General features: G+C 38.0%; 45 protein-coding genes (1 of these 45 only partly in view). 15 read left to right on the top strand and 30 right to left on the bottom strand.

Features of this window, described 5'->3' with window-relative positions:
• The 3 genes from FLEMA_RS0158020 to FLEMA_RS74675 form a co-directional block, all read right to left on the bottom strand.
• On the bottom strand, positions 1-313 hold the beginning of the coding sequence (locus FLEMA_RS0158020) for a YeiH family protein (protein ID WP_026997377.1). It extends 632 nt beyond the left edge of the window; the window shows 313 of its 945 coding nt (coding positions 1-313); its start codon is at positions 311-313; its stop codon lies off the left edge, out of view.
• A gap of 76 nt (positions 314-389) precedes the next feature.
• Positions 390-1289 (bottom strand): LysR family transcriptional regulator, encoded by a 900-nt coding sequence (locus tag FLEMA_RS0158025; protein WP_026997378.1) that lies wholly within the window; start codon positions 1287-1289, stop codon positions 390-392.
• Between the two features lie 11 nt (positions 1290-1300).
• Positions 1301-1861 carry a TetR/AcrR family transcriptional regulator gene (locus tag FLEMA_RS74675; protein WP_044173792.1) on the bottom strand — a complete coding sequence of 187 codons (561 nt, stop codon included), beginning with the start codon at positions 1859-1861 and terminating at the stop codon, positions 1301-1303.
• Between the two features lie 335 nt (positions 1862-2196).
• Between FLEMA_RS74675 and FLEMA_RS74680 the strand changes: the two genes are divergently transcribed.
• On the top strand, positions 2197-3561 hold the full coding sequence (locus FLEMA_RS74680) for a DUF4369 domain-containing protein (protein WP_081681393.1): 1365 nt from the start codon (positions 2197-2199) through the stop codon (positions 3559-3561).
• A gap of 246 nt (positions 3562-3807) precedes the next feature.
• Here FLEMA_RS74680 and FLEMA_RS74685 read toward each other — a convergent pair whose 3' ends face one another.
• The 12 genes from FLEMA_RS74685 to FLEMA_RS0158190 form a co-directional block, all read right to left on the bottom strand.
• On the bottom strand, positions 3808-6171 hold the full coding sequence (locus FLEMA_RS74685) for an alpha-L-rhamnosidase-related protein (RefSeq protein WP_052354300.1): 2364 nt from the start codon (positions 6169-6171) through the stop codon (positions 3808-3810).
• Between the two features lie 265 nt (positions 6172-6436).
• Positions 6437-8062: a S8 family serine peptidase gene (locus tag FLEMA_RS0158090; protein ID WP_044173794.1), complete on the bottom strand. Its 1626-nt coding sequence runs from the start codon at positions 8060-8062 to the stop codon at positions 6437-6439.
• The gene (locus FLEMA_RS0158095) at positions 8049-8744 is read right to left on the bottom strand and encodes a hypothetical protein (protein WP_026997380.1); all 696 of its coding nucleotides are present in this window, start codon (positions 8742-8744) and stop codon (positions 8049-8051) included. The genes FLEMA_RS0158090 and FLEMA_RS0158095 overlap by 14 nt, the downstream gene beginning before the upstream one ends.
• Positions 8745-8810: 66 nt before the next feature.
• The gene (locus FLEMA_RS74690; protein WP_044173797.1) at positions 8811-10682 is read right to left on the bottom strand and encodes a M61 family metallopeptidase; all 1872 of its coding nucleotides are present in this window, start codon (positions 10680-10682) and stop codon (positions 8811-8813) included.
• Positions 10683-10912: 230 nt separating this feature from the next.
• A complete protein-coding gene (locus FLEMA_RS74695; RefSeq protein WP_052354302.1) occupies positions 10913-11833 on the bottom strand; it encodes a sugar phosphate isomerase/epimerase family protein in 921 nt (306 codons plus the stop codon).
• A gap of 136 nt (positions 11834-11969) precedes the next feature.
• The gene (locus tag FLEMA_RS77235) at positions 11970-12161 is read right to left on the bottom strand and encodes a macro domain-containing protein (RefSeq protein ID WP_044173798.1); all 192 of its coding nucleotides are present in this window, start codon (positions 12159-12161) and stop codon (positions 11970-11972) included.
• A gap of 115 nt (positions 12162-12276) precedes the next feature.
• Positions 12277-12579, bottom strand: a complete 303-nt coding sequence (locus tag FLEMA_RS0158130; RefSeq protein WP_026997381.1) for a hypothetical protein — start codon at positions 12577-12579, stop codon at positions 12277-12279.
• Positions 12580-12590: 11 nt separating this feature from the next.
• A complete protein-coding gene (locus FLEMA_RS0158135) occupies positions 12591-19430 on the bottom strand; it encodes a DUF6443 domain-containing protein (RefSeq protein WP_044173799.1) in 6840 nt (2279 codons plus the stop codon).
• An 872-nt stretch (positions 19431-20302) separates the two neighbouring features.
• Positions 20303-21829: a glutamine-hydrolyzing GMP synthase gene (guaA, locus tag FLEMA_RS0158165; protein ID WP_026997383.1), complete on the bottom strand. Its 1527-nt coding sequence runs from the start codon at positions 21827-21829 to the stop codon at positions 20303-20305.
• A gap of 186 nt (positions 21830-22015) precedes the next feature.
• Positions 22016-23374, bottom strand: coding sequence for an MBOAT family O-acyltransferase (locus FLEMA_RS0158175; protein WP_310587237.1), 1359 nt, complete (start codon positions 23372-23374; stop codon positions 22016-22018).
• A 191-nt stretch (positions 23375-23565) separates the two neighbouring features.
• Positions 23566-24495, bottom strand: coding sequence for a hypothetical protein (locus FLEMA_RS0158185; protein ID WP_044173800.1), 930 nt, complete (start codon positions 24493-24495; stop codon positions 23566-23568).
• 173 nt (positions 24496-24668) lie between these two features.
• Positions 24669-25847, bottom strand: coding sequence for an exo-beta-N-acetylmuramidase NamZ family protein (locus FLEMA_RS0158190; protein WP_026997385.1), 1179 nt, complete (start codon positions 25845-25847; stop codon positions 24669-24671).
• 234 nt (positions 25848-26081) lie between these two features.
• Between FLEMA_RS0158190 and FLEMA_RS74705 the strand changes: the two genes are divergently transcribed.
• Both FLEMA_RS74705 and FLEMA_RS74710 read left to right on the top strand, forming a co-directional pair.
• The gene (locus tag FLEMA_RS74705) at positions 26082-27302 is read left to right on the top strand and encodes an ABC transporter permease (RefSeq protein WP_044173801.1); all 1221 of its coding nucleotides are present in this window, start codon (positions 26082-26084) and stop codon (positions 27300-27302) included.
• Between the two features lie 327 nt (positions 27303-27629).
• Complete coding sequence (locus tag FLEMA_RS74710) at positions 27630-28352, top strand: porin family protein (protein WP_144080166.1); 723 nt, start codon at positions 27630-27632, stop codon at positions 28350-28352.
• Between the two features lie 42 nt (positions 28353-28394).
• On the opposite strand, the gene FLEMA_RS76370 is transcribed toward FLEMA_RS74710, so the two are convergent.
• The 6 genes from FLEMA_RS76370 to FLEMA_RS0158300 all read right to left on the bottom strand — a co-directional run bounded on the left by FLEMA_RS76370 (position 28395) and on the right by FLEMA_RS0158300 (position 33775).
• Positions 28395-29060 carry a pirin family protein gene (locus FLEMA_RS76370; RefSeq protein ID WP_026997388.1) on the bottom strand — a complete coding sequence of 222 codons (666 nt, stop codon included), beginning with the start codon at positions 29058-29060 and terminating at the stop codon, positions 28395-28397.
• Complete coding sequence (locus FLEMA_RS0158265) at positions 29057-29569, bottom strand: hypothetical protein (RefSeq protein WP_026997389.1); 513 nt, start codon at positions 29567-29569, stop codon at positions 29057-29059. The genes FLEMA_RS76370 and FLEMA_RS0158265 overlap by 4 nt, the downstream gene beginning before the upstream one ends.
• 161 nt (positions 29570-29730) lie before the next feature.
• Positions 29731-30456 carry a dioxygenase family protein gene (locus tag FLEMA_RS0158275; RefSeq protein ID WP_026998002.1) on the bottom strand — a complete coding sequence of 242 codons (726 nt, stop codon included), beginning with the start codon at positions 30454-30456 and terminating at the stop codon, positions 29731-29733.
• A gap of 167 nt (positions 30457-30623) precedes the next feature.
• The gene (locus FLEMA_RS0158285) at positions 30624-31319 is read right to left on the bottom strand and encodes a LytR/AlgR family response regulator transcription factor (protein ID WP_044173806.1); all 696 of its coding nucleotides are present in this window, start codon (positions 31317-31319) and stop codon (positions 30624-30626) included.
• Positions 31306-32418, bottom strand: coding sequence for a sensor histidine kinase (locus FLEMA_RS76375; protein WP_081681394.1), 1113 nt, complete (start codon positions 32416-32418; stop codon positions 31306-31308). Before FLEMA_RS76375 ends, FLEMA_RS0158285 begins: the two co-directional genes overlap by 14 nt.
• A gap of 100 nt (positions 32419-32518) precedes the next feature.
• Entirely contained in the window at positions 32519-33775 is a 1257-nt protein-coding gene (locus FLEMA_RS0158300) for an alkaline phosphatase family protein (protein WP_044173808.1), read from the bottom strand.
• 204 nt (positions 33776-33979) lie between these two features.
• On the opposite strand from FLEMA_RS0158300, the gene upp reads away from it, so the two are divergent.
• Positions 33980-34624 carry a uracil phosphoribosyltransferase gene (upp, locus tag FLEMA_RS74725; protein ID WP_044173810.1) on the top strand — a complete coding sequence of 215 codons (645 nt, stop codon included), beginning with the start codon at positions 33980-33982 and terminating at the stop codon, positions 34622-34624.
• A 38-nt stretch (positions 34625-34662) separates the two neighbouring features.
• On the opposite strand, the gene FLEMA_RS0158330 is transcribed toward upp, so the two are convergent.
• Entirely contained in the window at positions 34663-35277 is a 615-nt protein-coding gene (locus FLEMA_RS0158330; protein ID WP_229359521.1) for a 3-keto-disaccharide hydrolase, read from the bottom strand.
• A 451-nt stretch (positions 35278-35728) separates the two neighbouring features.
• The gene (locus FLEMA_RS0158345; protein WP_026997394.1) at positions 35729-37018 is read right to left on the bottom strand and encodes a M20/M25/M40 family metallo-hydrolase; all 1290 of its coding nucleotides are present in this window, start codon (positions 37016-37018) and stop codon (positions 35729-35731) included.
• 205 nt (positions 37019-37223) lie between these two features.
• Between FLEMA_RS0158345 and FLEMA_RS74730 the strand changes: the two genes are divergently transcribed.
• The 4 genes from FLEMA_RS74730 (at position 37224) to FLEMA_RS74745 (ending at position 41910) form a co-directional block, all read left to right on the top strand.
• On the top strand, positions 37224-37904 hold the full coding sequence (locus FLEMA_RS74730) for a response regulator transcription factor (RefSeq protein WP_044173812.1): 681 nt from the start codon (positions 37224-37226) through the stop codon (positions 37902-37904).
• 2 nt (positions 37905-37906) lie between these two features.
• A complete protein-coding gene (locus FLEMA_RS74735; RefSeq protein ID WP_044173813.1) occupies positions 37907-39283 on the top strand; it encodes a HAMP domain-containing sensor histidine kinase in 1377 nt (458 codons plus the stop codon).
• A gap of 403 nt (positions 39284-39686) precedes the next feature.
• Positions 39687-40628 carry a DUF8428 domain-containing protein gene (locus tag FLEMA_RS74740; RefSeq protein ID WP_044173816.1) on the top strand — a complete coding sequence of 314 codons (942 nt, stop codon included), beginning with the start codon at positions 39687-39689 and terminating at the stop codon, positions 40626-40628.
• A 106-nt stretch (positions 40629-40734) separates the two neighbouring features.
• Positions 40735-41910 carry an endonuclease/exonuclease/phosphatase family protein gene (locus FLEMA_RS74745; protein ID WP_052354306.1) on the top strand — a complete coding sequence of 392 codons (1176 nt, stop codon included), beginning with the start codon at positions 40735-40737 and terminating at the stop codon, positions 41908-41910.
• A gap of 14 nt (positions 41911-41924) precedes the next feature.
• Here the strand turns inward: FLEMA_RS74745 and FLEMA_RS74750 are convergent, their stop codons facing one another.
• Positions 41925-42275, bottom strand: coding sequence for a LytR/AlgR family response regulator transcription factor (locus FLEMA_RS74750; RefSeq protein ID WP_052354308.1), 351 nt, complete (start codon positions 42273-42275; stop codon positions 41925-41927).
• Between the two features lie 480 nt (positions 42276-42755).
• Complete coding sequence (gene dinB, locus FLEMA_RS0158465; RefSeq protein ID WP_026997401.1) at positions 42756-43829, bottom strand: DNA polymerase IV; 1074 nt, start codon at positions 43827-43829, stop codon at positions 42756-42758.
• Between the two features lie 253 nt (positions 43830-44082).
• Here dinB and arfB point away from each other — a divergent pair, with 253 nt between their 5' ends.
• From arfB to FLEMA_RS74780, 6 genes are all read left to right on the top strand, one after another.
• Positions 44083-44499 carry an alternative ribosome rescue aminoacyl-tRNA hydrolase ArfB gene (arfB, locus tag FLEMA_RS74755; protein ID WP_044173819.1) on the top strand — a complete coding sequence of 139 codons (417 nt, stop codon included), beginning with the start codon at positions 44083-44085 and terminating at the stop codon, positions 44497-44499.
• Positions 44500-44669: 170 nt separating this feature from the next.
• Entirely contained in the window at positions 44670-45707 is a 1038-nt protein-coding gene (locus FLEMA_RS74760; RefSeq protein WP_044173821.1) for an agmatine deiminase family protein, read from the top strand.
• 183 nt (positions 45708-45890) lie between these two features.
• A complete protein-coding gene (locus FLEMA_RS74765) occupies positions 45891-46625 on the top strand; it encodes a hypothetical protein (protein WP_052354310.1) in 735 nt (244 codons plus the stop codon).
• A gap of 168 nt (positions 46626-46793) precedes the next feature.
• Complete coding sequence (locus FLEMA_RS74770) at positions 46794-49058, top strand: peptidylprolyl isomerase (RefSeq protein WP_052354311.1); 2265 nt, start codon at positions 46794-46796, stop codon at positions 49056-49058.
• A gap of 233 nt (positions 49059-49291) precedes the next feature.
• A complete protein-coding gene (locus FLEMA_RS74775) occupies positions 49292-50641 on the top strand; it encodes a peptidylprolyl isomerase (protein ID WP_044173823.1) in 1350 nt (449 codons plus the stop codon).
• A gap of 235 nt (positions 50642-50876) precedes the next feature.
• Positions 50877-51842 carry an AAA family ATPase gene (locus FLEMA_RS74780; protein WP_044173826.1) on the top strand — a complete coding sequence of 322 codons (966 nt, stop codon included), beginning with the start codon at positions 50877-50879 and terminating at the stop codon, positions 51840-51842.
• A gap of 62 nt (positions 51843-51904) precedes the next feature.
• Here FLEMA_RS74780 and FLEMA_RS0158660 read toward each other — a convergent pair whose 3' ends face one another.
• The 4 genes from FLEMA_RS0158660 to FLEMA_RS0158685 all read right to left on the bottom strand — a co-directional run bounded on the left by FLEMA_RS0158660 (position 51905) and on the right by FLEMA_RS0158685 (position 55123).
• Complete coding sequence (locus FLEMA_RS0158660) at positions 51905-52699, bottom strand: thymidylate synthase (RefSeq protein ID WP_026997408.1); 795 nt, start codon at positions 52697-52699, stop codon at positions 51905-51907.
• Between the two features lie 138 nt (positions 52700-52837).
• Positions 52838-53041, bottom strand: a complete 204-nt coding sequence (locus FLEMA_RS74785; RefSeq protein ID WP_044173828.1) for a hypothetical protein — start codon at positions 53039-53041, stop codon at positions 52838-52840.
• An 89-nt stretch (positions 53042-53130) separates the two neighbouring features.
• A complete protein-coding gene (locus tag FLEMA_RS0158675) occupies positions 53131-53559 on the bottom strand; it encodes an OsmC family protein (RefSeq protein WP_026997409.1) in 429 nt (142 codons plus the stop codon).
• Positions 53560-53803: 244 nt separating this feature from the next.
• On the bottom strand, positions 53804-55123 hold the full coding sequence (locus FLEMA_RS0158685) for an alkaline phosphatase D family protein (RefSeq protein ID WP_026997410.1): 1320 nt from the start codon (positions 55121-55123) through the stop codon (positions 53804-53806).
• 125 nt (positions 55124-55248) lie between these two features.
• Here FLEMA_RS0158685 and lysA point away from each other — a divergent pair, with 125 nt between their 5' ends.
• Positions 55249-56493, top strand: a complete 1245-nt coding sequence (gene lysA / locus FLEMA_RS74790; RefSeq protein WP_044173830.1) for a diaminopimelate decarboxylase — start codon at positions 55249-55251, stop codon at positions 56491-56493.
• Positions 56494-56563: 70 nt separating this feature from the next.
• Here lysA and FLEMA_RS0158725 read toward each other — a convergent pair whose 3' ends face one another.
• Positions 56564-57337 carry a porin family protein gene (locus FLEMA_RS0158725; protein ID WP_026997414.1) on the bottom strand — a complete coding sequence of 258 codons (774 nt, stop codon included), beginning with the start codon at positions 57335-57337 and terminating at the stop codon, positions 56564-56566.
• Between the last annotated feature and the right edge of the window lie 334 nt (positions 57338-57671).

Below are 57671 nucleotides of genomic sequence, written 5' to 3' on the forward strand. Positions count from 1 at the left end.
TTCCTAAAACAATACCTCCTCCCAATGTAATAGCAATAGACAATACCGTAAGCGAAAATCCTTTCTGACTGATGGTAAATGCCTGAGTGAGGTGCATACCAAATCCTAAACCGACAACTGAAGTTTGTAACAAATATTGCGATACCTTGTGCTGAATAGCCACGTAGCTATTGCCAATGGTATTGGCCAAAATAAAACCAAGTAATAATGCAATAGGAGCGTTGATAAGTGGCGATAAACAAATAGCAAGGAAGACAAAAAATGAGATTTTTTGATAAAAAAGGCTTTTACTGGTATATTGGATTGTTTTCATAAGACTATCAGAATAATATTGATAGCCCAAAGGTAGTATGAGCAACGTATTTTGCCGAATGGTAAAATCTTATAAGCTATAACTTTTTGTTATACTGTTGAATTGTAAATTTGATAAAAGTTTCGGCCAAACCACTGGCTTTGCCCTGAAGATGCACAAAATAAAACGTACGGTCAATAGTAAGGTTGGGTATTTCTAGCACTTTAAACTCGCCTTGAATCAGTTCTTTGGCAATAGCCTGAATAGAAAGAAAACCAATACAATTGCTATGCCTCAGAAAGTTTTTGATACTTTCGGTACTTCCCAAATACATGGCTACCGAAAGGTCCGATAACTTGATTTTATGTTGAGCAAGTTTGTTTTCGATAATTTCGAGTGTTCCTGAGCCTCTTTCTCGGCAAACAATCGGAATCTGAGCCAATTCTTGTAATGATATTTCGTCTTTCAGAGCTACCTTTTGTTGGGTACAAGCCACCGCCACAATTTCGTCTTGCATAAAAGGGTGATATTTTAAATCACTATTGTGGGTTTTACCTTCTACAATCCCCAACTCAATTTTGTGTTCAATAAGGGCTTGTTCTATTTTTTCAGTATTATCGTTAAGCAACGACAACTTTATGTCGGGAAACGACTGGTAAAATTTGGCCAAAACCTTGGGCAACACATACTGCCCAATCGTAGTACTAGCTCCTAATTGGATTTGTCCAGCATAAGTGTTTTTGAGAATACTGAGGTCAAAATCTATTTTGTTATAGATATACAAAATTTGTTCGGTGTGGCTTAGTAAGATTTGACCCGCTTGGGTAAGCTCTATTTTATTACCTTTTCGCTCAAACAAACGAATATCAAACAGGTTTTCTAATTCTTGGATATTTTTACTGACAGCAGGTTGGGTAATAAATAACTCGTTCGAGGCTTTAGTAAAGCTCAAATGTGTAGCCACAGCATGAAATACTTTAAGTCGGAAGTCGGACATAGCATAAGCATTTAAGCATCTATTCTTTTAATAGCCCGAAGGTAACAATCTTTATAATAAGTGCCATCTCTGTACAATTTGGCCATCATGACAGCACCTTCAAACTCCATGATAGTTTGTTGAGCTAGTTTCAAAGCAATTTCGGGGCTGTGGTTTTCTTGATAAAGATGAGCTAGGCTACTGGTAATTTCGTTGATAAGCGATTGTAGGATTTTCTGAAAAGGAGGATAATGATTGGCAGTTTCTAAAATAGTGTTACCTACAATACAGCCTCCATCTTTACTAAATACTACTTTTGAAAACTGTTTTAAAAATAATTCCATACGCCTTTGGGCTGGTAAATGATGCCGATAAGCAATAGGATACACTTGATGGCGAAGGTTACTTTCGATAGATTCGAGTACCTCTTTCATCAGTTCTTCTTTGCTGAGAAAATAATGATAGAAGCTGCCTTTGAGAAGCCCCACGGCAGAAGCCAAATCGGCCATTGAAGTATTATGGTAGCCCTTAGAGCGAAACACTTCTAACGACTTTACAAGAATGTCATCTTTTGTTACTTTTTGAATAGGCATCTTGAGGGAAAAATGTTAAATAGACTAAATTCTACTCTAATTTACAATGCTTTCATCAAGTAATTGACAAAAAAAATAATAGTTTATTAAATGGTAAGATGAACCTAAAAACGCCCTATTTTTTGTTTTAAAAATGCAAAATAAGAGATAAGCGTATCTGTTATATTTTTGATAAAACTATTATGAATAGCGAGCCCTATGCTATTGGGTGGTTAATAGAATAGCTTTTTTGCCAAAATAATAGCGTTGTTAATCTTTTGTTAAAGCCAAAAACTATCATAATTGTTTAAGGTTTTCTCTGTATTTTCGTTATTCTAAACAAACAAATCGCACGAATGAAATACATACTTTCGCTTGTCTTTATAGTAATGGTGTCGCTAACAGGATGGGCTCAGCATCGCATCGAGTTTCGTATCAAGGGTGTTCGAGATTCTACGTTCTATTTGGTCAATACCTACGAAAATAGTTATTTGGTACAAGATACCGCCAAGGCTGATGCCAATGGTAAAATTGTTTTTGAGGGCAACAAGCCTTTGATGAAAGGATATTATTTGTTGGTTCAAAATAATAGACGGTTATTCGATTTTTTGTTGAATGACCAATCTTTTACTATCGAAACTGATACTGCCGATTTTATAGCCAACTTTAAAGTAACAGGTGCTTCCGAAACCCAAAAGTTTGCAGAGTTCTTAAAAACCGTTAATGAAAAAGGTACCAAGATTGGCAAGGCATCTGCTGCCGAACGCCCTCAGTTGATAGCCGAAATAGAGCAATACAAAAAAGACTTTGTGAAGAAATACGAAGGTTCGTTTGCCGCCAATATCGTAAAAATTAATACCGAAGTACCAGTGCCTCCGCTACCAGCCAAATCTACTGTAAAAGATACTGTTAGAAGAAATGAGTACATCCTCAAACATTTTTTTGATAATGTAGCTTTGTCCGACGAGCGTATGGTACGAACGCCATTTTTAGGCAACTTGTTTGCCAATTACCTCAAAACACTCGAAAGCTCGTTCGACCCCGATACCGTTATTCAAATTGCGGATTATATCATTGATAAAACACCTCCAAGAACCGAAATACGTAAATATGTAGTAGGCAAATTTGCCCAAAAATTTATTGCATCCGACTTTATGGGTAAAGAAGGAATTTATACGCACGTAGCCGAAAAATATATTCTTAGCGACAAGGTACTTTGGGATTCGTCGACTATCAAAAAGAATTTTGAATATGTGTATCGTATGAAACCTGTGTTGATTGGCAAAATTCTCAAAAATATGCCTCTAACCGACACCCTCGACCGCCCAATGCCTTTGCATGCCATAAAATCAAAATATACCTTGGTGATGATTTATGACCCTAATTGCCATCATTGTCAGGAAACCACCAAGCAGTTGGTAAAAGATTACCCCAAATTAGCGGCTGCGGGGGTTAAAGTATACATGGCAAGTGGAGTTGCTGGCGATAAACGCAAAAAAGACGAATGGCGTAAGTTTATCCGTGATTTTAAAACACAACCATTTATCAATGTCTATGACTCGAAAAACCTTGTAGATTTTACCAACGAATACAATACAATTACATTCCCGAATGTGTTTTTGGTAGATAGTAATTTTAAAATATTGGCTAATAAAAAACTAGAAACAGAGCAGTACTTACGGCTGATTTCGGTTGTTGAAAAGGCTAAAACAAAAAAATAGCTGTTGTAAACATGAGTTATGCCAAGTTGAGTGAATGGCGGTTATTTTTGAATATGATTTTTACCAGTAGAGACGCAATGCTTTGCGGCTAGTGTCATTTAACCTAAAAAAGGCGGTCGAAAAACAATTTTCGACTGCCTTTTTTAAGCCTCATCAAAGTACACTTGACGACCTTATGAATCACAACAAATACAAATAGAGGGTATCTTTTAATATTACCTAATGTTTGGGATGACTCATGTTTTTCTATTCAGCTACAAAAGTGTATTTCCCTCCTTTTGACACTTCAAAATTTAGGTAATGTTCATTGCCCGGTACCAAGTCGATATAAGCCAGGCTTGGAATGTATTTGGTATTGTGAAAAATCGTTTGCCCATTACAAACAATTTTTTTGTAAATATCTGCAATAATAGGAATTGAAATAATCCCTGTCATATTTTCAGGTATTTCAGCCATTAAATTAAGCTGTTGATTGCTATAAGTTATATTGAGTTTTATGATACCTTTTGGGGTAGGCACTTTGCATTGTACGCTTGAAAGTGAGCCAAGCTGTGGCTGAATACGGAACGACTGAAAGCCGTCGGACAATGGCGAAATTCCTGCAACATATTGTGATAAAAGGGTGATTGGGCCACCTGTCCAGCCATGGTTATAAGTGCCTCCACCGTACAGATGACTATTCACAGCCCAGCCTTCCCAAAGAGTTGTTAAAGGGCTATTAACCATTTCGGTATAACGTTTCTTCATTCTAGTCAGACCACCTTGGGCATCAGCCATCATAAAAAATGCTTCAAGGATATATTTTTCCATGTAGGGGCTGGCGTGCATTTCATGAGAAAGAAATTGTTGGATAGCAGGAAATTTATCGGCATCGGCCAATCCTGCCACTACAGCAAGTCCATTGCCTCGGTCGTCGGTAATGCCTTGATAGTCTGGGCTTTTATAGAAAGTTCCTTGCCAGAAAATAGTATTAAAAGCCTCTTTTAGTTCCTGCATTTTGTACTCATATTCGGCCATGTCTTGCTCGTTGTGAGTGAGGTGGGCCATTTTGCTAAGCCCTTTTAGTGCCAAATAATACCACGCATTATCTAACAGCGGAATATCTAGGTTATCGCCCCAATCGTGCCACATCCAGCCACCAGTACGGTGCTCTACCAAGCCATCTTGCTTGGTATGCCAAAGAGCTAGGTATTTTTTGACGTGTGGATACACCTCCTTGATAAGGGCGGTATCGCCTGTGTATTTGAAATAATTCCAGAAGCCATATTCCCCAATACTGGTTAGCATTTGCCCAGGTAATTCTTTATCCCAGTTACCAGCAGGAATAGGCGAAAAAAGTACCCCATCGGGTTTTTGCCAATGTACTAACTCGCGAATAGCTTTTTTTAGTGAACGATGCCCCATTACGTCCCAATAATAAAATATTTCACCTTCATTAATCACGACATCGCCCCACCACTGAGCTCTTTCACGGTCGGGACAATCAGAAATAACATCCCTAACATTGAGGGTTAGGGTATTGAGGGCTTTTTCTTTTAAGGTATTATAAAAAGGGTCGTTACAACTAAAATCGCCCACTGTTTCGGCATTGTATCGGGTTTCTCGGTATTTAAGGGCCAGTACTTTTACACCTTTTGGGAAAAAATATTTTACATCGTGGCCATTAAAATAGGCATAACTTTCAAACTCCTGAATACCCTTAGTTGTAATATATTCGGTACGAATGTTGGGGGCACTTCCTCCAAGATAGTTATCGGTACGAATGTCGATTTTGAGTCCGGCGGGAGCATCAATTTTGAAATAAGGTGTAACAGTCAAGTTTTTGGGTAAAGCCATCGCAATTGTGTCGCCTTGTGCTGTAAAAGGCAGTGTTGGATTGGCTTTATGAGTAATATAGCTTATTGTATTAGGATAATTTTTTAAGCCTGCATTGTACCATTGTGGAATAGGACGAGCAATCAGCTTGTTCCAAGGGCTTTCACCTGCATAGGCTAGCTCGGTAGCAGCATTCCATTTTGAATCATCATATTGAGAGGTATACCACAAAGGTAATTGTAGGTTGGCATCGAAAGAAACATTTGATTCGGGCATTCGAAAATTGGGGTGAGGTGCAGGCGTTTCGCCAAAGGCTGGATGCACTTTGGCTAGCCAAGTAGCATTACTAACAAGGCTAGTTTGTAAACCAAGCGATAAGTCAAATAACAAACCAGTTTTGCCCGAACTTTTGTGATTAAACCCATCTTTTCCAAAATACCATACCAAAATAGCAATGGTATTGTCTCCATTTTTGAGGTATTGAGCTATATTAATTTCGTCATAATAGGTATCGTTTGGATTCGGGCCTCTTTTTAGCCCACCCTCAAATACCACCATTTGACCATTGACCCAAAGCCAATATTTTGAATCTACTGCAATTTTGGCTATTGCATAAGAGGATGATTTTGGCACATTGAATTGCTTACGAAAACAAATCCACTGATTAGGTTTCTTTGATTCGGTATTAGTGCTAATCCAACGTGCTGATGTACTAAACTGTGCCATAGCCGAATAACTCAGCCCGATTATGACAATAATAGCTTGGAAAATAGAGAGGTAAGGTATTTTTTTCATAAGAATGCTATAAAAACACCTCTAAATATAAAGAATAGTTGACTATGATGTATCATGATGTAGACGAATGCAGGGCTAATCTTTGATACTAAACAAGGTGAAGCTATTTTTAATTTGATAAAATAGAGAACAAAAAATTTAGTACTCAGGTTGATTCTTCTGAATAATCATTAAATATTTCTTTTAATCAGGGCTTTCAAAGTGAAAGGATAGTTGTTGATTTTTGAACAACTTCATTGTTATTTCACCCACAATCATTTTGGCATTAATCCTTAATCATCTTAAAAACCTGTTGCTGAGTGTTATCTTTTATGCTGAGAAAGTACAAGCCATTTTGGAGGTTTTCGCATGGTATAGTTTGAAGTTTGTGGGTGATACTACCCGACAAGACGGTTTGTCCCAATGTATTTACTAGCTCGAAAGAGTAGCTATTCTGAGCATCGAACTGAGCAATAGCTATTTTGATTTGATTAGAAATTGGATTGGGAAATGCCCAAAACTTTCCCTCAAAAGTAATAGGTTGAGCCAATTGCATGGCACGTTCAAAATGAGGTACTCCATAACCCAACTGTGGGGTAGGCTTGGTGTACGTACTTCCCGACTGCTGTATTACACGAATAACCTCTTGGGCCTTCATTTGGGGATTGGCTTGCCAAAAACCAGCCACCATACCACACAAAATAGGCGATGCAAATGATGTTCCACTTGTGGTGGTATAATTACCAAAAGCATTGGCTACGGCTACACTTTGCCCCATGGCTGCCACATCGGGCTTGACGCGTCCGTCGGCACTTGGACCAATAGAGGTAAAAACAACATACGATTGGTAGGCATCTACTGCCCCTACGCTTAGTACAGAATCGGCGTCGGCAGGTGTCGAAATATATTTCCAATCGCTATTACCTTCGTTGCCTGCACTGATAGTACAGATGATTCCTTTGGCGGCAGCCAATGCTGCAGCACGGGCTGCAATAGTTGTTTTTCCGTCAAAATCTTTATATTGGTGGTTGGTAGCAGGATTGTCAAATTCGGTATATCCCAATGAAGAATTAATTAAATCTACGCCAAGGCTATCGGCGTATTCAGCTGCAATAAGCCAATTTACTTCTTCTAATAACGATTCATTTTCGGTATCTTCTGTTCGCAAGAGCAAATACGACGCATTGGGGGCTGTGCCAACCAATCTACTGGTTTGTTGTGCGGCCAAACATGACAGTACGGCCGTTCCGTGGCTACTACCTTCATATACAAACGATTTGTTGTTGACGAAGTCGTATGTACCTACAATTTTGTTTTCGTTGAAAAGATATGAAAATACAGGCAGTGTATTTACCGACGAGTAGCCTGCATCTAAAATAGCAATTAGCATACCTTCGCCCCTAAAGCCTTGTTCGTGCATTTTGTCAACACCAATCATATTGTTTTGCATATAAGCCAAGCCAAAATCGGGAGCTGTATCGAAGGCTTCAAATTTGGCCTTTTGACGGGTAGCTCTATTGGCTGTATTGCGTTTTTGTAGAGGTGTATTCCCTTCAATTCCTTTTACATAGGGAAGTGATAAAATTTGTTGAAGCTGAGTGTCGTTAGCTTCGACCAATGCCCCATTGAACCACCTAGACGTAAACCCGACTTTAGCACCGGTTTGCTTTATTGCATTTAGGTAACTGATGTTAACGGGCAAATCCTGAGTAGTGATTGAGATTGATTGCCTGTTTCTGCGTTGTATAGCCCTTTCCGAAAGAAATTGTCGGGGAGTGGCTACATTGTAAGTAGAGTTAGCTTTATCGCTAAAAAGAACTAAATACTGTTGGGCGTTTTGTGCCGAAGCTACCGAGGTCAGTAGCCAAAAACAGCAACAATATAGTATTGAAAAGTAATTATTCTTTTCCATAGTCGGTGATTTGATAGGTCGTAATTGAGCCAAAGTCTATAATCGCTTTTCCTAAACAATGGGGTTGATAACAATAAGATACATCCGTTTTTTTCAAAAAAATCATTCCAATATTGGCTGCATAAACCGTGAGCTGACTTTTTTGTCCCAAAGCTGTAGAGTCTTGATACTGAATAACATGGGCAGTTTGTGGAAAAGTTTGATGATTAACCACAAAGGTATTTTTGATTGCCTGCAAAGATGCAATAGCTTTACCCAAAGTGTTATACTGATGGTAGTTCCAAGTTTGTCCTACAACCAATGGCGATGGCAGTAAGTACAAAGGTATATTTTGTTCTACCTGAATCACTTTATCTGTATAAACCATAATCTGTACAAGTTGTTCGGTTTGCCAGTTTTGCTGAGGTGTATTACGCCTTCGTTGTACTATTATCAATTTTTCTTCTCCCGAAACTTGCTTTTCAGACGACTGTAGTTGGTATTGCAACTGGTATGTTTGTTTTTCAACGGATTGATTGATTCCATATTGTATTTGTTCTACGGCATAGGTAACATACTGTCCTTTTTCTTGTAAAAGAAAAGTTCGAGCCAGTAATAGAGGTGCTATTTTGGGCTCTTGAGTTGACTGGCAAGTAAGCATTAAAAGGCTTATAAAAATAAGGGTGTAGCAATGTTTAGGCATAAAAATAGCCCAATAGAAAAGTGACTATTGGGCTAGAAATTTATATAAAAAATAAAGAAAAATCAATTATTTGTTTTCAGGGCTCAACCATGCTTTTAGCAAGTTAATTTGTGTATCGGTAGGTACAGCTACTGGTTTGAGGAGGTTTTTCTCAGTAATTTCAGGAATAAATAACGCTGCTGATAATTTGGTTTCTACCTTTTTATCTCCGTCTTTGCGTAATACTATTACTTCGACATTATCGTTTTCCTTGGTATTCTGCATAAAGTCTAAGCGAGTAGCTCGGAACGAATTGAGGTCTAAAGGCTTGCCATTCAACGACACAAATTCGTCGCCAGCTTTGTAGCCTAGCTTACGGCCAAAAGCATCGATACCTTCATCGTCGACAATGAAAATACCCTTTGTGTCGGGATTAATGCCAAGATTATAGACCGACACCCCGATTGATTTTTCACGCACCTGAACGCTTTTCTGAAACTCTAGGCCAACACTATTGAAAATTTCGGTTAATGGAAGCGGTTCTTTTCCTTCTACATATTTAGCAAAAAACTGGCGAATAGCAGGGAATTTAGTGATTTCGGCAATTTTATCAAAAAGTTCAGCATCATTAAATGACTTTTCTTTGCCATAGTATTTTGACAAATCACGCATCAAATTCTGAGTACCATATTTTCCTCCAGACAATTCACGCAGCTTAATATCTAGGCACAAGCCAATCAATGCTCCTTTTTCATAAACATTGGCATATTGGTCTTTGTATTTGTCCAATACATCTACGCTCATTTCTGTAAAAGGTACGTTATCTTGGTAGCGGTCGTACATATTATTGATTTTGCTACGCAACATATTGAGGTATTGCGGCAATTCAATCAAACCATATTTGATTTGCATGTGGCCAGCAGCGTATTCGGTCATACCTTCGTACATCCAAAGGTGCTTTGACATTTTTGGTTTGTTGTAATCAAAATTACCAATTTCGTCGGAGTGGATACTCAAAGGAGTAACAATATGAAAAAACTCATGAGCACAAACATCTTTTATTGTTTGAGACAACTCTTCGGCCGAAGCCTCAGGCAAGTAATAGAACGATGAGTAAGAGTGCTCCAAAGCTCCATAGCTGCCATTTTTGAGGTTATCAGAAAGCACAATCAAGAACGCATATTTTTTAATAGGAAGCGAGCCACCCAAATACTCTTTCTGAGCTTCTAAAAGGGTTTTTACGTTATCGGCAATTTCGGCTGAGGTTACTTTTTTGTTGGGCGAATACACGGCAATCAAAATATCGGCACCACCAACTTTCAAAATAGTAGTATCGGGTTTTGAATACATAATAGGAGCATCTACCAAATCCATGTAGTTGCCTGTGCTAAACACGTCCGACTTGGCATCTGATTTATTAGCAATCAGCGATGTTGCCCCATAAAACCCTGTAGGTTTTGTAAAAGTAACTTGGTACGTAACTTTTTTGAGGTTGTCAAAATACCCAAAGAAGCCATGAGTATTAATGGCAAAAAGGGTATCTTTTTCAATATCTGTACCAGCAGGCTCGAATACATATTCGCCACTGATTTCGGGCGAGTCCCAAGTGTCGTCTACTAAGTAAGTAATTTTGTAAAGGGATTTAGCTTTTTTGATTTTGTAGCTATTTTTATCCAATTTCTCGATAGTCAGAGCTTTCCCAGAAGCATCAAATGCTTTAAAATCAGAGGCATATCTACCAAAATCATAATTGGCATACGTACCTGGCACAATTTTGGGTAAATTGTACACAATTTCATCTTTCTGGATTTTGGGTGTAATCAAAGATACCTCTAGCTTATCATTTTGCACATTGGTTAAGTCTACAAAGAACTGATAGTTAGTATTTTGTGGCACTTTTTGTGCAAAAATATTTACACAAAGCAAAAGTGCAAAAAGCGTTAAAATGCTATTTCTCATGTAGTAAAAAATTAAGGTCTAAAAGTTCAGCAATAGCTTGTTGGTAGCTTTTAGAAATGAATGGAATAAGTAATGCCAACCATTTGGAATGATTGGCATTTTGAAATGGCAATATTTCAAAGTTAATAATCTTTAACGGGATTATAACGAAAGATTATCAAGGAAAGTGTTGAGAAGTAAAAATAGCCTTACAAAAGGTCGAAAAAGCCTTTAAGCTGTAGAATAGCCATTTATTTGGTATTAGTATATCTTTTTCGCAACATATTTAGCATATATACATTAATAGCCCATTGGTTGGCTACGGGCTGCTGGGTATAAGGCAAAGTTGGCAAATAATTGGGTGGTCCAAACTCGGTAAGCATAGTAAGGGCTTGTCCTTTTTTCATTTTTAGGGCTACTACAGTGTCCCACCATTTTAGGTGAGTCTGAAATGCCGCTTCCCATTCGGGGGCACGGGGGTCGTTGACCTGTGGCCCTTCTTGATGCCCTACTCGGGTATGAATATGTCCTGTGCGTTCAAGGGCAAGTTGTACGGTTTCGGCTTGGTCTTCGAGCAACGATTCGTGTACATTACACCAATGCGAAATATCAAGAGTTAGTTCTAATGCGGGGTTTTTTTGGAGAAAATTATGGGCAATATGAGCTGCAAAAAGCATGCGTCCTCGGTGTGTTTCATGATAAACAGGAATACCCGACTTTTGGGAGACTTGTGTCGTAAGGTCGATAAAAGCCTTATTTTGTTCATAAGTAAAATAATCGCGTCCACTATGACAATTAATATAGAGGGGCTTGATAGGCGATTGGCTAGTAGCAGCCTCAAGGTTTTTTTGGAACGTAGCCAAATGCTCTTTGGGGTCTTTCTGATGTCCTCCACAAAGGTATCCAATAGCGAGATTATGCTTTTTTAAAGCTGTAAAAAGCTCTTCTTGGGCATTTTTTTCGGTTGGCCACCACATTTCAATACCATCGTATCCTTCCTTTTTAGCGGCAGCACAAAAGGCATCGACAGTTCCGTTAAAGCCCCAGTTAGTGGCTAAGATTTGTAAGGAAAAACCTTTTTCGGGTTGGGGAAAAGCTATCTGATGCGTTGTTGATGCCATTATCCCGAGGCTAGCCAACGAAGTAGTACTCATAAAATCACGACGATTCATGTTGTTAAAAGGTTTGTTTAAGTTGACCAAATATACAGCTTACTAGCAATAAAACTGTACGGCTGCATGATGTAACCAAACAAACAAGAGGCTACTTTGTTACTGAATCATCAGACGGAGTATAAATCTTATTTTTTTAAGCTAATATATCCTTGTAAAGAAGTTGCTGAAGCAATTCGGCAGGTGTTCCTTTGATACTCGCTGCAATAGATGCCATAAAAAGTACGGCAATTCCCTTGCCCATTGCTCCTGAGCAATTACAGCCATGTGCATAATTAGTAATCCCCTCTAATTCAAAAATATTTCCTATATCAATATAATGTATCATCTCTTTCGTTCCAAATTGAGTTAAACTCTTGTTCTGTTATAAAATCTTTTTTATCTAAATCAAGAGATTCTAATGATTGGTCAAAAAGCATTGATTCTCCTTTTGTAAAAAGTTTTTATGCTATACCTATAACTTTACTTATAATACCAGAGCCTATAAATGTGTTACCCTCTAAAATCCTAAATTCTCTACCAACAAAAAACTCATTTTCAACATCTAAATCTTCGTGAAAATAAATTTTAAATAATATATCATCATACGATTTATCCATTTCAAGATATGGCTTATCTTCTAAATCAATTAAGCCTGAGCGTATAACAGTATTTGAAAAAGAAAGTAAGGGTCTGTAATGATTCCCTTTTATTTCTTGTTTCCTATATTCATCAGAAAGGTTAATATTTGCTTTGAAAAGATACATTAGCTTTATTATTAAAATTTAAAAGAAGTTAAAACTTTTACTCTTCTTAATGAACTGCTTGGAACATTATAAATATACTTTAGACCATCAACACCATATAATTTTTCAAATGTTACTCCCGCAGGGATTTTAGCTTTCATAATTATTGAATTATCGAATGCCTTACTATACATTTTTGCATCAGAAAGTTTATCAGCAAATAGCTTTCCAGTTGCATAACTATTTTCACCCGGTTTAAATCCATTTTTAAGAATATCTTTATATTCATCTAAACTTACAGACCTATACACAGTAGTTGATTTTGTTGCAACTACATTTTCAACATTATTTATTCCATTTCCAAAAGCTCCTCCCAGAGACTTGCTAACATACTGCTTAGTAGCCTTAATCCCTACATCAATGGTGGTAGTGATAGGCTGACCATTGATAATAACCGTATTAATTGATTCTTTAGCGTATGCTTGGAAACTATTTTTAAACCAACCGCCAATAGTATTTCCTAATTTAGCTAAGGCTGGCCCAACTACTTTCGCTATTTTAGCCCCTGCAAAAGAAGTGGCTGCACCCACCGCAGCTTCTTTGCCAACGTACAAAAGTGCATCCGTTGGATTATTAAAATCAGGAACATTACCTGTGGCAATATCAATGGTGGCATTTCCTGCCGAAGTAATTGCTCCTCCTGCCAATGGATTGGTTAAACTGACTACACCACCAGCAGCACCCGTTCCAAAATAGCCGAGTGCTTGCCAAGGGTTTTTAATTTTACTCCAGTTGGTTGCTACGTTCAAACCGCCACCAATTGCTCCCGCAATAATAGGAATTAAGATTGGTAATCTTCCATCAGGGTCTATATGTGAGGTAGGTGTATTAAGAGCATAAGCAAAAGCCGATATGTTCTCGTAAGGGTCTTCGGGGTCATAGCTATTCATTCGCCCAATGACTGAATCATAATGTCTCCAATCAAGCAGAATGTTTCCCGTGATATTATCGGTTTCTCTACCACTAACAAAATATCTGTCTATTTGATTGGGTGATAGTTGATATTCCGAACCTGCATTAACATTACTCCAAGGGTCATACGACTGACTTTGCGTAATAAATGCCACGCCTAAAGAATCCTTGTAGCTTAACCGAAGGTTTCCAATATGGTCAGTATAAGCATACTCTAACTTCCCATTTGTAAAACGCCCCTCTTGATTTTGAACCTCCGAAACTTTAAAATCATCCAAAGAGGTATTTACACCTGTGAAGGTATAAACTATTTCTCCATCGTAAAGCGTATAAGACGTTACGCCATTTTTGGTAACTTTTCGCTGTCTTCTTTCTCCAGTAGAGGTATAAAAATACTCGACTTTGGTAGAGTCATTGAACGTAACTTTCGATACCAAATCTAAGAAATTATACTTGATATTGTAAATACCCTTATTGTTGTCTTTGGTAATTTTGCCATCAGGAGTATAGGCATAATCCACTCCCGAAACGTCCCTAAAGTCATTTGCTCCCACGTTACCCGTTATGGCATCATCTACTTTTTGAAGTTTATTACCCGTTCCAAGGTAACTATAAGTCAAGTTATCGACTAAATCGTAAGTGTTTGAGCCTGTCTTACTGTACCTTTTCAGGTGTAGTAAATTACCGTTGGCATCGTAATCGGTCGTAACACTATAATTTTCATTCCCAACGCCAGTGAACTGAGCATTAATGAGTTTATTTGAGCCGTCATAAGTATAATCGTAACTTCTACTTTGGGGGGTGTTTTTAGCAATCCAAGTATGTTTAGCAATTGAGCCGTCAAATATTTTACCGTTTTCGTGATAATCCAATTTGTAACTAAAGAGTTTTTCGGTAGCTACTTGTGGATTTCCCGAAGCATCTAAATTTACGCCTCTTAATTGCCCCCGTACATTATAAGCGTACTCAATCACTTGCAAGCCAGCACCTCTAACGGGAGCGAGCGTACCCATTTCTAATTTACTATTCAGAAGGAATTTAAGCGTACCTGCATCATACAATGTACCTGCTTGTACGGTTGTATTAGCAGGAATGGTAATGGTATGCCCTGTATTAATGACCGCAGGAGTAGTAAGACTTGGTATAGCGTTATTCGCCCAAACACTTGGCGTAGTCCAAGAGCCAGATTGAACGCTACTGACCACATTGGCATTGGGTTGAATGATTTTGCCCTTTAATCTTCCAATGTTATCATAGTATAGCGAGCTGATTTTTAATCTTGGTACTTTATTGGTCGTACCTTCTACGAGGGTGTAATAAATGTCTTTACTTCTCCCTACATGGTCGAGGGTATGCTCATGGGTTCTAATCAAATCACTCGCCCCTCTTTTACGATATACCATTCGAGATTGCAGAGTTTCCCCCACGAAATTGTACTGAATATCATTTTGGTTACGAGCGTATAAATCGTGATAAACAATACTTTGAATAGGTCGGTTTTTATCGTCGTAAAATATGCTACTTGGAAAAGGGAAATCCCCAAAATTGTCAATTTTGTGTAAGCCACCCGTCATTAACCCCTTGGCATTGGTTGCCGAATAAGCCGTTGTATTGTAGGGATTTGACTGAAAACCGTAGTCGGCAATTGTACCCGAATTGCCATCGGCATACCGCCAATCAGCATCGTCGTAATAATAGATGTTTTTCCACGTGGCATCATTGATGTAAGACCTGAGAGCCGAAGGAAAACAACGATTGGTGTAATTACGAACATTGCCCGAAGCGGTAGTTCTTTCTTCAAACTGTTGACTATCGGTAAAATTATCAAAGAGGTTTTGCAGGTAGGTACGAGTATAAGTGGTTGGCAGAACCATTTGTCCCACTCTTACCGTTCTTGCTTGTCCGTCTTTTTGAACGTAGTTCCATGTATTAGCCTTCGCTAATTCATCATCATCTTGGCTGAGTACCACTTCATTTAGGCGATTGTAAACTACTCTCGTCCATCCAATGCCAGGGGATTTTTTTTCTATTACCCTTGATTTACCGTCGTAACGAAACGCATGGACATTTTCATTGAACTCTGACCACGATTCAAAAGAAATACTCGATAGTGTTCCCAAAGCATTATAGGCTTTAGGGGGTAGAATGTAACGGATTCTGCTTGCTTTGTCAAATACGTAAGCGGCTGATAGATAGATGTTTACATTCGATTGTATATCTTTTTGAACGATATTTCCCGATTTATCTTTGTACTCAATGACTTTATATCCCCGTTCATCGGTAGAGACTGTTTTTAATAATTCATAATCGGAATATGTACCAATAAAAGAGGCATCAGTATTATAAAATAACTTAAATTTTTTAATTCCATTAGCGGTTTCGTAACGATTTTGAACGTATTTACTACTATCCCTAAATACTTTACCCGTTCCGTAGCTCTTAAGAACTCTGCTCAATGGCGAAGCTTCATATTCAAAGACTTCTGAGTATGGCATTTGGTCTTGATAAAAACTTTTGGCAGTTGATTTAACCGTAGCCGTATCTAATAAACTACCGTCTGCTTGGGTACTTTCAACGGATAACCATGTTTTTTTAGGACGAGTAAAAGCATCGTAATCAACCACGCCAGTAATCAAATCTTTTTGATTGGGTGATGCTTTATAAGCCACATTTTCAATCGTTTTCCCAAATCCATCAAGATATTGGACCCTAATTTCACATTGGTTGAAGTCCAAATTGAGAGCATCGGTGGTCGCAATTCGTGGAATACGAGTAATGATACGATTATAAGCCGTAGATGTATTGAGTATTGGGTCACTATCTGCTTTACCACGATAAACATATTGCAGGTGTTTTAAAACCTTTCCGTCTTTATCGGTTTGCTGTTTTAGCTTCCCATCAGGATAATATTCGTTTGAAACCGATAAGCCGTTTTCATTGGTTTGTGTGCTTGCTCCGTAGAGAATTTTAGCATACTGAGTGCTTACAGTCTGTTCGGATGGTTGCCCAACATTACTGGTTTGACTGATTGCTAAAGTTGGGTAAGTAGCATCATAATTTATTTTGGCAACCGTCCCAAAATTGATAGAAGTTTGTTTGGGCAGTCCAATACTATTGTAAGCATCCACCGTAGTTTTTACAATATAATCGGTGTCTTTGCTAAACGTTGTATTATTAAGATTATAGCTTGCTTCTGAAAATGTAGCTCTTGGCACATTTTCTAAGACATAATTTGATTTTAGTAACCCTGCACTATATGTGGTTGAATCCTTATCATAATAGTTTTGATAAGAAGCATTTACAACGAAAGTATCACCAAATGTATTTTTAATACGATTGATATTTTCAATCACCGCAGTATAAATATGTTTTTGTTGTAGCTGATAAATACCCTTTATTTCTCTATTGCTTAGGTTCGGATTCATCCCCAAATCAAAATCAGGAGCATATTTTAAGGAGTTTTCAAGCGTGTTACCATAACTATCACTGGTTGAAATCTTAATAAGTTGATTGTGTTTGGCATTATTAGGGTACTCATAGGTCGTCACATTAACCACTGGATTAGTACCGTCTTGGCTGTATGTTTTAGTAGTGTCGGAAGTGATATGGAAGGTATTATAAAACTCATAATAGCTTCTTTCAAAATTATAATTTTTATCTACTAATCTAAATGAGCGATAGTTTTGTTGGATATTACTTGGAATAGGAACTTGTAATTGCTGTTCGGTGTAAACACTACTTTTTACGGAAAGTAACTGATTATTTCTACCGTAGGTTGCCACTTGAGTAGGAACGCCTACCGTATTTTCATGATATGGATACCATTTCCAAGGGCGTAAATAGCGACTGGTATCACAAGTCGTAATTGGATAGGGTACAGCTGGTGGATATTGGGTAACGCAATTATAGGTAATTGTCTCAACCAAATTTATTTCTGTTAAAGGCTGTAAAAACTCCGAAATCGTATAACCCAAACTATCAGATTCATCTCCTGTTAAAATGGTTTCCTTGACCCGTGAGTACCCTACATTAGGGCGACCCGTTTCAGAAAGAATTTGTTGATACAAGCCTGAATACCAATATTGATTTGGAGAGCCAGAATAATTGGTTTTATCATCAAAATGATATACAGGCTTCAAACATAGAAAACCTGATGATTTTCCATCTACTTGTTTATAATCATATCGTTTAACTCTTTTAAGATTAGAAATCGAATCCAAATAAATAATTTTCTTAATGCGACTTCCTCCAATGAGGGAAGTATAATTTCGAGCGTCATTATTTTCGTATTCAAAAAAGACATTACTCCCTGTTGAATGAGACATAGTAGTAAGTGTTCCATATTGCGACCATCCGTTAGTGGCATCACGATTTCCATATTGATTATTGGCACAATTACGGAACGCATCTTGCCCAATCAAGATATTTGCTCCCAAAGCACCATTCAAATAGCCCCAATGGTCAAGACCTTGCGTGAACCTGCTTGGTAGTCCATAACCATCATCATAGTATTTAAACGTGTACTTATTGCCGTCAGGCTCTTCAATTGAACGGAGTTTGAAACGCTTTTGGTGGGTGTATCCTACAATGTCATAAGAATACCCCGCAAAAGTGGTGAATACATTACTTTGGTCGCTTCCTGTATTGTAATCGTACTTAAATTTCCATTCAAAGACTTTGGATGTATCGTCTTTGGCATATACCGATATTTTATGCAATGCTCTACCTGTTGGTGTAGCAAAATTGTAGAAATTGTCTAAATCTTCACGGGCAGGATATGTATTATTGAGATACCTATAATTGTAATTGGTGTTTTTTGACCAACCACCCTTGTTTATCTCTACCACATGGGTACTATTACTAATCTTAAAAAGGGTTGAAGAGATAACGTAAACCCGATTTATCTTTTTATCAATTCCGTTAAAGGTACAGTTAATGGTAACAGCTTGTTGCTCTGCTACACGGTAAAAAGAATATTGAGTGGAATGGTATTCAAAAATGGTTTGATGACCAAAAGGCGTTTGTATTTTGGTTAGATAATAAGCCGATGTTACCGCTTCATTTGTCCAATATACATCTAAATCATCTACTGAAATATTTTTTGAAGCACTCGCTTCCATTTCAAAACTACTTTCTGTTGCAGCACCATCAAAGTAGTATTTTGTACCATCAGGCATAGTTACAATCCAATTGGTAAAATATCCTGCGGTTAATATGTTGCTACCCGATGCGGTATATGGAGTCCATGTTACCTGCACATCAATGTCCGCTTCTGGGTAAAAATGAGCCTTTTTATAGTTATCAAAACTAAATTTATAACTCGTGCCATTGATGTTTAAAAAGAATAAATCGGGCTGAGAATCATTTTCATCATCATTATCAGCATGGAGCCCATGTTGATAGAATCCTTTATGAGTGGTGGCATAATAGTAGTCGTTATTTTCATAAATGACTTTTCCTTCATCTGGAATACCCCGAACAATTCTTGAAATCTGTGGCGTTAGGGAATTAGCTGTCCAATTCATACCTGTCCATGATGAAACATCATGTCCTTTCATTCCCGAAGCATTGTAAGAAAGACTAATAGGTACGGTTGCCCCTCCTGCTTCAGTTAGCGTATAAATGGGTAATCCAATAATGGGAGTACCCATGAATAAATTGACAGGAATATCTTGAATACGATTATTAAGAGTGCCATCTTGAGAACTTGTTGGCGTTTTTCCTGCGGGTAAGCTACCTACAAAAGCATTTGAATTGGCAGGAACTGGAGGTTTTGGTTCTTCTTTTTTCGGAGCTTCTTTTACCTCAATCGGCTTATCTAAGGGTTGCTCTTTGGGGTTTTGAGGATTTGGAACGGTGCTTTGCTGAGCAAAACAATAAAAGTGAATGCTTATGAACAATAAGCACAAAATCTTAGTGTGAACTTTTTCATGTTTGGTCTTTATAAATAGCTTCAAAATAGGGAGCGGTAGCAATATTAAAACGGTAATCTATCAAAAAATAATAGTTTTGTGAAATGCTATTATTAGTACTGGTGGAGCAGAAAAAATATTGTTTTTTTTATATCAAAAAAGAGCGTGAAACTTTACTATTACTTCGTATTTGAGGAGTTCGACTTCCTTTTACGCAAAAGTAAAGCAACGCTCACGCTCTTAAACGTGAACGCCTTGCTTGTACCTCCCTGCGTAATTACTGGATATTGTCGACCTCCGAATACAGGAACTTTAAGCTAAACACTATTTTATGTTATATTTACTACCAAATTTATTAATCAGCGCATTTATAAAGATTATATTGAATGTTTTAGTGCAGAATTACCTAATCTTTCAAAGATTATGAAAATATTTTATATTCTATGAAACTGTTTGACTTAAACTGTTAATTTTTTAGTGCAATTCTAATAAAAGCCATTCTGATAAAACTTCCGGAAAGGCTTGTTAAGTGCTCAAAATCTTCACTTAAACGCCTATAATGTTGAGGAGGTGCTAAAACATGAGTCATCCCAGATTTTGCAGATGAGTGATTATTTTTGAATATGCTTTTCACCAGTAGAGCTGCAATGCTTTGCAGCTAAAGATATGTCATTTAACATAAAAAGGCGTTCGAAAAACTAATTTCGAACGCCTTTTGCATGAATAGCCCCTACTTTTCTATCATTTGAGCAATTGATAAGCCTCTTCAATGTTTACTTGACGAATCCCAACAAACACAAAAAGGAGGTCTCTTTTAATATTACCTAACATTCGGGATGACTTATGTTGGGTTGGTATTACTATTCCCACTCGATGGTTGCTGGTGGTTTTGAAGAAATATCATATACCACTCTGTTTACACCACGAACTTTGTTGATAATTTCGTTCGATACCTCTGCCAAAAACTCATAAGGTAAGTGACACCAGTCGGCGGTCATACCGTCTACTGAAGTTACAGCACGTAACGCAACTACTTTTTCGTAAGTACGTTCGTCGCCCATTACACCTACCGACTGAATTGGCAATAGAATAGCTCCAGCTTGCCAAACTTGGTCATAAAGTCCTTTTTCTTTTAATTTATTGATAAAAATAGCATCAACATCCTGCAGAATAGCTACTTTTTCGGTAGTAATATCTCCTAAAATACGGATAGCCAAGCCTGGGCCAGGGAAAGGGTGACGGCCTAAAATAGCAGGTTCGATACCCAATGATTTACCTACCAAACGCACTTCGTCTTTGAACAATGTATTCAATGGTTCTACCACTTTCAATTTCATATAATCAGGTAAACCACCCACATTGTGGTGCGACTTGATAGTAGCAGAAGGGCCTTTTACCGATACTGATTCAATTACGTCGGGGTAAATAGTACCTTGTCCTAACCATTTTACATCTTCAATCAAGTGAGCTTCTTGGTCAAAAACATCAATAAAGGTTTTACCAATAGCTTTTCTTTTAGCTTCAGGGTCGCTCAAGCCAGCCAATGCTGTATAGAATTGCTCTTTGGCATCAACGCCTTTTACATTTAAGCCTAGGTTTTTGTAAGAAACTAATACTTCTTCAAATTCATTTTTGCGAAGCAAACCGTTGTCTACAAAAATACAATAAAGGTTTTTGCCAATAGCCTTATGAATCAATACTGCCGCTACTGAACTATCGACACCTCCCGACAAGCCTAATACTACTTTGTCATTACCTAATTTTTCTTTTAATGCTGCTACTGTAGTTTCAACAAACGAGTTTGCTGTCCAGTTTTGCGAACAACCACAAATACCTACTACAAAGTTTTTCAACATTTCTTTTCCTTCTTCCGAGTGAGTTACCTCAGGGTGGAATTGGATACCGTAGGTAGTTTCATCTTGGATTTTGAAAGCTGCAACCTTTACAGAATCGGTAGAGCCAATAATTTCGAAGTTTTCAGGAACAGACATAATGGTATCGCCATGCGACATCCATACCTGCGAACCTTCCGAAACACCCGCCCAAAGGTCTGATGGTTGAACTTTCGTCATTTTGGCACGGCCATATTCACGGTGGCCAGCATTGAATACTTCGCCACCTGCTGTATGAGCCAAAAGCTGAGCTCCGTAGCAAATGCCAAGCAAAGGAAGTTTTCCTCTGAAAAGAGACATATCCACTCTTGGAGAATCTTCTTCACGTACAGAACAAGGACTACCTGAAAGAATAACCCCTTTTACATCTTCGCCAATTTCGGGAATATGATTGAAAGGGTGAATTTCGCAATAGACATTCAACTCACGGACTCTACGAGCAATAAGCTGAGTCACTTGTGAACCAAAATCGAGGATTAATATTTTTTCGGTCATGATACTTTGGGATTAGGCGGTTGAATATTAGGCAATTATGCCCTACTCAACTCCTACTATTCTGAAAAGAAGGTGCAAATTTCGGAAAAAAACTCTTTGCTTATTAAAAAAATGGTAAAAATAATATTATAACAAGTTTTTGAGCCTTGAACCAAGCATCGCTATTATATTGGGGGCGGTATTTTACTAAAACTGAAAATAGATAAATTGAGCCTGACTTTGGTACATTCCCATAAAAAGTGTGGCAAAAATAATTCCATAATACAAAGCCCAGCGAACATACCTTGGTTTTTGTCGTATAATATCTCTGAGCTGCTGACCTCTTTGTAAAAGATGAACTGTTTCCATTAGGGCTATTGCTAGTAGGGCTATCACAAAATTAAAGACACCTTTGCCTAGCATAATATTGTCGGTAATAAATGCCCAGTTGGCTAACTGGTGAAGTTGTTGTGGAAAACCCGTGAAGAGGTGTGTTACAATATAAGAAGCCGTAGCAAAATCTTTTGCCCTGAAAAATATCCAAGCAAAACTGGTAAGACCAAAAACCGTAGCAATTTGTACGATTTTGTAAAAGGTAGGCCATTTTTTGATACCAATTTGTTGAACAATCGTATTTCGAATATGAGCTGTTTGGTTGGCAAAAATTAAATAAAAACCATGAATAGCTCCCCAAATAATAAAGTTCCAGCTAGCTCCATGCCAAATACCACTGACCAAAAATACCACAAATAAGTTAAATTCTTTTCGCCATTTGCTTACTCGGTTGCCTCCCAAAGAAATATACAGATAGTCTCTAAACCAAGTAGATAGCGAAATATGCCAGCGTCGCCAAAACTCTGAAATGGTTTTAGAAAAATAAGGGCGGTCAAAGTTTTTCATTAATGTAAAGCCCATTACCTGAGCCGAGCCCAGAGCAATATCTGAATATCCCGAAAAATCACAGAATATCTGTATTGAAAACAAGGCCGTAGCTACCAATAAGGGTATCCCTGTGTATTGATAAGGGTGGTCATACACCTGCCCAACCATACTGGCTAGGCGGTCGGCAATAACCACTTTTTTGAACATTCCCCATGCCATTAGTTTTAGGCCATCGGTAACTCGCTGGTAATCGAAATCGTAGTTTTCATGAAACTGATGCAGGACATTCTGGGGGCGTTCGATAGGCCCCGCTACCAGTTGCGGATAAAACATCACATACAGCGAATAAATCCCAAAATGGCGTTCGGCTTTTTCATGTCCTCTATATACCTCAATGGTATAGCTCATGGCCTGAAAGGTGTGAAAAGAAAGCCCAATAGGTAACAAAATATGTAAATAAGGAATGGGGTTTTGAAGAGCAAAGCCTTTGAGCAGCCACGTAATATTATCGTTGATAAAATTATAGTACTTGAATACAGCTAGTACCCCAATGTTGGCCACTAAGCTCATCACAAGAAACAGCCTACGCCTTTTCCCTTCCGATTGCTCTATATAAATCCCTGCGAAATAGTCGATAATAATGGTAAAACCAAGAATAAGCATGTAAATAGGTACGAAAGCCATATAGAAATAGCAGCTTGCCACTAATAACAACAGCCATCTGAACCGATACGGTATTAAAAAATACAATATCGTAACAATAGGAAAAAATAGTAAAAACTCTAATGAATTAAAAAGCATAATCTCGTAAAAATGATGATACGCAATAACAGTAGCGTATTATTGATAGTAAAGAAGAAACACATACAGCCTATCTACAAAATATATTGCAGTGCTTCTACTAAGCGATACGTCCAGATTTTACGTCCTTCGGCATTGGGGTGATAGATATTATCAAAAAACAGCTTGTCGTCCATCACACCCGACTCGGGCTGTCCAACAATTGTGCATTTTAGTTTTGCTCGTAGTTGATTTTCTATAAAATGAATACGATGTCTATTTTCCTCAAAATTACTCTGACAGTAGCTTGGGAAAGTGTATAATACTTTGGCTCCTTTTTGCTCGGAAAACTCCACAAACTCGTTAACATCTTTGATAGGTTCTCTAAAATCTACATTATTGCGATTGATAGGCAGAGCTTGCAACAAGTACGAAGGGTTGTTGAGATGACCAATCATATCGCCTTTGGCTGAAAAACAGTTTCTGTAGAATATAGAGGTCGAGTCATTAACCGTTGGTACTTCGTCGTGTTTGCCTAGGCAATAGCCCAGTAACAAATGCGAGGCATTGAGGCAGTGTGCAAAATAACGTAATACTTTTTCTTTTTTTGTTTTACCTGCAACCCACTGGCTAGCAGGCTGATAAAACTCGGCAGCAATATATTGTTCTTCAGGCTCGCCCTCCGAAAGTATATTGTATTCTAAACAAATGATAATAATATCGCCTTTTCGGATATTTTGTTTTAGCTGATTCATCATAAACCTACTGCCTAGATTATAATGCAAAGCCATATTAACAACGGGTATTTCAAATTCTTTCTCTAAAATATCGCTATTGATACCAAATGCCATACACGAGCCACTCATCAAAACAATTCGTGGAGAAGGTACAGAATCAAGTAAATGTTGTTTATCAATGATACTTGCTAAATACATGTTGTGTGAGAATGATAAATGCTTGAAATACACATTTTTGAGTCCCCAAATGGCCAATAATGGTATGGTAATACATATCAGCATTTTCATGCCTAGGCGTAGTATTGAATGAAAGGGAGGCGTTTTTTTCACTTAATTTTTAATATAGTGTATATAGTAATACCCTAAGATATACTTCGTTACAAAAATAAAGATTGATAATACCAACCTAGTAAAAGTAACGAAGTATACTTTAAAGACAAGGAATAATACCCAATTTTGATTTAACGGTAAAGCAAGTATTTTTTACGAATAGCCTTGTAGTGGTCTAAATCCTTTTGCCAAGACTGACGAATTTGTTCTTCGGTTAAGCCTTCTGCCAATTGTTTTCTGAGTATATCGGTACCAGCGAGCTTGTCAAAGAACGACGCATTGGTAAAGAATTTTTCCTTATTGGGCGATTTTTTATAGAAATCTAAGACGTATTTCAGAGTAAGCCCCATCTGAGTAGCATCAATTTTTGAAAGGTTCAAGCCATAACACAAAACCCCTTCTTGGGGTGGATTATTAGCTCCGGGCTTATCTACAGGCGTAAATGTATAAGCACCGTCAAAAGGATGAGGCGAGCCAATCACCTGAAACTGTAGGTCTGTACCACGGCCTACGCTTACTTCGGTAGGTTCAAAAAGGCAAATAGAAGGGTATAACAAAATCGACTGTAGATTAGGCATATTAGGCGACGGAGCAATAGGAGGAGCGTACGGAGTATTATGCGTATAATTTTTGCATTTTACGATTTTAAGGTCGCATTTTACACCATTTTTTAGCCAACCTTCTCCGTTAATTAATAATGCTAGCTCGGCTACAGTACAGCCATGTACAATTGGTACAGGATTGAGGCCAACAAAAGAGGCAAATTTGCGGTCTAATACGGGGCCATCAACATAATGTCCATTAGGATTGGGGCGGTCCAAAATCAAGAGAGGTTTGTTGTTTTCGGCACAAGCTTCCATCAAATAGTGCATCGTAGAAGTATAAGTATAAAAACGAGCACCAACGTCTTGAATATCAAAAATCAGAATATCAATGCCTGCAAGTTGTTCGGGCTTGGGTTTTTTGTTAGAGCCATACAACGACACAATCGGAATACCCGTTTTTTTGTCGACCCCATTACTTACATGTTCGCCAGCGTCGGCAGTACCCCTGAAGCCATGCTCAGGGGCAAAAATAGTTTTGATATTAATACCAAGCGACTTTAGCGAATCGGCTAAGTGGGTTTTGCCAATGGTAGTGGTATGGTTGACCACCAAGGCGACGGTTTTGCCCTTCAATAAAGGCAAATATTCATTGACTTGTTCAGCTCCTGTTTGTAAGCTAGTCGATGTTTTTGGGCTTGTACTGGCACATGCTGCGAGTACAAAAACTAAATAGAATGCCAGAGTATGTTTGATGAATCGGAACATTTGTCTTTTATTTGTAAAACTTACGTGAATGATTGATTAAATATGGTTAAACAACACTCATATCGTGTTCTTTTACCGACAGCCACAATACGATTGAGTTAATAATTGTATTGTTTTATCAAAATTAGTGAAAAGACCTTGTAAAGTTGGAACGAATTGGTAGGAGATGTGCCAAAGCTATAAGTTTTCATAAAAAATATCGTTTCTCTGCTAGGTAATCTATAACATAACGTCATGAATTTTCCTCAGTTTATATCACAACGCATACAAAATACTAAATCTACCTCTTTTTCTGCTACAGTTACCAAAATCGGTGTTGGAAGTATTGCTTTGGGCCTAACCGTAATGATTGTGGCCTTTGGGGTATTATTTGGCTTTAAGGATGCTATTCGGCAAAAGCTGTTTAGTATTACACCTCATATCAAGGTAGCTAAGTTTTCGGCCAATGAATCTTTTGAAGAATATCCTATTACCAAACATGCTGATTTGTATAGACATTATAAAAATGTGCAAGATATTGCTCATTTACAAGTGTCAGCTCATAAAGCAGGTATTCTAAAAACTAAGGAAGATATGCTGGGAGTGGTAATGAAAGGAATTAGCACTGATTTTGATTTTGCCAGATTTGAGTCGGCCATGATAGATGGGAAACCTATTCAATTTTCAGATTCATCTTATTCAAAAGATATTTTGGTGAGTAAGCTGATTGCCGACAAACTTGAATTGGGGGTTGGCGACAATGCTATTATTTATTTTTTGAATGCTCCTGACCGCCCTCGCAAGCTAACTGTTTCGGGTATTTATGAAACAGGCTTGGAAGAGTTTGACAAAAATCTGATTATTGGCGACCTCGGATTGATTCAACGAATCAATGGCTGGGGGGCTGATTCGGTGGGGAATTATGAAATTTATGTCAAAGATTTTACTAAAATTGACGCTTCGGCCAAAATCATTCAGGATAAACTACAGCCCGACATGAAGCTTGAAAAGGTGACCGATAAATTTATGGGTCTATTTGACTGGCTGGGTATGCTCGACAGAAATATGGTGATTTTCTTGACCCTGATTCTATTTGTAGCATGTTTCAATATGATTTCAATTTTGTTGGTACTCATGATGGAAAGAACTCCAATGATTGGTTTGTTTAAGGCTTTAGGAAGCTCCAATTGGCAAATTAGAAAAATCTTTCTTTGGAGTGGCTTTACCATGATATTCAAAGGGTTGATTTATGGTAATATACTAGGCATAGGCTTTTGTTTATTGCAGCAACACTTCAAACTCATACCCCTCGACCCTGCCAATTATTATATGAGTACAGTACCTATAATGATGAACTGGTGGGTTATTTTATTGCTCAATATTGCTACTATTTCATTGGTGATTTTGGTACTGACTATTCCTACTTTTGTAATTACCAGAATTCAACCAGTAAAGGCAATCACTTTCAAAAAATAAGGATTTAATCGGAACAAAAGTTGATAAATAACAACAGCTTTGTGCTGTTTTAGAGAGGTAAGGGGCAAAAAACCTTACCTTTTTTTATGGCCATTGGTCAGCTAAAACAAGTAGTTGGTGTGTTTTTTTTGGTGTTTTGTACTGTTTTTGCTAAGTAAAACAAAAAAAACGTGACTTTGGTTTGAGGGTGTGGTCTTACAAACAAGCAAAATGTACATTTTCTTAAATAGTTCTATCATACATTTAGACAGTTCTACAATGAATTGATAGGGCATTCTTCTTCAAAGGAGAATGCTATTTTTTCCAAAACAATATCAAAAAAAAATTATGAAAAAGAAAAACATATTATGTCTTGCATTATCAATCATTGGTTTTGCGAGTATGGCTCAAAATAGCAATGATACCACAATTGAAAAACCTTTTTTAGTAGGGGTAAAGTCTGGTTTTGGTGCTATTGCTGGCGATGGTCAAAAGTTTGGTGGAAGCTTGGTATATGGTGTCTTTGCAGAGAAAAATCTTAGCCAAAATTTTGATTTAGGGCTCAATTTAGACTTCGGTTCAATCGATACCAAGGCGTATGAAGGGTATAACTATACTGGTACTACTAGTTTTTTTCAGGTTTCGGTATTAGGTAAATATGATTTAGCGAAAGCTGTTCGAGATGCTAATTCTAAGGGTAAAGTGTCTTTTGCTCCGTTTGTGGGTGTTGGTATGATTTTTTATAATCCACAAGTAAGCCAAAACGGAAAAGTAATTCGTTACGCTGCGGGTACGGCCGATAACCCAACAGGAGTAAGTGACTTTATCATTCCTGTAGGAGTAGAGCTAGGCTGGAAATTATCGGACAAAACTAAATTATCGTTTGTGGCACAATCAAATTTTACTTTTACAGATCGCCTCAATGGAACAGTAGGTGTTACAACCCCAAGTGCTACCTTACCCGATGGACATAAGTTTGTTGGAAAGATTGTAGACAATACCAATGCTTCGAGCAACGACATTGCTCTTTTCTTGGGCTTGAAATTAGGTTTTAAATTAGGCAAGAAGTAGTAATTGGTGATAGATAGGTTAGAATATCCTCGTATAACAAGTTTATACGAGGGTTTCTATTTCAAAAAAAAGAATTAAAGCATTATTTGATAAAGCCTCAAAATCTACTTGATTTGTCGCTGTTAATAAAAGAGCATCTTGTGCATGTAATAGCCTATTTTGCACTTCAAATACACCGTCTATTACGTAGGCCAATACAGCATGGTTTAGTGATTTGGTTGTTATTGAGCCTTCAGCCCTCCCGTCAAACTGTCCAATCCAACTGTTCTTTTGGCTATTTATGGCCATCATTGTATTTAATTGTTTCTGTACCTCAATCGGATGAATTTCAATAGCCTGATTCATAAAGGGCTTTTCTAAAGTAGCTGTAAAAAAGCAAACAGCCTCGTCATTGTAGGGGTTTATTACTTGATAATCAGTCATAGCATCTGCATAAAACCTCAATGACTGGTTCTCTTCTAGTTGTAGGTTATTGTGGGGATTAACCCACTGTAAATCGCCGATATAAGGAATGATTACGATTTCTTTTGGTGTTTCTACCAAAAAATTATGCTGTACCTTGGGTAACAAAATATGACTTTTGAGCGATGTCAATTGCCAATTGGACTTTGTATTTGGGGGCCATATCAAAGTAGTTTGCATGACTTCATTCTGTTCGACTAGCTGGTTATCGCCTAAAAAAATATAGGCTTCACTTGGAGTTATCATACGTTTGAAACTGGTTTGAACGATGTAATACTTAAATATGGCTGTAGTCTGAGCAAGTCTGTCTCGAAGGTGTCTTTTTGATTATTGGTATTGTAGCTAATGAGGATTTGGTCGCCAATCGAATCGAGCCATACAAGGGGGTTACTATAAAAGTAAATGGCAATTTTATGTTGCTGTTTGTCGCTAATATGCGAATGTACAATATCGAATTGGTATTGTTCAAAGGGCAAGCATAATTTCCCGAAAGTATTGGTAATGTCTGGCACAATCCCTTTGAGCTGTAAAATATAGCCATGTGCTGCTGTACTTACCAAAAATGGTAATTGGCTGGCATTGGGTATATTATCGACTAGCTCTTGGTAGGTTTGGTATTTGCCATCTTGGTTATAGTACTGTGCTTTCATAAAAAACTCCATGTAAGTATCTTGAAACACATATTGCTCCCAGAGTTTGGTGGAGGTGCTATCAATAATTTTGCGATAACATAACTGAATTGTTCCTTTACTCATAATTGATTGGATAGCGCTAAAAGTTCTTTAACAGCAAGTACTTTGTGAATAAGCTAAGAATACTGGATTGTGAGTATTTTGATTGAGGAATTATTTGTTACTATCACCAGATCACTCGCAATCCAGAAACCCTATATCATGGCTACAAAGTAGCAGGCTTACTAAGCCGAAACCACAATATTATGTTTTAGTACAAAACCATCGGCAGTATTGCCCGACACTTCCGACATTTCGTAGGTTACGCCGTCGCCAAATACATTATCGCTTGCATTCGTGGTATCTGCTTGGCCATGGCTAGCATAAACACCTTGTGCATATACAATCTTACTAATATCTTCGGGAAAGGCAATTTGTGTAACCAGCAAAGATTTGCCAGCACTGTTATAAATATGAACGTGAATATGTGGAGCTCGCCCCGAATACCAACCTGGATAAATACTGGTAAATGTTACCAAACCTGCAGAATCACTTGTTTGGCGGCCTCTCAGGAAGTGAACAGAAGTGTAGTTGGTTGTCTGCATATTAGTACCACCGTATTCAGAGTAATTGCCTTGAGCATCGCAATGCCAGATGTCGACTAAAGCATTAGCTAAACCAGCACAACTACTATTTTTATTTTGAACCGTAATATTGATAGTCAACTTTGTGCCAGTTCTATCCATGGTAATATCGTTTTTTACCAAAGTAGAAGGCGATTTTGTTGGAAATGGCCCCTCTGTTTCGGACGGAGTGCTGGTACAATTGGTATTGGTAGTGCCACTAGTGGTAGTGCTACCAGTGGTAGTTGTAGTGGTGGTAGGCGATACATCTTCAGTTTTGCATGCAACAGCTACTTTGGCTGTAAGTAATCCTAAACCTGCTCTTTTTAAAAAATCAATTCTTTTCATGGCTGATGTTATTGGGGTTAACAAAGTGATTTATACTCGAAAGCTCTTTCCAGATTATATTGTAGTAGACTGCTTTGGTAGCTACTTTGTTGCCTTTAGTCTCAGAATTGAGGTGAACGCCATTTTTTTGTCGGTTAATCAAAAGAATTGTTGTGTATTCTGAAAAGTTAAGTTCTAAGCTTATTGAAAAGCTCTTTTTCATAAGTTTGTCCAATCGGAATTTTAAATTCTTCCAAGTAGGCTACTCGATTTCGGATGTGTGTGATTTTGTTGAAAGCCACAATATAGGATTTATGAATACGAACAAATTGCTCGGGAGGCAGTTTTTGTAAAATAGTCTTCAAGGTCATTCTAGCAACAATGGGTTTGGGCTGTCCGTAGTGTATTTTGATATAATCGTCGAGAGCCTCAACAAACCAAATTTCATTGGTAGCAATTTTGTGCAAAGCATAATCTGCTCGAATATTGATAAAGTTGGGTAGCAATTCTTTTTTATGAATATTTTCAAAATAAAGAATTGCTTTTTCGCAAGCCTGCCGAAATCGTTCGGGCGTAATAGGTTTTAGCAAATAATCAATAGCCTGTAAATTGAAACCTTCCAAAGCATATTCACTAAAAGCCGTTGTAAAAATTAAAAGAATAGGCTGCTGGATACTGTTGAAAAACTCAATTCCTGTAATAGAAGGCATATTGATATCCAAAAACAGCAAGTCTACAGGATTGTTTTTCAAATATTCGTGTGCCTCTGATGGCCTCGTAAAGGTTTTTAAAAGCTCGATACGGTCTACAGTCGAACACAGGCTTGCCAAAACCTTCAGTGCTGGCGGTTCGTCGTCGAGGGCTATCGCTTTAATTGATGTCATGAGAGCTTAAATTAAGGTTTAGTTCTACCGTAAAAGTATCTTCAGATTTGTTTATTATAAGGGTATATTGATTAGGGTACAATAATGCCAAGCGGTTCTTGGTATTAGAAATTCCCAAGCCTGTACCTTCGTACAAATGCGTTTGGTTGGCATGTAGGTTGTTTTGTACCCAAAGCTGTAAATGGCTTTCGTGCAGCTTGATTTTTATATCAATAGGCGAACTATTTTCGGGATTAATTCCATATTTAAAAGCATTTTCAATAAATGGTATCAAAATAAGAGGAGCTATTCTATATTGTTTTAGGATACCTTCTACCTGAAAATGAATATCGGCTGTTTCGGCAAAACGCATTTTTTGTAGGGTTACATAATGGCTAATGTATTCTATTTCTTTGTCGAGCGAAACCCAATGATGATTGGCCTCCATAATCACATGACGCATCATTCCCGATAGTTTGATAATAGCTGAGCTAGACTTAAACGCTTTTTCCTCAATCGCCAAAGCATAAATCGTATTGAGCGAGTTAAATAAAAAATGAGGGTTGATTTGCGATTTAAGAAAGCGTAACTCTACATCAGTTTTGTCTTTGTACAAATCAAGTTGGTATTGCCTTGTTCGGAACAAGGTTGTAAATAAGATTCCTAGTAAATAGATAATAATTGATTTGCCAAAATCGAATTTGGTACTTGGTGGACTCATCGAATCGAAATGAGGAGGAGCATGCTCGTATTGAGGTGGAGGAGGTGGCGACAATGGCAAAAAATGCCTTGGAAGAGAAGGCTCGGTGGTATTGCTTCCCAAAAAATAGGGCCAATTGATTTGGTTAGATACAATATATATTATGCCAAAGCTCAATGATAATACCAGTAAAAAAGGAATGTGTTTTTTGGTAAAATAGAGCTTGGGCGTGAACAAATAGTAGTTCAGGTAAAAAATGATAAACATTAAGCTATATGAAAACAAATTGCTAAGCTCGTGGGGATTTTGCTTGAGCTTGTCCCAAACCAGTAAATCTTCGGGTGTAAATACATAGATTAACCCCATAAAAGAAAGGCCAGGAATAGAATGTAATATGAAGGATGATAGCTTGGGTTTCATATTACAAACTTATCAATATCGTACGAGAATCAAAATAGCTAGGAGCAAGGTAACGTCTCAGCGACGTTATAAACGCCACTGAGACTGATAAATGAGGGTTTTATTTGAGAACAATCCAACGATTAAGGGTATTGTTGGGAGCTTCTAACACAATTTTATAAAAGTTAGACACAGGTATTTTGTCTTTAGATATACTGATTTTTTCCTGAGCCAAAGCTACAGTATCTAACAAAATATAATTATCCTTGCCACCTTCTTCAAAATTATTACTGGTACTAAGCCAAACTTTTACTTTACCCTTTTTCTCTAGGGCTGTCCATGTAATATCTAGGCTTTGGGGGCCTAATGTTGCAGTTGGGTGAATAGCCGAAATAGCTTTGTTTAGAGCCACACCATCTATTTCAAAAGCCTTGTCTTGTGGGATTTTTACCGACAGAAAATGGGCAATCGTTGGCATAATGTCTACAATAGCGGGCTGTTCGTTTTTAAAATAACTATTAAGCTGAGCAGCGTTGGTAGCTATCCAAGTAGTACGCTCTCTGTCAGACTGGCCACCGTGGTTTTTGCCTGTTTTGGCATCTCGCCCGTGGTCGGTGGTTATTATAATCAACCAATCTTCCTTCAATTTCTTTTGACGTTCTTCTATTGAATTCCACAGTTTACCTATCTGATTATCAACATATTCTATGGCTTGGTTTAATTGTGGGCTATCGCCAAATTTATGGCCCATGTCATCAGAATATTCCATGTACAACCACGATAAATCAGGAGCTTGTTTGAGCAAACAGGCACTTGCATCGTCGCTTACTTTTTCATCTATTTGATGGATATAACCACTAAGTTTGTCGTGTGGAAATGCTACAGTATCAAGTTCGTAGCCATCCGACACATAATCCATTTTAAGGTGGCCTGTTTGAGGAAGCCCTTCGCCAATAAGTTTGGTGCGGTTGTCGAGCCAAGTCGAAAATACACCAATTTTTTTAGTAGGATATTGCTCCTTAAACAATCTAAAGATAGTCCAGTAATGATAGTTGGGTTTACTGATGTCGTTGCCCCAAACATTGTGTTTATTTACCCAAGTACCAGTTAAAAGGCTATTATAACCAACCGCCGATATGGTTGGCGTTTGCGAGTAAGTATCTTTTTGTCCGCCTACATAAGCCCTACGAAAACCGCCAATAGCGGCTATTTTACGAATATTGGGCGTAGGTGCTTTTTCGATTACATCGGCAGGAATACCGTCTACAATAACGAAAATGACTTTTTTCTGAGCAAATAATGAATGGTTAACTAAGAAAAAGGAGATACAAAACAGCAGACGTAATGGTCTGGAAAAAGAAGAAAATGGGGCTTTCATGCGTTTATTGGTAGTATGATTGAGGTCAAAATTGCAAAGGTTCTATTAAATACAAGAAAAAAGTAGTTAAAATTAATGTTAAAAAATAAGTCAAGCATCGCTTCCAAATGCTGTTGGGGTAACGACAAGCTGTATTTGTGCTTTCATTTTCCCTGTTAAAAGCCTAAATTTGATAGATTCATCCAAAAGCCCATCTCCTGTATCATGTTTATTTTACAAGCACAAAATTCTATTGCAAATCATTTCATTGCCGAAATGCGCAATACCAATATCCAAACCGACTCGATGCGTTTTCGGAAAAATATGGAGCGTTTGGGCGAGGTACTGGCCTATGAGGTGTCTAAACAATTGACTTTTCATCCTGCCGAAATACAAACGCCTTTGGCTATTGCCCCAACCCACTTGTTGACCGAACAGCCTGTTTTAGTAGCAATTCTACGAGCGAGCTTGCCTTTTCATCAAGGGTTTTTAAATTTTTTTGACAAAGCCGAAAATGCCTTTATTGGTGCTTATCGAGGCAAACACAATCCCGACGAAACCTTTGAAATTCAGATGGATTATTTAGCTTGCCCATCGTTGACGCATAAAACGATAATTTTGATAGATCCAATGTTGGCTACAGGCAAATCGTTGTTAAAATCGTATCAGGCTTTGTTGCAACATGGTACGCCTGCTCGGGTTATTATGGCGGCGGCTATTGCTGCACCCGAAGGAATACGTTTTTTACAAGAAAACATTTCAAATGTTGAGCTGTTTGTTGGAGCTGTAGACGAGCATCTCAATAGCAAATATTATATTGTACCAGGTTTGGGAGATGCAGGAGATTTATCGTTTGGTGAAAAATTGTGATCGTCCTTGAGAGCAATAGAGCTATTGCACTCAAGGATTTATAATTCCTTGATTTTAATTTTTCGCCATTTCACCTTAATTCCTCCGCCACTATGAATTTGTAGGGCAATAGAACCACTCCTCGAACCAATTTTCTCATCGTTCAGGCTAATCATTTCAGTACCATTGAGCCAAGTTGTTACCAAATTGCCCTGTACTTTGATTTTCATGGTATTCCATTCACCCATTTTCAAGGCCTTATCTTTGTCATCGGTAGGCTTTATGAGCCATCCACGCCCATAGGATTCGTAAATACCGCCTGTCCAGTGGCCAGTAGGTGCAACTTCGGCCTGCCAGCCAGTGATTTTTGTACCCTCAATACTTGAGTGAAAAAATACACCACTATTGCCATCGGCCTCTTGCTTAAACTGAAGGGTCAGTTCAAAATCTTGAAAGGTTTGTTCTGTTGCCAAATAGCCATATTCCTTGTCGGGGCCACTTTCGCAGATTAGTTCTCGATTATCTACATACCATTTTTCTGTACCGTAGATTTTCCAACCAGTAAGGTCTTGTTGATTAAAAAGGCTTTGTGATTTACCTTTTTTGTTTTGAGCAATGCCCGAAAACCCTATTAATAAGGCCAAAGCAAAGATTGTTTTTTTGAAAAACATCATAGTTAAGTTTTGGGTGATTTTGTTAATGTATTTTCTGCTAGGGTAGAGCCAAGAACAATATTTGGGCAATAGACTGTAGGTTATCAAGAAAAAGGAATAAACTACAAGGCTTTCAGGATTTTCTTTGTTTATATTGCTCGGCTGTTCTCAATTATAAAATAGAAGTAATTGAAAAGTTTTCCTGAATAGACCACGATAAAACTTTTCAATCACCTTGTGCTTTGCACGATTACGGATAAAAGTAAAGGCAAAAGTTGGTTAGCCCAACCCTGTACCAATATACCTAATTTGCTGTATGAAGTTGTACGCAATAGTTTTCCTTTGATGAAGGACAAGCAATATGAAGAAATTTTTCAAATCCTGTATCATGATGAGGAGGGGTATTTGTTTTAGTACGAATCATAGCATTATTGGTAAAAAACGGCAAATCAACGTCCTCTTTTTGGTATGTTTATCTGCTAAGGCGATACAACAACACAGCCGTTCTTTTAATAAGAGCAGGTAACTCTTTGATATTGAGGGTTTCGCCAGGGGCGTGTGCTCCTTTTCCCGAAGCTCCTAGGCCATCTAAGCAAGCCATATACTGAGCCACATAAGAAATATCGCCAGCACCACGAGAACCCGGGTCACCAGCCTTTACGTCGCCATAGCCCAAATCTTTACTTACTTTGTTGAGTACCCCCAAAAGCTGTTCGTTTGCGGCAGTAGGCTCCATAGCAGGAATGCCGTCCGAAAATGAAATTTCAGCTTTGGTTTCGGTAAGGTTTTTGGCAACAATAGTCCTCATGGTTTCACGAGCATTATTCTTTTGGGTTTCGGTCAAAAACCTTAAATCTCCATTGACAACTACTTCTGGCGAAATAATATTGGTTTTTCCGACAGCCGTACCATTGGCTTTTGCTTCGTTGTAGTTAATTTCTGAACCACCCAAAATGAGGCCAGGGTTGAAGGTGAGGTATTTTTCACTGCTCAGTTTTTCTCTAAACTCATTTAAAATCCGAGCCGACTCATAAATAGCCCCATAGCCCATTTCAGGACTAAATACCCTAGACGAATGCCCTGTTTTGCCATAAGTCTTGAGCTGCCAGCCACTTGCCCCACGGCGAGCTGTAGCTACGGTGTGAAGGCTTACGGCGGTTTCAAAAGCCAGGGCAATATCGTGAGTTTTGGCTCGATCAATAAAATCCTTGCGGCTTATCGAAGTGGGGCGGCCAGCACTTTCTTCATCGCCCGTAAAATAAGCCGTAATAGAAGTATTATCGAGCAAGCCATTGTTATAAAGTGCTTGCAAAGCTGCTAAAATAACAATATCACCCCCTTTCATATCGTTTACACCTTGACCCGTCACAGTAGAATCGTTGAGATAGGTATAAGGCGAAAAGGTCATTTCTTTCTCAAAAACAGTATCGAGATGGCCAATCAAAAAAAGTTTTTTGCCTGCTTTTCCTTTGCGTTCAGCTACCAAATGTCCAGCTCTTTTGAGCGAATCGGGCAATGTAACCCATTCGGTTTTAAAACCAATTTTATCAAATTCTTGTCTAAGAATATCGCCCACTTGCTTCACGCCAGCAATATTGAGTGTACCACTGTTGATATTAACGACTTGTTTAAGTAGTGCTTCGGTTTGGGGAAATTTGGCATCGATATAATTAACGATTTTTTGTTCGGTAGGGTTGATTTTTTGGGCATAAGCCGAAACTCCAATGGCGAGGGCAAAGCAAGACGTAATTAGTTTTTTCATAATAATATATTAGTATAACGGTTTGTTGTTGTTACTTAAAGATAGGCCGAAATCGTTGAAAATAGTAGGTAGTCGGGGAATTTTCTGTGAAAAAAACAGGTTCTAACAATACATTAGCCCATCAGAATTGCCTACATTAAAGCTTTAAGGCTACCATTTCGAGATAAATATCCTTAATTTTGATAAATCATACCCCCGTCAGCTTATGAGAATCTTATTGATAGAAGATGAAGTAAAAACCGTGCAGATTATTCAGCAGGGCTTAGAAGAACAACACTACGAGGTAGACATTGCCTACGACGGTGCTATGGGTTTTCAGTTGGCTATACGCAATCCCTACAGTTTGATTATTTCAGATATTATTTTACCTGTTTTTAATGGCCTAGAGCTATGCCGAAAAATCCGTGAGGCTCAGATTTCTACGCCTGTACTGATGCTAACGGCATTGGGTACTACCGACGATAAAATTGTAGGGCTCGACGCTGGTGCCGATGATTATTTGGCCAAACCTTTTGAATTTCGGGAATTATTAGCCCGTATTAGGGCTTTGACTCGTCGTGGAAATACCACTATTCAGACATCCAATGTACTACGAATTGCTGATTTGGAGATGGATTTAGACATGAAGGCCGTTAGCCGAAGTGGGAAGGATATTCCATTGACAGCCAAAGAGTTTACCCTTTTAGAGTATTTTATTAGGCACCAAGGAAGGGTTATTTCAAAAGCCGAGTTGGCCGAGAAAATCTGGGATGTCACCTTCGATACAGGCACAAATGTAATAGAAGTGTATGTTAATTTTTTACGAAAAAAAATAGATAAAGACTTTTCTACCAAATTGCTTCATACACAAATAGGCATGGGCTATGTCCTCAAAGTAATGTTATAAAAATGAATATACGCTTTCGACTTACCAATCAATTTATTGCTTTAGTAACAGCAATACTCATTTTTTTCTCTGTAGGTGTTTATTTTTTTAGCAAATTATATCTCGAAAAACGCTTTTATAAACGGCTACAAGATAGTGCCGTTACTACGGCAACGTTGCTTTTTGAAATACAGGCAGCCGATACTACAGTTTTTAAATTAGTAAATGTATCGGACAAAGAGATTTTGTACAAAGAAAGTATTTCGGTGTATAGCGATAGAACCCATCAATTTATATTTTCGACCAATCAGGGCAACGAAATTGTACACGAAAATGTACTTCCTTATGTAATATCGTCGCTTACGAGTACTTACAAGATTATAGGCGAATATCAGGTGTTTGGTATGGCTATTCAGCATGCTGGGTATAACAATTGGGTGATTGTTAGTGCTATTGACTATGCAGGAAAAGAGGCCTTGTCAGACCTGCGAAAAATATTAATAGTAATGATACTGGTGGGGGTACTTATGGTGGGGTTAAGTGGCTGGTTATTTGCAGGTAAGGCTCTTGCTCCAATGTCTACGATTATCAAACAAGTCAACGAGATTTTTCCTAAAAATGTAGAAAAGCGAGTTGAACACCCCAATCGTTCAGACGAAATAGGGCTGTTGGTCGATACCTTCAATCGCTTGCTCGACCGAGTAGAGCAAACGTTGCTCACACAGAAAATATTCATTGCCAATGTATCGCACGAACTCAAAAACCCACTTACCAAAATGTATGCTCAGTTGGAGGTAACCCTAATGCAGCCACGGTCGTTGCCAGTGTACCAACAAATGCTAGAATCGCTAAAAGAGGACACCCGAACACTTACGCAGTTGACTAATACGCTATTAAACTTAGCTAACACGATTGTGGATGCCCAATCGTTGGCCAAAGTACCTGTACGAATGGACGAACTTTTGTGGGAAGCCAAAGGACAAGTCCAAAAGTGGCATGAAAACTATCAGGTAAATATCAATTTTGTGAATTTTCCTGACGAAGAGGAATCGCTGGTGGTTAATGGAAATGAGGCTGCCTTGAAGGTAGTATTGATGAATTTGATGGACAACGCTTGTAAGTTTTCTGAAAACAATACGGTAAAAATTGATTTTGAAGTATTCGATAAATACCTTCAATTGGCTTTTTTCAACGATGGCCCAGCAATTCCGTCCAAAGATTTACCCAATATTTTTGAACCATTTTATCGAAGTAACGCCACCGCTCAGTCGGTACAAGGGCATGGTGTTGGCCTAACGATTGTCTCCAAAATCACAGAATTGCACGGAGGGAAAGTAAGCGTTCAGTCGTCCAGTAAAGGAACAACCTTTATACTGCAGTTTCCCTTGTCTTTGAGCTAGTTTTCCCTAGAATCGTGACCCTTTTGCTAAAAGGTCACGATTCTTACAGATTGATACCCCCATTTTAAATACTTTGAATCTGCTTGTTTTATGGCTTCATAATTTATTTGCTTTATCTAACTATTAATTTCCTTCTCTTTTTTCTACTATTATATACTACTTGATAGATTGTCTTGGGTTACTAATGTATTGTATTTCAATATATTGTGGATTTTTATACTAGGCTTCTTAAAAAAAACTTTTCATTTTAAGCTAAATTTAAGGTCGATTTAACTCGCCTTTAAAGTATGCGTAGTTGTTTTGCTATCAGAAAACGAACAAAAAATGGTAACTAATTAAATTTATCCTTACTAACTAAGTTAAATCATAAACAATCTTTTAACACTTTAAATAGCAAATTACTATGGAAACAAATAATAATCAGACGTTCTTCAAAGCCGCATTAGGTGTTACAGTGGGTATCATTGCTTTATTGAGTTACTTGTTTATAGGTGCAAGAAATGAAACCTTCGAATTACAGAAATCATTGACAACCAAAGTAGAACAGTTGTCGTCTACACAAATAAAACTAGATTCTATAGCTAAGGTATTAGACTCGAAAATTGCAGAGATTGAGGTGTTGGGAGGTAATATTTCAGAGCTAGAAAAAGTAAAAGCTCAGTTGGAGCAAGATAAGAAAAAGTTGAAATCTGATTTGAACTTCTCGGTTAAAAACTACGAAGCAAAAATCAAAGAATACGAAAACTTTTTGGCTGTAAAAGACGACGATATTCGTAAGCTGAAAGAAGAAAATGGAGAATTGGTGGCTCGTACCAAAACCCTAGAAAGTGAAAAACAAGAAGTGTTGAATGAAAACACAGGGTTAAAAACAGAAAAAGCTACATTAACTAAAACGGTGGCTGATTATACCGAGCAAAACGAAGAGTTGAAACGAAAAGTAACGATTGCTTCGGCTATGAAAGCTACCAATGTTGAGGTATTTGCTTTGGCCTCGAACGGTAAACTTCGTGATGGGGGTCGTTATAAAGCTTCAAAAATCGACCGTTTGAAAATTTCTTTTGTGTTGGCGAGCAATCCTGTAGCTGAAAAAAATGTAAAAGATGTATTTATCAGAGTACTTGACCAAAATGGTGCAGTAATAAGTACCGACGGTACAGCAGGTATTTTACAATACGATGGCAAAGAAGTAGGATATACCGTAAAACAAGCTATTCCATTTGAAAATAACGACCAAAAAGTGGACGTAATTTACTCGAAAGGGTCGGCATACAAATCGGGGAAATATTCAATCGAATTGTACTCTGAAGGTTTTAAAATCGGAACAGGTACTTTTGAAGTAAAATAATCAAGCATTTATTGAGTACAATCATTATGAGAACGGTGCAGGGAAACCTTCATCGTTCTTTATTTTAAGCCGCTTTACTAACACTAATTTAAAACTTATAACACACATGAAAACTTATAATAATACCCTGCCACGAAGTTTATATATTACCTATTTGGTAATTAGCACGAGCGATTGGTTTGAGTCGTTAGAAGATATTCTTGCTCAATCTTGGAAATCCTTTCGTCAGTTTCCTATGGCCTTTTTAGGAATTGGTTATTTGTTTATAAGTATGTCATTTTGTTATTGGCCTATATTTCAGCATTGGTTGGCAGGCTTTATGATGATGACTTTGCCTGTTGCTATTGTGTTAGGGGCTATTTCTACCCTTTATTTGTATATCAAAAAACAACGTTTGTTGGCTACAATTGGCTTGGTTTGGTGCTTGATGACTATCCCTTTGGCCAAAAGGATGATGGGAGCAGGCAATACCAGCCCCGAAATAGAAGGAAATACCTTGAAGGTATTAAGTTTTAATAGTGCCAAATTCTCAGATTTTCCAAGCGACTTTGGGCAATGGAGCGACCTACAGGCCGATATTGCTTGTTTTCAAGAGTATTCGCCCAATCATAATATAGAGCAAAATTATACCGAAAAGGCTGTTTTACTAGCTACCGACCTCGACGAACCCGTTGGCTTAGGGCTTTTGTCAAAATACCCGATTCATAAACAATATGGTAGAATCTGGGATAGAGAGGGCGGCCCCAATATCAATGGGTTTATTGTAGCTGATATTGTGTATAACAACGATACTGTTCGTGTTGTAAACGCCCATTTGTGGTCGATGGGTATCCGTATTAATCAGGCTTTTGATGCGTTGAAACAAGGTGAAATCAAGACCTTTTTTCACGAAATGAGTGATACATTTAGCCGTTTGAAACATGGTTTTGAAGAAAGAAACAGACAAATAGAAGAAGTACAGGAGTTTGTAACAGGTAGTAGATACCCTGTTATTATTTGTGGCGATTTTAACGAAACGCCCTTTGGCTATGCTTATGGCAAAATGAGTCTTTCGTTCAGAAATGCTTTTGAGGAGTCGGGCGAAGGTATGGGATTTACGCTTAATCGACAGCCCTACTGTGTGCGTATCGACCAGCAATTCTATAGTAACGAATGGAAAGTTCAGTCGTGTAAGACTGTCTCGTCAGTATCATTTTCTGACCACTTTCCACTCATGGCTCATTATCAATTAAATAAACCCGTGAAAATCAAATCAGGAGAATTACTTGCGGGTCGTTTGTAGGTTTTAGAGGGAGGCTAGTTAATAAATCTTAGTTTACGTTTTAATAAATACTTTCTTCTTCTGGAAATACTGGCTCGGAGGTTGTTACTTAAATAGAGCGATTCGGTGTCGGCATCGTAGCCTTGCAAATGAGAGCAGTTGATAATAAAAGCTTTATGGATTCTTTCAAAGGTATGACCTTTGAGAATATCCTCAAATAGTTTGATGGTTCTCGAAAAAATAAATCGCTCACCATTGCTAAGGTACAGATGTGTATAGTTACTGTCGGCTTGTAGCATAACAATATCCTCGATAGCAATCTCTATTTTTTGGAATTTAAAGTCGAGTTTTCCTTGCGATACATTACAGAAGTTTTCAAAGTTCATATTTTTTCAGGTTATGTGTGTGTATATGGACAGTTGGTATATTGTAAATAGTTCTTGGTAAAATACTATTTAATAGGGGGCTATTTTTGTGATATTTGTGTGCTCTAATATGATTTTTTAGACCATAAAATCATGCTAGAGGTTACACTAAATTACGCCTAAAGAATATATGATTCTCGACAAAATGTGTGAAAGCTACATTTTGGTATGTGAAATGATTATATAGGTGTGTTAAATCAATTACAGAACAAACTTGTCTGAAGTTTCTAATAATGCCAGTCTTTCTTGCGAATCATCCAAAACCGCCCGTAAGTGATATACCCACAATCTCCAATATTTACAAATTTATCATCTTAGCTTTGGCTCGAAAAGGTCTATTCATTGGGGCATATAGATGCTCAATGGGGCTTGTATAAGTAAGTTAGTGAGGCATGAATGAGTCATTGTGGTAAACGAATCGTGCTTTTCTTCGTACTCTTCTCAAAACTCCAATGTTAATTGTTTGCCTTCCCAGTCTTGAGTACTTTCAAGGTTTGATAGTGAAATTCCTAGTAGCCGTATGCCTTTAGCAACAGGTAAAAGCTGTTCGAGGAGTTCAAAAGATAGCCTTTCTAGCAAATGGCTATCTATAATTGGTGAAAGGGTTGTTTTGCTTCGTGTGATTATTTGAAAATCATTGAATTTTACTTTGAGCGATACCGTTCTGCTATAAATTTGGTGTTTTTCACAATATCGCCATACATCTTGAATCAGAGGCTCTAAGCCAATTTGTAGTTCGGCTCGTGCTGTTAGGTCTTGATGAAAGGTATTTTCAGAACCTACCGACTTACGAGTACGGTCGGGGTTGACGGGGCGGTCGTCGATACCCCTAGCAATATAGTAATAGTAGCTTCCTATTTTGCCAAAGTGCTTTTTCAAAAAAGCTTCATCATATTCTTTAAGGTCTTTACCTGTAAAAATCCCCATTTTGTGCATTTTTTCGGCTGTCACTTTACCAATACCATGAAACCGATGTATTTCTAGTTGCTCAACAAAAGCCTCGCCTTGGCTAGGTTTTATGACAAAAAGTCCATCGGGCTTATTGTAGTCTGAAGCAATTTTGGCTAAAAACTTGTTGTATGAAACCCCTGCCGAGGCTGTCAATTGGGTAGTGTTTTTGATTTTTGCTTTGATTTGTTGGGCTATTTCGGTGGCCGAAGCAATACCCAGCAAATTATTGGTGACATCCAGGTAGGCTTCATCAAGCGACAAAGGTTCTATTAATGAAGTATAGCTGGCAAATATATCTCTAATTTGAAGCGATACAGCTCTATAACTTTCAAATCTTGGTGGTACAAAAATAAGATTAGGACATTTTTGTGCGGCAATCTTTGACGACATCGCCGACCTTACCCCAAATTTGCGAGCTTCATAACTTGCAGCCGCAACTACGCCACGGTTGCCAGAACCACCCACAGCCACAGGTTTGCCTCGCAGCGAAGGATTATCCCTTTGCTCTACCGAAGCAAAAAAAGCGTCCATGTCAATATGAATGATTTTTCTAAGCGAAGTCATATTCGTTAAGAGAGTCTTGGTTAAGTCCTAATTACGAAGAACTCCGCCAGGGTACAAAATAGTTCTTCAATCAAGGGTTTGTTGATAACTGAAAGTATTGTCAACTCATCTTGAAAATCATTTTAAACTTTTCTATGGGCTATTGTTTAAATATAATTGGGCAACTCCCAGATACTACTTTATGATACGCTACTAATTTTTCCTAAAAATGGTTCATAACTTTAATACTTTTGTAAAAATAACCCACACATTTATGACACCACAAGAAGTAATACAACAAGATTTTTCGCCCGAATGGTCATTTCAAGCCTCAAGAAGTGGAGGGGCAGGGGGGCAAAATGTCAATAAGGTTTCGTCGAAAGTAGAATTACGTTTTAACGTACAAACCTCTCAGTTGCTGGACAATACCCAGAAAGCCCTTATTTTAGAAAAACTAAAAAATCAAATCAATACTGAAGGCGAATTAGTTTTGGTATCGCAAGAAGACAGAAGTCAGCTTCGCAATAAAGAAAATGTTATCAAAAAATTTAAGGAGGTACTACAAAAGGCTCTTTTTATTCCTAAAAAACGCAAGCCCACAAAGCCCACAGCAGCCATGATTGCCGCCCGACTAAAAGGTAAAAAAATCAATGCCGAACGCAAAGCTATGCGAGGTAAAGTTCAGTATTAAGTTTGTTGGGATATTTTTTAAAATAACTCAAATACAGTGAGTTATATCGGGGGTGTCTGTATTAGGCTGTAGCAATTGCTGCTTGTAAATGATAAAATTATATAGCCTTTACAATAAATAGGTAATTGCAAGCTATGTTTTTGTAACTTTGCAGCCTAAAAATTAGTAATATGACCCCGAAGCAACAAGGATTTGTTTTTCCGCCTGAATGGCATCCGCACGTAGCTACTTGGCTAACGTTTCCACATAATGAGGCATCTTGGCAAGGCAATAAACGCCAACAGATGTACCCGCAGTATTTTGGCTTAATAAAAGCTATTTCGAAAGGTGAAAAAGTTGGGCTAAATGTTAATGATGAAACTTTAAAGGCTTTTATTTTGGGTGAATTACCCAAATACGAAATAGACCCCAATCAAATAGAAATTTTAGTAAATTCTACTAACGATGCTTGGTGTCGTGACCACGGCCCAGCTTTTCTTATCAATCCCCAAACCAAAGAGCGAATGATTGTGAATTGGGGGTATAACGCATGGGGCGGAAAATACCCTCCATACGATTCTGACAATAATTTACCTGCAAAAATTGCTGAATACCGTGGTTTGTCTTATTCTACACCGGGTATAATTATGGAGGGTGGCTCGGTAGAATTTAATGGTGCAGGTACGATTTTGACCAGCCGTGAATGCTTGTTGAACGAAAACCGCAACCCACATCTTAACCAAGACCAAATAGAACAATATTTATACGATTATTATGGTGCAGAGCAGGTACTCTGGGTAAACGATGGTATTGTGGGCGATGACACCGACGGCCATATCGACGATACGGTTCGTTTTGTGAATCAGGACACCGTTGTCACTATGGTAGAACCCAACAAGGCCGACGATAATCATGAAATCTTGGAAGAAAACCTACAGCTTTTGAAAGGAATGCGTTTATTGAATGGTAAACAGCTCAACATTGTAGAAATACCAATGCCAACCCCAATTGTCTTGGACGATTTCCGCACGCCAGCTTCGTATGCTAATTTCTTGATTTGTAATGCAGGCGTACTTGTGCCAACATTCAACTGTAAAAATGATGATGTTGCACTCGATATTCTGTCGCAGGTATTTACCGACCGTCCAGTGATTGGGCTTCCTTCCGATAAAATTATTTGGGGGCAGGGCAGTTTCCACTGTTTAACCCAGCAAGAACCAGCCATTTAATATATTTCAAATCAAGCATGAATGGTGGCTTAGTAGTGAATAGCTAACAAATAGAAGCTGTGTATTGGAGCATCATTGTTGAATATTACAACCCCGTACTCGTAATACAACACCCATATTATAGCCGCCCTATTGTTGAGCCACCAATCAAGTTGTTCCAGTATTCATCAATCATTCAATTCCATGAATAAACATTTGTTATTTATTGCCTCATTGGGATTATTGTTGGGCTTAAATGCCTGTAAATCTACAAAGCCCCTTGTCCAGAATCAGGGAAGCGTAGTGGCTACCCCTGTAGCAGAAGTTGTGAAATACGAACACAAAACCCAAATGCAAATCAAGCAATTGAAAGCGATAGACTTGGAGGAAGATTGGACATTTGCAGATGAGTTGGTACTAAATTATACCCTTACGGCTGTTGATTCCAATCAACAGATTGTTCAGGTAGTCAATGGCTCTTGGGGGGTAGAAAGTGTGAAGCAAGGACAAATTATTTTGGCTGATAAGTTCAAGCCAATAGAGCTTACCTTGCCCGAAAATGGAAAGGTTTTGGCTTCGGTAGTGCTTACCGAAATAGAGGACTATCAAAAAGCACAAGCCATGGTCAAGAAAATCAATGACTTAGGAGGAATAGCCAAAATCCCAGCCGTACTGGTGAGTATAGCCGAATACCAAACGCCTATTGCTATTGTATTTGGGAGTTTGCAAGCCGCAGGTTTAGGGTTAAAAGCTGCCGAACATTTCGACAAAGATGATTTATTAGGACAAAATACTTTTCAAATTACCTTCGATGAAGTAAAAGCAGGTAAAACCCTCTTTGCTGTACCGCTGGTATTTAAGGGCGAACACCTAAAAAACACCTTTCACTATGAGTTAAACTACGATTTAAAGGTGAAAATTCTCCCATTGAAAAATTGATTGTCGATACTTTTAACCAATCATGTTCAAAGGTATTCATTGTAAGGACATGACTGTAATCTGGATTTTATTATTATTTTTGTTTTTCCAATACAATAAACTATGACGGTTAAAAGTTAAATCTAATAAGCTAGAATCATTTCTTTCTAGCTTAGTACAAATTGAGGAATGAATAAAATATTTAGCATATATACCGCACTAATTGCTTCGTTATCCATTATCGCCCATACGGGAAATGCCCAAAACGATGCCCAAGCCATAACAATAGGAACTAAAAAAATTAGCTCTTATGAGCTAGAACAAACCTATAAGAAATTCGTACAGAGCGACAGCATAAAGAAAGAAAATTACAAAACCTTTTTGCAGGACTTTATAGACTATAAGCTGGCTGTATATGCAGCCGAACGCTTGGGGCTAGATACTACCAAAGCTTTTGTAGAAGAACTCAATACCTATAGAAAAGAACTGACATCGCCTTATCTGACCGACAAAAATGTCCTAGACAAGCTTGTTCAAGAGGCTTACGACCGTATGAAGGAAGAAGTACGTATAGCTCAGATTTTTTTGCCTATTGCCAAAAACGCATCGCCAGCCGATACAATGGCAGTTTACGATGAAATCCGTAGCTTACGAGTACGTATTACCCGAGGCGAATCCTTTGAGCAAATTGCCAAAGATTATTCAAAAGATACAAAGTCGGCAGTAAAAGGGGGGGATCTAGGCTATTTGGCTGTTTTAGATAATAATTATACCTTCGAGTCGGCTGCCTATAATACCCCAAAAGGCGAAGTGTCGTTGCCTATCCGTACCGATAGGGGCTATCATCTTATCAAGGTGCTTGATAAACGTTCTTTCCGAGGAAAGGTCAAATTAGCTCATATCTTGGTTTCGCAAAGTGCCAATATGTCGGATACCGAAAAGATTGCTGCCAAGAAAAAAATAGACGAAGCTTATGCGTTTCTCAAAAAAGGTGAACCTTTTGATGGCGTTTGCCGCACCTATTCCGACGACGTAAGTACCAAATCTCGTGGAGGAGTGTTGTCTCGCTGGTATGAAGCTGGAACGCTTATCGACGAAAAAATTACAGACTTGGTTTTTTCATTAAAAGAAAAAGGCGATTATACTACGCCTATCCAAACATCATTGGGCTGGCATATATTCAGATTAGTTGAGAAAAAAGGCTTATTGAAGTTTGAAGAATTAGCACCGTTTATTCGTCAGAAAATCAGCTCAGACCCTTCTCGTGGAGCGATTGCCAAAAGTAATTTGGTCAAACGATTAATTAGAGAAAATAACTACTTAGAATATATTTCGGTAAAACAAGAAGCTTTTGATAAGTTTTATAAAGACCGATTGGGAAATGAAGGCTATCTTTCAAAAGCTATTTTCACCATCAATTCTCAGCCATTTACAATTAAAGATTTCTATGATTTTGTGGTACAGCAACAACGCCAGTTGATAAAAGTAGGTGGACTCAACGATAAGTCTGTTGGCGATTGGTACAATACTTTTGTAGAACAAAAAAACTTAGAGTACGAAGAAGCAAACGTAGAAGTAAAACACCCAGAATTTAAAGCAGTATTACAAGAATATCGTGAGGGAATTTTGCAGAAAAATATGATAGACCGTTATGTTTTAGCACCTTCACTAGACTCGATTGCTCAGGTACGATATTTTCAGCAAAATGCCCCCAATTATCAATATACCAACCGCCTATTGGCCAAGGTAATTACCGCCGACCGCCGAGAAACCCTTGAGCAAGCCAAAAGTGTACTACAAAAGGGACCATATCCTATGAATAGACGCTTCCCTGAAATCTATTTTGAAAAAGATAAAGCCGAGTTTTCGGCCGATGCCCAAAAAATTCTTTACGAATTGGCTCTTATCATGATTAAAAATAGAGACTATACTGTAGAAATTGCAGGGAATTCTGACCCCGACGAGCAGGAAAGTGTGTCGGCCGAGCGGGCTAGAAATATAGTGAATAGCCTTATCAACAAGGGCGTTTCGGCAACCAGAGTAATAGAAAAAGACGAAGGCAAATATAAGCCCGTTTCTAAAACCGACCGTAGTAAAAACATGAGGGCTACTATCAAGTTCTATTCTACATCGATGGAGGATGTTGTAAAAAGATTTAATGCTCTCAAAGCCAATAGCCTAACAGCCGAAGAAAAGTTCTTCAAAAAAGGAGAAAACGAAATCGTTGATCTGGCCGCTTGGACAGTAGGCGAGCAAAGCTTTGAGGTCAAAAATCGTCATGTGTGGATGAACGTTGAAAAAGTAGAAGAGCCAAGAGCCAAAACTTTCAAAGAAGCAAGAGGACAGGTAATTAGAGATTATCAAAAAACATTGTTAGATAATTGGCTTGGGCAGTTGAAAGCGAAGTACCCAGTGTCTATCAACGAAAATGAAATAAAGCGAATTTTTGAATAACTTCTAGGTATTATTAAAGAGTGTAGCGAAATGATTGAGTTATTTCGCTACACTTTTTTGTTGAATATAGGGCTATTAACACTTTTTAACGGTACAGTTAAAAGGTTTAGACCATAAAAACCGTTAAATTTGTTAGTTATTAAATACCATTAGAAAATTAGGGAACGTCTCAATGAGCGTTTTGGCTGGTGGCTTGACAACGAGATAAGATTAATAAGAAACAATAATTGAAGATGAAGAAAAAACTTTATTTGTTATCAATAATGATGTTGTTTACAGTAGGTGTTCAGAGTTTGAAGGCTCAAAACCCATTGGTGATTGACAAAATCATTGCCAAAGTAGATAACCATTATATTCTTAAATCTGAGTTAGAGGCTCAGTATCAGCAGTATTTACAGAGCGGCCAGGCCAATACGCCTACTCGCTGTCAATTATTAGAAAGTCTTATTATTGGAAAAGTAATGCTTGCCAAAGCTGAGATTGACTCTGTTTTAGTAGAAGATAAAAGAGTAGAATCTGAACTGAGTGCTCGTATGGAGCAAATGGAACAGCAGTTTGGCTCTACCAAAAATATTGTTGAAGCCTATGGCAAAACAATTGCTTCATTGAAGGACGAACTTCGTTCGGCTATTAAAGAGCAATTGACAACCCGTAAAATGCAAGACAAAATTACAGGTGACGTAAAAATTACGCCTAAAGAGGTAAGAAAATTCTTTGAATCAATTCCTAAAGATTCATTGCCTTATTTACCTTCGGAAGTAGCCGTTGGACATATTGTGAGGCTGGCCAAAGTAACCCGAGCTCAGAAAGATGAGCTATTAAAACGCTTGTTAGATTTTAAGAAAAGAGTAGAAAATGGAGAAGATTTTGCCGAATTAGCTAAAATCCATTCAGAAGATTTGGGCTCTGGAAAGCGTGGTGGCGACCTAGGCTTTGCCAAACGTGGACAAATGGTAGCACCCTTTGAGGCAGCTGCATTGAAATTGAAACCTAATCAGATCTCGGATGTTGTAGAATCGGAATTTGGGTTTCACTTAATTCAATTGTTGGAAGTAAGAGGGCAAGAATATCACGCACGCCATATCTTGTTGCGTCCAGATTACCAACGCCTCGACCTTACCGAACCAACCCATTTCTTAGATAGTATCAGAGTATTGGTGCAGCGTGATTCATTGAAATTTGAGAAAGCAGCTAAATTACATTCGGAAGATAAAGCTACCCAAGATGCAGGTGGTATGCTGCTAGACCCTAATACTCGTGCCTTAAAAATGCCTTTGGATGGTACAATGGAGTCAGGTTTGTATTTTACACTTGATTCAATGACTGTAGGAACACTTTCAAAGCCTATTCCTTATCGTACAGAAGATGGCCGAACAGCCGTAAGATTGTTGTTTTATAAAGCCAAATACCCACCACACTTTGCCAATATGGAAGATGATTTTCAGAAATTAGCCATGATTGCATTGAGCAGAAAAAGAAATAATGCCATCGAAGAATGGTTCTCAAAAGCCAAAGAGGATGTATTTATTTATGTTTCTGACGAATATAAAGATTGTAAAATCCTAAAAGGTGGAGGGCAGTAACAAGAAGCTTATTGTAACAAATATAGCCTCTGCGGGCTAAATCATAAAAAATAATATAAGACGGTCGGTATTTTATCGACCGTTTTTCGTTAATAATAAAAGCATTTTGTGTAGTTTAGACTAAAGTTTTCATAGAAACCTCCTATACAGGTTATTATTTGGCAGGTTATTTGATTAACTTTACGAAGCACGCTATTAGTAAAAAATCTATTTTCAAACAGTTAACATAAGTAGAATGGCTCAATATCAGTCAGATGTGGAAGCGGTTAACGCTCTAAAAGAATCTTATCAAAAACTTACTTCAGAAATTGGAAAAGTTATTATTGGTCAAGAAGACACCGTTCGATTATTACTTACCGCTATTTTCTGTCAAGGGCATTGTCTGTTAGTAGGAGTTCCGGGTTTGGCCAAAACACTCCTAATTCATACCATTGCCGAGGCGTTGGATTTGGATTTTAACAGAATCCAATTTACTCCCGATTTGATGCCTTCAGATATTTTGGGTTCAGAAACCCTCGATAACGAGCGGAATTTCAAGTTTGTGAAAGGACCAATTTTTGCCAATATTATTTTGGCCGATGAAATCAACCGTACACCTCCCAAAACGCAATCAGCTTTGTTAGAGGCTATGCAAGAATACGCTGTAACCGTTTCGGGAAAAAAATATCCGTTGAATCGTCCGTTCTTTGTATTGGCTACTCAAAACCCTATTGAACAGGAAGGTACATATCCATTGCCAGAAGCTCAACTCGACCGTTTTATGTTTATGGTCAATCTGGACTACCCTTCGTATCGAGCAGAAGTTGATATTGTGAAAAGTACAACCAACGATATTAAATATAAGGTACAAAAGCAGGTTTCGGGCGAACAGATTGTTGCATTTCAGCAATTGGTAAGAAAAGTGCCAGTAGCCGATAATGTAGTAGAATATGCGGTAAAATTGGTGCATAAAACTCGTCCAAACTCTGAGCTGAGCGATACCCTTACCAATAAGTATTTGGAGTGGGGGGCAGGCCCAAGGGCTTCTCAAAACCTAATTTTGGCAGCCAAATGTAACGCTTTGCTTAATGGCAAGTTTTCGCCAGATATTGAAGATGTACAAGCTGTGGCTTTGCCAATTTTAAGACACCGTATTGTCCGTAATTTCAAAGCAGAAGCTGAAGGCGTATCGGTAGAAGATATTGTGAAAAAGCTTATCTAAAAGCAAAAAATATAAGCCCTCTAATATATACAATGTATGTTAGAGGGCTATTTTTGTGCCTATTATACTGCAACAGGAGCTTTAATGGCTGGGTGTGGATGATAGTTTTCTAGTTCAAAATCTTCGTATTTAAAACTAAAAATATCTTTTACCGCTGGATTGATTTTCATGGTTGGCAAAGGACGAATTTCTCTTGAGAGTTGCGTATTTACCTGTTCGATATGGTTTGAATAGATATGGGTATCGCCACCTGTCCAAATAAAATCACCTAATGCTAAATCGCATACCTGAGCAATCATCATTGTTAGCAAGGCATACGATGCAATGTTGAACGGAACACCCAAAAAAACATCGGCGCTGCGTTGATAAAGCTGGCATGAAAGCTTGTTGTCGGCTACATAAAATTGGAAAAGAGCATGGCAAGGCATCAAGGCCATTTGCGAGAGTTCTCCTACATTCCAAGCACTAATAATAATTCTTCTTGAGTCTGGACTTTTTTTGAGTGTTGTAATTACCTCTTTCAATTGGTCGATAACTTCGCCTGTTGGGGTTGTCCAGCTTCGCCATTGTTTGCCATACACAGGCCCCAAATCGCCATTTTCGTCGGCCCATTCATCCCAAATTTTCACACCATGTTCATGCAAATATTGAATATTGGTATCGCCATTGATAAACCAAAGTAATTCATGAATAATAGACTTTAAATGGACTTTTTTGGTTGTTACTAGCGGAAACCCTTCTTGTAAGTTGAAACGCATTTGATGACCAAAAATACTTACAGTTCCTGTACCTGTACGGTCGGTTTTAGTAGTACCATTTTTGAGAATATGATTCAGTAAATCGTGATATTGTTGCATGAGAAAGTAAGTTTAAACACTTGGCCTTTGATTGATGGGGCTAGAATTTGATGATTTCAAAAGCACAAAGTTACATAAAAAACCCTTGCTCGACAATGAAGGCAAACAAGGGTTTTGAAAATATTGATTAATAGAGCATTAAGCCTTGGTTACTTTTTTGACTGCCTTTTTATCAGTTTTTGCTGTTTTTTCAGTATCGCTGCAGCATTTACCTTTGCTTTTGCTTTCACATTTTGCTGTTTTCTCTTTGTCTTTACAACATGAGCCTTTGTCTTTTCCATGAGCCAACGACACGGTAGTTGCCAAGGCCAATAACGATAAACCTAAAATGAACTTCTTCATGATTTGTCAGTAAACACGATTATTTGAAATAAATGAACATAAGGCAATTTGATAATTAAAGCATAGAAAACCAAACATTATTTCTGAAATTATTCAGCAAATTCGATAGCGTAAGTATGCGTAATTTCGGCCGATGGACTTAGTTGTGCCGTAGCTGAGCAGTATTTTTCCATTGATAATTCAATAGCTTTTTCAGCCTTGGCTTCGGTAATATTACCCTTAAATGCAAAATGGACATTGATTTTGCGGAAAGGTGTCATTTCTGTACCTTCAATTTTTTCTCGCTCGCCCGAAACCGATATTTTAAGGTCGTCGATACGCTGGCGTTGTTTTTTCAAAATCAATATTACATCAATTGCTGTACAACCTCCTAAGCCCATCAACAATAATTCCATTGGGCGTGAGCCAGCATTATGACCTCCAATATTTTCGGCTGCGTCTATATGCACAGGCACTCCCGACATACCCGATGCCTCAAAATGAAAAGCATCGTCAACTCTAACTAATTCTACTTGCATGGTTTTTATTGGTTATTGTTATGGCTAATACATATTTAGCCAAGTAATTTGAAATAGAAAAGTAGCAAACTTTTATACTACTTACCCAACAGTATGCTAAAACTTCTTAAAAAATACAATTTGCTCGGAACTTTGTCTAATAGCAAAGTGATGAAGTTTCGACGGTTCGATAAATAACCAACAAATAATCATGCCTAAAAGTTGAGTAATCAATACTTTCTCGTGTATGATGTGCTTAGAATAGTTATTTTAGCTCGCTAGCCTTAATATCTTTGCTCCAAACTTGTGTACCTTTTGTATCGAAAATCGTGATTTTTAATACACGGTCTTTGAGTGGCCCCGAAACGTCACAGATGGCAAAGTTACGTTCTGTAAATAAAGTACCATCAACAATTGGCGAATTATTTTCTTCTTTGACAGGTTTTGATGGCCCCGAAGTTAGTGGCGACACCGTAAGGTCATAGAGCGGGTAATTTGCTCCCGAACGCTCTAGTTTTTGCAAACAAGTATGATGGCGGTCGCCCGAAATAAACAATACCCCTGGTATGTTAGCATCACCGATTTTCTTTAATAAATCTGCTCGTTCAGCCTCATAAACGGCCATATTTTCAAATACCCTAGCTGGATTAATTACTTGCCCACCCGTAACAATAATCTTGAAAGTTGCTTTGCTATCAACCAAAGCATCAATTAACCAAGTGAGTTGTTTTTTGCCATAATAATCGCGGTCGCCAGTAAAATTTTCGTTGGGAGCTCTAAACCAGCGGTCGTCGAGCATAAAAAACTGAACATCATTCCACTGAAAAGTACCTGTTGTAGCTTCGTTTTGGAATATATAGTTAGGGTTTGCCCAAAAGAGTTTGAACATTTCCAATGCCATATCTTTATTCCAGAAAGAGCGGTCAGAATCATTTGGGCCATAATCATGGTCGTCCCAAATAGCATAATGATGAACACTACCCAACAAAGGCTGCATTTCGGGAATACTTCTCGAATGTGTATTGCGATGAATCATTCCTGTACGAGTATTCCAGTCGGGTTCGCGATAATAGAAGTTATCGCCACCCCAAATCATAAAATCGGGTTTTTTTTGATAGATAGAGGTAAAAATTTCAGGAAATCCGCCATACGCACGGCCAGGGCGGTCAGTTTCGGTTTCGTTGATATAATTACAACTTCCCACCGCAAATTTAAAAGCAGCAGGGTCTTTGCGGTATTGCCAAAGCTCTTGGCTCTGAAATGATAGAGGGTAATCACGTGCTACTTTTTTGCCATTAACCCATACTTCATAATCATATTTTTTGCCCATTGTTACTTGGTCACAAACAAGCTTTGCTACAAAACCATCTTTTTTTATGGTAGCTATCTCGTCGGTAGCATATTTGATAGCAGGTTTTTCTTTGTCCCAGTAAATAAACTTTACTTTTGCAGGCTTTTCGGTTTGTACCCATAGCATTACTTCCTTCATATCAGAATAGCCCACCATAGGGCCACTTTTGATTTGGGCAGTGATTGAAAGGGCAAATAATTGAAACAGCAAAATCAGTAAAACGAATTTTTTCATGAGGTATGTTTTTAGTTGGTGATAAGATTGGGGTATCTTTGTGTTTTGGTGGTTACTCAATGCCAAGCTACAAATAGCTTTTTGATGAATCATTCAAAACCAATGAATTAAACAACGCAAACAAAATGCACTATTACGACATCCAAGGAGTAAAGCTGACAGCACTAGCTAACCAATTTGGCACGCCATTATATGTATATGATGCCAACAAAATTATTGAAAAAATAGCCATTCTTCGCGATTCATTCAAAGAAGTTAACATAAAGATAAAATACGCTTGTAAGGCCAATACCAATTTATCAATCTTGAAGCTCATGCGAAAACACGGCGTAGAGATAGACGTTGTGTCGCCTCAAGAATTGCAATTGGCATTGATGGCTGGCTATGAAGGCTCACAAATTACCTTTACGCCAAGTGGTGTATCGTTTGATGAAATTGAACTAGCCGCAGAAGCTGGCGCAAGAATTAACTTAGACAACCTAGATGTTTTAGAGCAGTTTGGTCAAAAATATGGTAATACCAAAGGGGCTTTGATTCGGATTAAGCCGCACGTATTTGGTGGAGGAAATGAAAAAATTATGACGGCTCATCCTGAGTCTAAATTTGGTATTTCTATTCATCAAAAAGACCAAATATTGGATATTGTCAAGAAATACGACATGAAAATCATTGGTTTGCATCAGCACACTGGGTCGGATGTAAAAAATGCCGATGCTTTTACTCAAGCTGCTAGTGCTATTTTAGAAATGGCTTTTGACTTTAAAGACCTCGAAATTATTGATTTGGGGGGAGGTTTTAAAGTAGCTTACAAAGATGGCGATATTGTAACCGATATGGCCGAAGTAGGGCAGGTATTGAGCGATGCTTTCTTGAAATTTTCGGCTGAATATGGCCGCCCATTGCAACTCTGGTTTGAGCCTGGAAAATTCTTGGTAAGTGAAGCGGGTACATTTTTGACTACAACCAATGCGGTGAAAGTAGACCCTATCAAAACTTTTGTGTGTGTTAACTCAGGATTAAATCATTTAGGCCGCCCGATGATGTATGGTGCTTATCACGATATTTTTAATGCTTCTAATGAAAACACGCAGGAGCTAGAAGACTACCGTGTTGTAGGGTATATTTGCGAAACAGATACTTTTAGCTGGTCGTCGGAAGGAAAGCAGAGCGAACGCACAATGAGTAAAGTAAGCAAAGGCGATATTATTGCGATGAAAAATGCAGGTGCTTATTGCTATTCGATGGCTTCGCAATACAACTCACGTGTTAGGCCTGCCGAAGTACTGGTATATGAAGGCGAAGCCAAGTTGATTCGCAAGCGAGAAACCTTCGATGATATTCTGAGAAATACCATTGAAATAGATTTGTAATAAATCAATAGAGAGTCCCAAAGTGTTTGTATACACCTTGGGACTCTTACTATACAAATACTATATAATACTAAAATAAATAGCCCACTCCCAAGCTCACTGTAGCCGCTCGTGAAGCTCCTTCTAGTTTTTTGATATTATAATACCCCCTCAATTCGGCCGTAATATTGCTAGTGATATTTGCTCCAAATCCTGCTCCAATACCTGCTTCTAGGCGGTTGCTAAATGAAAAATCAGTTAAATCAATAGATTCGGAGGTAGTTTTGTTAGGCTCTATCAATTTTCGGTTTACGCTCAAAAGATATGAGATATATGGCCCCACATTAACAAAAAATGGCATATTACTGCCGCCCCAACTGTATTGATACAAGATAGGTAAACTCAGTATACGATTCCCGATTTGGGTGTTCATATTGCTTGTTAAGTCATATTTGGTTGAGCGTTGGAGGTAGAGTAACTCTGCCTGAATTGCAGATTGTGTTGCTAAGGGAATATTGGCCAATATTCCTACTTCATACGAAGGGACGATTTTAGAACCTTCATTTTCTAAGGTAATTACTTGGGCAATAGCTGCTCGGATACCCCATATAATTCCTTGATTATCATAATTTTGTCTTATATTTTGAGATTTCCACTGATAAGTCGAAGGCCGTTTTTCGGTATTGCCCAAAGGCCCAGTTGATTGCTTAACAGTTGTATTGGAAGTTGGCGGGTCAACAGTAGTACTGGGGGCAGTTTGTACTTTGCTGGTATTACTTGTTGGTGTTTTTGCTTTGTTTTGCTGAGCAAAAGCAGAGCCATGAACACCCGCAATGATACAGGCAACATATAAAAGTTTGTTCATTTTTTAAGTTTTTTAAGTTCGGTTTTACAAATTGTAAGGATAGCTCATTGCCTGATACTTAAAGTGGAATATGCCTATTCCATACCCTTTAGTTTTACTCTAAATTACGATATTATTTTGTCTTCAGATTAAGCAACCACAAAATTAAATATCCAAGATAGATTTTTATCATTATTTATCCATTTTCTAAATAATGTCTTACGCTTTATACACGATTTGCCAAGCTACTTCCATTTCTTCCTGAATAATGACATTTTATGTTGCTTATTTGAATGTAATATGATTTTTTATGACAATTTGTCGTGCAAATTCATGCTTATTTGTCCAAAAAGTG

The sequence above is a fragment of the Flectobacillus major DSM 103 genome, assembly GCF_000427405.1.
Taxonomy (GTDB): domain Bacteria; phylum Bacteroidota; class Bacteroidia; order Cytophagales; family Spirosomataceae; genus Flectobacillus; species Flectobacillus major.

Excerpts from the sequence above, each read along its gene's own strand:
- FLEMA_RS0158025 (WP_026997378.1), bottom strand. The coding sequence starts at position 1,289 with ATGTCCGACTTCCGACTTAAAGTATTTCATGCTGTGGCTACACATTTG.
- FLEMA_RS74675 (WP_044173792.1), bottom strand. The coding sequence starts at position 1,861 with ATGCCTATTCAAAAAGTAACAAAAGATGACATTCTTGTAAAGTCGTTA.
- FLEMA_RS74680 (WP_081681393.1), top strand. The coding sequence starts at position 2,197 with ATGAAATACATACTTTCGCTTGTCTTTATAGTAATGGTGTCGCTAACA.
- FLEMA_RS74685 (WP_052354300.1), bottom strand. The coding sequence starts at position 6,171 with ATGAAAAAAATACCTTACCTCTCTATTTTCCAAGCTATTATTGTCATA.
- FLEMA_RS0158090 (WP_044173794.1), bottom strand. The coding sequence starts at position 8,062 with ATGGAAAAGAATAATTACTTTTCAATACTATATTGTTGCTGTTTTTGG.
- FLEMA_RS0158095 (WP_026997380.1), bottom strand. The coding sequence starts at position 8,744 with ATGCCTAAACATTGCTACACCCTTATTTTTATAAGCCTTTTAATGCTT.
- FLEMA_RS74690 (WP_044173797.1), bottom strand. The coding sequence starts at position 10,682 with ATGAGAAATAGCATTTTAACGCTTTTTGCACTTTTGCTTTGTGTAAAT.
- FLEMA_RS74695 (WP_052354302.1), bottom strand. The coding sequence starts at position 11,833 with ATGAATCGTCGTGATTTTATGAGTACTACTTCGTTGGCTAGCCTCGGG.
- FLEMA_RS77235 (WP_044173798.1), bottom strand. The coding sequence starts at position 12,161 with ATGATACATTATATTGATATAGGAAATATTTTTGAATTAGAGGGGATT.
- FLEMA_RS0158130 (WP_026997381.1), bottom strand. The coding sequence starts at position 12,579 with ATGTATCTTTTCAAAGCAAATATTAACCTTTCTGATGAATATAGGAAA.
- guaA (WP_026997383.1), bottom strand. The coding sequence starts at position 21,829 with ATGACCGAAAAAATATTAATCCTCGATTTTGGTTCACAAGTGACTCAG.
- FLEMA_RS0158175 (WP_310587237.1), bottom strand. The coding sequence starts at position 23,374 with ATGGCTTTCGTACCTATTTACATGCTTATTCTTGGTTTTACCATTATT.
- FLEMA_RS0158185 (WP_044173800.1), bottom strand. The coding sequence starts at position 24,495 with ATGAAAATGCTGATATGTATTACCATACCATTATTGGCCATTTGGGGA.
- FLEMA_RS0158190 (WP_026997385.1), bottom strand. The coding sequence starts at position 25,847 with ATGTTCCGATTCATCAAACATACTCTGGCATTCTATTTAGTTTTTGTA.
- FLEMA_RS74705 (WP_044173801.1), top strand. The coding sequence starts at position 26,082 with ATGAATTTTCCTCAGTTTATATCACAACGCATACAAAATACTAAATCT.
- FLEMA_RS74710 (WP_144080166.1), top strand. The coding sequence starts at position 27,630 with ATGAAAAAGAAAAACATATTATGTCTTGCATTATCAATCATTGGTTTT.
- FLEMA_RS76370 (WP_026997388.1), bottom strand. The coding sequence starts at position 29,060 with ATGATAACTCCAAGTGAAGCCTATATTTTTTTAGGCGATAACCAGCTA.
- FLEMA_RS0158265 (WP_026997389.1), bottom strand. The coding sequence starts at position 29,569 with ATGAGTAAAGGAACAATTCAGTTATGTTATCGCAAAATTATTGATAGC.
- FLEMA_RS0158275 (WP_026998002.1), bottom strand. The coding sequence starts at position 30,456 with ATGAAAAGAATTGATTTTTTAAAAAGAGCAGGTTTAGGATTACTTACA.
- FLEMA_RS0158285 (WP_044173806.1), bottom strand. The coding sequence starts at position 31,319 with ATGACATCAATTAAAGCGATAGCCCTCGACGACGAACCGCCAGCACTG.
- FLEMA_RS76375 (WP_081681394.1), bottom strand. The coding sequence starts at position 32,418 with ATGAAACCCAAGCTATCATCCTTCATATTACATTCTATTCCTGGCCTT.
- FLEMA_RS0158300 (WP_044173808.1), bottom strand. The coding sequence starts at position 33,775 with ATGAAAGCCCCATTTTCTTCTTTTTCCAGACCATTACGTCTGCTGTTT.
- upp (WP_044173810.1), top strand. The coding sequence starts at position 33,980 with ATGTTTATTTTACAAGCACAAAATTCTATTGCAAATCATTTCATTGCC.
- FLEMA_RS0158330 (WP_229359521.1), bottom strand. The coding sequence starts at position 35,277 with ATGATGTTTTTCAAAAAAACAATCTTTGCTTTGGCCTTATTAATAGGG.
- FLEMA_RS0158345 (WP_026997394.1), bottom strand. The coding sequence starts at position 37,018 with ATGAAAAAACTAATTACGTCTTGCTTTGCCCTCGCCATTGGAGTTTCG.
- FLEMA_RS74730 (WP_044173812.1), top strand. The coding sequence starts at position 37,224 with ATGAGAATCTTATTGATAGAAGATGAAGTAAAAACCGTGCAGATTATT.
- FLEMA_RS74735 (WP_044173813.1), top strand. The coding sequence starts at position 37,907 with ATGAATATACGCTTTCGACTTACCAATCAATTTATTGCTTTAGTAACA.
- FLEMA_RS74740 (WP_044173816.1), top strand. The coding sequence starts at position 39,687 with ATGGAAACAAATAATAATCAGACGTTCTTCAAAGCCGCATTAGGTGTT.
- FLEMA_RS74745 (WP_052354306.1), top strand. The coding sequence starts at position 40,735 with ATGAAAACTTATAATAATACCCTGCCACGAAGTTTATATATTACCTAT.
- FLEMA_RS74750 (WP_052354308.1), bottom strand. The coding sequence starts at position 42,275 with ATGAACTTTGAAAACTTCTGTAATGTATCGCAAGGAAAACTCGACTTT.
- dinB (WP_026997401.1), bottom strand. The coding sequence starts at position 43,829 with ATGACTTCGCTTAGAAAAATCATTCATATTGACATGGACGCTTTTTTT.
- arfB (WP_044173819.1), top strand. The coding sequence starts at position 44,083 with ATGACACCACAAGAAGTAATACAACAAGATTTTTCGCCCGAATGGTCA.
- FLEMA_RS74760 (WP_044173821.1), top strand. The coding sequence starts at position 44,670 with ATGACCCCGAAGCAACAAGGATTTGTTTTTCCGCCTGAATGGCATCCG.
- FLEMA_RS74765 (WP_052354310.1), top strand. The coding sequence starts at position 45,891 with ATGAATAAACATTTGTTATTTATTGCCTCATTGGGATTATTGTTGGGC.
- FLEMA_RS74770 (WP_052354311.1), top strand. The coding sequence starts at position 46,794 with ATGAATAAAATATTTAGCATATATACCGCACTAATTGCTTCGTTATCC.
- FLEMA_RS74775 (WP_044173823.1), top strand. The coding sequence starts at position 49,292 with ATGAAGAAAAAACTTTATTTGTTATCAATAATGATGTTGTTTACAGTA.
- FLEMA_RS74780 (WP_044173826.1), top strand. The coding sequence starts at position 50,877 with ATGGCTCAATATCAGTCAGATGTGGAAGCGGTTAACGCTCTAAAAGAA.
- FLEMA_RS0158660 (WP_026997408.1), bottom strand. The coding sequence starts at position 52,699 with ATGCAACAATATCACGATTTACTGAATCATATTCTCAAAAATGGTACT.
- FLEMA_RS74785 (WP_044173828.1), bottom strand. The coding sequence starts at position 53,041 with ATGAAGAAGTTCATTTTAGGTTTATCGTTATTGGCCTTGGCAACTACC.
- FLEMA_RS0158675 (WP_026997409.1), bottom strand. The coding sequence starts at position 53,559 with ATGCAAGTAGAATTAGTTAGAGTTGACGATGCTTTTCATTTTGAGGCA.
- FLEMA_RS0158685 (WP_026997410.1), bottom strand. The coding sequence starts at position 55,123 with ATGAAAAAATTCGTTTTACTGATTTTGCTGTTTCAATTATTTGCCCTT.
- lysA (WP_044173830.1), top strand. The coding sequence starts at position 55,249 with ATGCACTATTACGACATCCAAGGAGTAAAGCTGACAGCACTAGCTAAC.
- FLEMA_RS0158725 (WP_026997414.1), bottom strand. The coding sequence starts at position 57,337 with ATGAACAAACTTTTATATGTTGCCTGTATCATTGCGGGTGTTCATGGC.